Raw genomic sequence first — 48990 nt, 5'->3', positions numbered from 1 at the left:
GACTTACGCCATGATCAAAGCACTCAACAAGCTAACTGGGATAGGTATGCCCGAAACTCAGTATGTTGTTTAAAATGCGAGCTAATTAGCTAGCGTTCGCTCTTTAGCTGAATTCGGCAACAAAGCCGCGTCGTTGTACCAAACTGATAGTACAACCAGTGAGAACAGGAGTAACAAGTATGTCTATTAAAGTTGTCGGTATCGGAGTTATGACCACTTTTTATAACGATGAGTCAAATTTTCATAAATAAGTCGCAATTAAAAGGAACTGTTCTAGACTCAGTTTATGCGGATCAAAATGTTGCTAGAAAAGGTGGAAGTAAAATGCTGTAGCGTAGATAACAATCAGGTTTGGTATCGAACTAGTTTATTATTTGGAAAGTGTAAATATGTTTGAAGAAGAAGAAAAAATCACTAAATCCTTTGTGTTAGCTGCTTTTGGGTGGGCAATCTTTGGTATGCTAGTCGGGCTTTTAGCGGCTGTGCAGCTATATTTACCTCAACTAAATTTTGCTAATGAATATATTAATTTTGGAAAGATTCGACCTATTCATACCAATGCAGTTATATTTGGTATGGTGTGTAACTTCTTGATAGGTCTCTCACTCTATGTCCTTTGTAAGTCCTCTTCCGTTAACCTGACGTATTTAGGCTTGGTTAAAGTCCTATTTTGGGGTTGGCAACTAGTGTTAGTCTTGGGGGTCGTAACACTGTCGATGGGATACACGTCCACAAAGGAATACGCTGAGATGGAGTGGCCATTAGACATTGCTATAGTCGTGCTTTGGTTGATTTTTGGCTTTGTATTTTTTTCCACATTAGCCAGACGGAAAGTACAACATATATTCGTTTCCAACTGGTTTAGCGGTGCGGTTATTATTGTCATTGCACTTATATTTGTGGTAAATAATCTTGCGATGCCACTATACCCCTTTAAGTCCTATTCTATTTTTTCTGGTGTAAGTGACTCGCTTGTTCAATGGTGGTGGGGTCATAACGCAGTAGGTTTTCTCTTAACTGCAGTATTCGTCGGCACAAATTATTACTTTATTCCTAAAGTTGTGGATCGACCCATATATTCATATCGTTTATCCTTAATTACTTTTTGGGGACTGATTGGCTTTTACACATGGGCTGGCACTCACCACTTGGTGTATACATCCGTACCTTCATGGATTCAAAACATTGGCGTTGTAATGTCCTTATTGCTTTGGCTACCTTCTTGGGCTGGTGCATTTAACGCATGGATGACAGCGATATCTAACAGAGAGGCACGAAAAACGAACCCTATTGTTTGGTTTTTCATGTCATCTATCGTTTACTACGCGTTAGCCACTTTTGAAGGCCCTTTAATGGCGATTCGATGGTTTAACCAAATAGCTCATAATTCAAGTTGGGTTATTGGGCATGTTCATTCTGGCGCTTTAGGCTGGGTAGGTATGACAGTGATAGCGACACTGTATTATCTGATACCTAAGCTTTACAACAGACCACTTTATTCTTACACCCTTGTGAAAGTTCACTTTGTACTAGCTCATCTCGGTGTTCTCTTTTACATCGTTTCTCTTTGGATTGGCGGAATTGGCCAAGGCTCCATGTGGTTGTCATTGACCGACTACGGTACGCTTGCCTACTCATTTTCTCAGGTATTAGATTTTATTCATCCATACATGTTGGGCCGTGCATTAGGAGGAGGTTTTTATGTTTTAGGTATGTTCTTGATGGCCTATAACTTGTTTATGACCGTGAGGGTACGAACAAAGTTAACGGAACAGAAGGCGTAATGATATGGAAAATTCAATAGCTAAGTCTTTATTCGCGTTTATCACTATAACTACGATTGTTGTTTTGTTTTCTTTTTTTGTTTGGGTGTTCCCTGGCTTTTTCTTTACAAATGAACTTGCTAAGAAGACAACGGCGAAACCATACTCGGCTATAGAGTTAGCTGGCCGGGACGTATACATGGCTCAAGGGTGTGTCTCTTGCCATACACAAATGGTTCGAAATCTTGAAGCAGAGCGGAAGCGTTATGGTAGACCAAACGAAATGGAGGATGATGTTTATGAGTTTACATTCCTCTGGAGCTCGCAACGAACCGGACCAGATTTGACAAATGTAGGGTTGAAGTATTCAGCGGATTGGCACAAACAGCATTTGATTAACCCTCAGTCAGTCGTTCCGAACTCCATAATGCCCCAGTATCCTTGGCTCTTTGAGAAACCGCTTGATGCGGCACATGTTAATGCAGCGATGGTAGCCATGCAAAAGCTAGGTGTGCCATATACCGATGAACAGATCTCTCACGTACAAAGTGAAGTAAAAGATAAGACAGAGGGTGATGCGTTAGTGGCTTATTTAATGAGTCTTGGGGTTGATACTCACAGCGCAGCTGGAGGACTACAGTGATGGAATGGAGCAAAACATTATCTACGATTCTTTCGATTATCTTTTTTTTCATAATGATTGCGGTAATTTATTCACAGTTTCGCAAGAGAAGCAGCGCAGATAAAAACCACACTTTAGAAGAGTTCGGAGGCATCATCGAAAAGGATGCCCCTATCCCTAGAATACTCTTCATAGGCTATTTCCTCGGTTTTGCAGGTGCCATCGTGTACGTTTTACTTTTCCCGGGCTTTGCTACATGGGGGGGCTTTCTGAATTGGACTCCAAAGGAGGATGCATATGTAGGCGTCCCTGTAAATTTAGATGACAGAATAGACAATACGCTTGTTGGGAAAACTGATAAACAAGTGTTCGAAGCCCTGATATTGCAAGAAAATGTGGTCGATAGTGGTAAGGCACTATTTAGTGAAAACTGCGGGGCATGTCATGGGCAAGATGCTTCTGGGCAGCACAACTTTCCGATTCTCGTTGATGAAGATTGGCTGTACGGAGGGTCTCCAATGAACATTTATGCAACGATACATAGTGGAAGACATGGGCGTATGCCTGGATGGAGTGAAGAACTAACGGAGCAAGATATAGATGAACTTACAGAATATGTTTTTGGGCTGAGTCGGTCGAGCTTTAGCATCAACGACAGTTTCGAGTCCCATTGTAGTTCTTGCCATGGGAAGGATGCAAAAGGGAATAAAGGAGTTGGCGCTCCAAATCTGACTGATGACATATGGCTTCATGGGGAACGAAAAGAAGACATAAGAAACCATATCGTTAATGGTATAAACAATCAAATGCCAGCCTTCGGAGAAAGATTAACTCGAAACCAGATACTATCACTAATAACCTATCTATTATCCCTACAGGCAGAACCAGAGTCACTCATAGCGCTTACAGACAATTCGACTTACGTACTGTCACGGAACGAAAAACCGCTCCCCGCAACGATCGCTTCTTGTGCTGGGTGCCATGGTAAAGATGGTCAAAGTATCGTGCTCGGTGTGCCTAATCTTGTGGGTCTGAAGTTCGAATACATCTACAACCAGATGAATTTATTTGCTGATGGCATACGACAGAATGTAACGATGAAAGGGATGGTATCTCATCTAGGAATGCAAGACAGGGTAACGGCAGCTAACTATTACGCTTCCTTGGATGTAAAAGAACTTGAAAATAACACACCTGAGATACCCGACAGTGGTCTAATTGAAGACCCAACTCAAAGGCTGGTATATCAAGGTAACTGGCAAAGAGCGATCCCTGCTTGTACAACATGTCATGGAGATAAGCTCGAAGGTAGTCCTTCCTTTCCAAGGTTGGCGGGACAATCCGCAGATTACTTGTTAGAACAGTTAAATAACTGGCGTTCAGGAGTTCGTAAAGGTGACCAAGGACAAATGATGTATAACATCGCTCAAAAGCTTTCTAAGCAAGAAATTGAGTCCCTCTCTAAATACCTATCAGAGATAAAGTGAAATAAGAGGTAAGTAAACATGAATGTAAACAAATTGCGAAGAGAGGTTGTTAAAGCATGTGGTCTTATGTCATTAGGTTCTACGTCGTTTTCCTCCATGGCTAAGATTTTTGTCGAAAACGGTGTTACTTATTCTGACGGTGAGGGCGTGACTTTTTCTGATGGTCCAAAGCCAATTTTGAGCACATTTCCTCAAAAGAAAGATATGGTTATCGTTCACACTAGACCTCCACATCTAGAGACTCCGTTTGAAGTTTTTAATGAGGGTCTTCTTACACCTAACGATCGTTTTTTTGTTAGATATCATTTGGCTGACATACCGACTTTTATTGATACCGATAGTTACACTATCAAGATTACGGGTATGGTGGATAACGACGTGACTATGAGCTTAGCTGAGCTCAAGTCTATTGAAGGCCAGCAAGAAATCGTTGCGGTTCAACAATGTACTGGTAATAGCCGTGGTTACTCATCACCTAGAGTATTTGGAGCTCAATTGGGTAACGGTGCCATGGGTAATGCCAAATTTAAAGGCGTTCCATTAAAAAACGTCCTGGCGAGAGCCGGAATAAAACAGAACGCAACTAGTGTTGTCGTGGACGGCCTCGATAGACCAGTGCGACACACCACTCCAGACTTCCTCAAATCTCTGCCTTTGGAGCATGTCGATACTGGCGAACCGATGCTCGTATGGGAAATGAACGATGAACCATTACCTTTTTTAAACGGGTTCCCTGTAAAACTGATTGTACCGGGGTGGTTCGCAACGTATTGGGTTAAACATGTTTCTCATTTAAAGGTTATTGAGGGCGAATTTGATACTTTTGATTCGTTTTTCATGTCGGAGGGGTACCGCTTACCCGACAATGATTGCAAATGTGAAACTCCTGAAAATAGGGCTACAAAAACTAAGCCTGTGACAACCTTTCCAATAAGAAGCTTCATAACGAGTTTAGAGAATGGAGATACTGTCGAATCTAAGAAAGAAATTACAATCAAAGGCATTGCATTCGATAGTGGAAGTGGAATAAAGAAGGTTGAAGTTTCTTTTGATGGTGGCAAAAAATGGATTAGTACGGTTTTAAGTCAAGATTTGGGGCGCTTTTCTTATCGTGGTTGGCAGCTAAAACATACCTTCACTGAGAAAGGAAGGACACTACTCATGGTAAGAGCCACAGCTAACAGTGGGGAAGAGCAACCAACAAAAGCGACATGGAATCACGGTGGCTATAATCGAAATGTCATAGAACGAACAGACATTAAGGTGGTTTGAAGATGAAAATATTGATTAGCCTATGTCTGTTGTTGAGCTCTTTAGTGCATGCCGAGTTTATTTCTATAGTTTTGCCCTCGGATAACACTAAATTGAAAAGCTCAGATTTACCTGGTTACGAGCTTGCAAAATCGAAGTGCCATCTATGCCATGCTATGGATTATGTTTTTTATCAGCCTCCAGGAATGGATTTTGAAGAGTGGACGGCAGAGATGTATAAAATGAGAAATGCATACGGTGCTCCTATCAGCATGGAGGAAGCGAAATATATCGCTGCATATTTAGCCGTAGCTTATGGTTCAGCGACTAAAAATGATTCTGAAATTGTTGCATTAACAGAATCCTATCAATCCAAACAAGTGTACAAATATGAGAACTTAGACGCGTTAAGTTTGATGTCGTCAAATGACTGTATCGCTTGTGGCGTTAGTCAGGAAACATTGTTGAAGTTGAAGTCGCTATATGAAGGAAAACCGAATGCTGTTGATAGACTGGGCTATGCCATCAAAACTGGAAAGGTTAACGGTCACCCACCTCCCTTTAATCGAGATGAGTCAGAAGCGATAGCTATGTACATTTTAAGTTTGAAGTGAACTTTGTTTTATATGATTAGTCAGGAAAGAACTTCTTATTAGTGTTCGATTCATTTTGGGTGCTCCTACCTTTGTATTTGTATTTGACGCTCAACTTTGGGTCATGACTCCAACCTGTTGATTCTATCATCCAATCAACAGGTTGGAGTCACGACCTAAAATAACACGTTATTTACTACTGCTTACCTTCTTTTTCGTAAGCGCTCCATAAAACCCGCATTCTAATCGCCTAGCGCGAAGAGTAAGATCAAATCTCTAACCATGAGGAGATTTGAAATGGGAAAACGACACACTAATCAAGAATGGCAAACGCTCATCGAGCAGTCTGAATCGAGTTCATTGTCAACGCTTGCATTTTGTAAGCTCAATGAACTCAATCCCTCAACGTTTTATGCTAAGCGCCAGCAACTCAAAAAAGCGGATGTCTCTCAAGGCTTTGTACGAGCAGAGATCGTCGAAAAGACAACGAAATATCAAGCTCAAATAGCCACCGCTAACATGACACTTCTCATCAATGATGTGGAGTTGAGCATTCCTCAAGACATGCCCGCTGCCTACCTGGCAGAACTCATTGGAGCCTTGTCATGAAACATATGCTCAGCGCACCAGAGATTTATCTGTATCGTGAGAGTGTCGATTTTAGAAAGTCCATTAATGGCCTCGCGGCGATTATCGAAAGTGACACCGATTTACCCTTGGGAAGCGGCGCACTGTTCCTGTTCACCAATAAACAGCGCGACAAAATCAAAGTGCTGTACTGGGATAAAACTGGCTTTGCGCTTTGGTATAAACGCCTTGAAAAAGCCAAGTATAAATGGCCTACAAAAGAGCAAAATGAAGTGTTTACCCTGACTCAATTCGAGCTTGACAGACTGCTTTCAGGCTTCACGATTATCGGCCATAAACCCGTTCAAATAAACGATTTTACAATGACTTAATCGATAATAAAGCCTGATATACCAAGCGTAAATGGCATGATTTTAGTATAATAAATGCCATGAAAAAGACGCCAGATATCAACCCAGAAAGCCAAGATGTTGCCGAGCTACAAGCGATGGTGAAAGCGATGGTGAAAGCGATGGTGAAAGCGATGGTGAAAGCGATGGTGAAAGCGATGGTGAAAGCGCTGATGGCGTCAGAAAACCAATGGAAACAAGAGCGTCAATCTCTGCTTGAGCATCTCAAACTTGCTTTCGACCGCCAGTTCGCAAAACGCTCTGAGGCGTTAAAGCCTTACGATGAATCTCAAGGTGACCTCTTCAACGAAGTGGAATGTGAAGCCGCTAAGGAAGAAGAGGTTGAGGTAACGACGACCACAACGAAGAAGCGTGGTAAACGCAAGCCACTTCCAAAGACTTTGCCTCGTGAGGTTATCGAACTTGATTTAGACGACCATGAAAAACAGTGTGCATGCTGCCAACATAGTCTGCATAAAATCGGTGAAGACCGCACTGAGAAACTTGAGTTCTCACCAGCTGTGCTCAAAGTGCTGGAATATGTTCGTCCTAAGTATGCTTGTCGTCAGTGCGAGCAAACTGAAGACAAAAGCCACATCGTTCAAAAGCCAGCGCCCCAGAGCATCATCCCTAAAAGCTTCGCGACAGAAAGCTTGCTGGCCAATATCATCCTTGGTAAATATCAATACGCAATGCCACTTTACCGCCAAGAGTCGCTGTTTACTCAGTCGGGTATTGAGCTGTCGCGAACTACCATGGCAAGGTGGGTTATCCAAGTCAGTGAGAAGTTCAAACCCCTCTATGCCGCCTTAAAAGAGCATCTACTTCAACAAGTGGTGGTTCAGGCGGATGAAACGCCGCTCAATGTCCTCAAAGAAGATAAACAGTGTTATATGTGGCTCTACTGCTCGGGTGCAGACTCGCCCGACGCTGCACTGCCGAATGTAAAGAATATCGCCTTGTACGACTATCAAAACAGTCGCGCGAGGGCATGCCCTGTTGCCTTCTTGGGGGATTACAGTGGTTATCTGCAAACCGATGGCTATGGTGCCTATGATGGGCTTCACCAAGTCACTAATGTTGGTTGCTTGGCGCATGCACGGCGTAAGTTCATGGATGCTAAGAAGCTTCAAGGTAAAGGTAAGTCAAGCGCTGGCCAAAATCCAGAAGCTCTATGGAATAGAATCCCGCTTAACAGGTGAATCTGCTGAAAAAAGAAAAGTAGAACGTCAACTGCATGCTAAGCCGATACTGGATGAGTTGTACGAGTGGATGACGACTCAACAAGTGATGGAGTCTAGCCCGCTGGGTAAGGCGATAAAATACACGCTCGGCCAATGGCCGAAACTTATCCGCTATATCGATGACGGTCATTTATCGATAGATAATAATCGTGCTGAACGCGCAATAAAACCGCTGGTCATTGGCAGAAAAAATTGGCTCTTCTCAACTAACCCTAATGGGGCTGAAGCGAGCGCGATGCTTTACAGTATCGTCGAGACCGCGAAAGCCAATGGACTTATCCTCTATGACTATATGGTCAAGTGCATGAAAGAGCTGGCGAAAGCAGAGCCAGATATCGATGCACTCCTGCCTTGGAACTTCAAACATTAGAAAGATCGCCCCGTGGGTTTATGGGGCGTTTACGATACAATTGGAGCGCGGAGTCGTTGTGGATCATGCCACTATTAATCGTTGGGTTATCTAACTTACGCCAGTATTAGAGCACAGAGCGAGGCGTAGAAAGAAGCCCGTATCTGGCTTATGGTGAATGGATGAAACCTATATCAAAGCAAAGGGTAAGTGGGTCTACTACTATCGAGCGGTCGATAAATGTGGAAACATGGTCGATTATTATCTTAGCCCGAACCGTGATGAGGAAGCTGCTAAAGCCTTTCTGAATAAGGCCAACGCAAAAATAGTTTACCAAGAAAAGTCGTCCTAGATGGAAGCAAGAGTAACTACCCGCCCATTGATTCTATGAATGTTCAGCTATGGTTGACGGGTTACTTTATGCTCTCATTAGTAGAGATATTACACATTAAAAATCTGAACAATATCGTTGAGCAGAGTCACCGTTGGGTTAAGCAGAAAACCCGTCAAGCGCTGGGTTGGAAGTCAATGGAAGGGGCCTTAGCAAGTTTGCATGGACGAGAAGTGCGGACGATGTTGAAACAAGAGCAGATAGATATTGAAGGCCAGACTGCCTTTGAGCGATTCTACGCACTCGCAGTATAATTGCATCTGTAGGGTTGGTCTGTCACACCTCTAACTAGATTTGCGACAGAGCCCGCTTATGACATCTTGTCTGAAGCATTTCCAAAAGCCGATATCATCATTCCTCCCAAAGATAACGTGTATGCAAATGATGCTAGGCGCATCGATATTAAACCGCTTTAGTCAGCTTGGGATGCCCGATAGCTACCGAGTGGCTTAATGACGTCAAAAGACAGAGTGCATTGAGTATTGCAACAAAGCTGTGTAGTACAACAATGTTAGAATGGAGGTGCGCGCATTACATCAAAGCCCCAATATGTCCCAAATATTAATTACTTGAATTACTTGAATTACTTGAATTAGCCACCTAACTTTAACTAATAGATATTGGTGGTAGCTAATAAGAATGTATATGGAGAAGACATGGATTTTTTTATAAATCAACTTGAAACACAACCTTTTATAACGTTGTTTCTAACACTTGGTTTTGGTTACCTACTAGGTAAATTTAAAATCGGGAAGTTTGAGCTTGGTGGAGTAGCGGGAAGCTTGATTGCTGCGGTTGTTATTGGTCAGGTTGGTGAAATAAATATCGATGGTGCGGTTAAAAGCATCTTTTTTGCATTATTTATTTTCATGGTAGGTTACAACGGAGGTCCACAATTTTTTGCGTCATTTAATAAGGCATCTATTGGTAAATTGTTCGCTGCGTTTATGATGTGTTTTACTGGCCTAATAGTGGTCTATGTTTGTGCGAAATGGGCTGGACTTGACATGGGTTTGGCTGCAGGACTTGCAGCTGGCGGACTGACGCAATCTTCGATAATAGGGACTGCAGGGAATGCAATAGATCAACTACACCTTACTGCAGAGCAAGCTAGCCTATTAAAAACCAATGTCGCTGTTGGTTATTCTATTACTTATATTTTTGGTTCTCTTGGCCCGATTCTGATGGTATCGATAATTCCGATGGTTTGTGGTTGGGACTTGCGCCTGGAAGCATCAAAATTGGCGGCTAAATTAGGTGGGGGCTCTAAGCAGCTTAAAGAAGATGAATTTAACGCGTTTAGTAGAGTGACATCACGTGCTTATAAGGTCATCAATGGCTCACCGCTACTCGAAAAAAATGTAGCAGACCTTGAGCAGTACATACCCAAAGGGATTAAAATTGAAGGAATTTCAGCTCTTGAAAATGGTATTTCGATTGAGAAAGTACTTGATAATACAACGATAGTCAAAGAGAACGATATTGTGTTTTTTAGCGGACTAACTAGAGAGTTTGCGAAAATTCCGTCTTCTATATCAGGATGTGAAGTAGGCGATTTTACCGACGCATTAAATGTTGTTGAAGTGAAGCACACTGTTGTGTTGACGAATAAATCTTACGCAAATAAAACGATTAAAATTATCCATGAACAATTTTCTAAAAATGTGAATCCTGGAGTGTATCTTACACAAATTGTTCGGATGGGACATAAAGTCGATGTTCATGAAAATACAGAGTTACACTTAGGTGATGAGCTAACAATTGTTGGTGCAAAAGGAGATTTGCAGAAAATAGAGGATTCGATTGGGTACCGTTCTCCGTTGCCTAGTTTTACTGATTTTACAGTTTTCTCATTTGGTATGGTCTTAGGGTTTTTAATTGGTGAATTAGGCTTCACCATAGGGGGCACCCATATTGGGTTAGGGTCGGGACTTGGTTGCTTGGTATCGGGGCTCTTAGTGGGCTACTTACGCATGCGTACGCCTAAGTTTGGTTCTGTAAATTCTGGTGCTGCTAATTTTATGCAAACTTTTGGTTTGGCAGTTTTCGTGGCCATTGTTGGGCTTAACGCTGGTAAGCCTGCGTTAGAGGCAATTGAACAACACGGATCGACATTATTTTTATTAGGTATAGTGGTTACGCTTTTACCACAAGTACTTATTGTAGCTTTTAATTATTTCGTCTTGCGTATCAAAAACCCTGTAGAAGCTATGGCTGTCATGGTTGGGAGCCGAAGTGCTAACCCAGGTTTTGCCGCTTTATTGGATAAGACAGAAAATAGTACACCTGTAGCAAGCTTTACGATTTGTTACGCCGTGGCCAATATATTTCTCACACTTTGGGGACCCATAATTATCGCAATGATGAGCTAGAACTAACTTTGGCTATCAATCAACAATTGAAAAATTAAGCGATAGCTAGTTTTTTGATATTTCACTATGTATTGAAACAAAGGGGCATTCTCTAAGTTACCAGCCTCCAATCGTAAACATAAAGGATTAAATGATGAAAAGAGAACAAGAAAAAGCACTAGAAACTTTAAGTCCGTTTGAAGTGAAAAATACATTAATGGCGCTTGCAGAACGTAATCATGATCACGCTATGATTAACGCTGGGCGTGGTAACCCTAACTGGGTAGCAACGACACCTCGACATGCTTTTTTTCAGCTCGGTTTGTTTGCCCTTGAAGAATCAGAACGGAGCTTTAGTGATTACGATCAGTTTGGTGGGATCTGTTTAACCGATGGTTTATCCGAGCGTTTTGACGCTTGGTGCCAGAAAAACCAATCGACTCGTGGTGCTGAACTCCTTCGCCAATCAGTAGAGTATGCCACTCATAGTCTCAATATGAATAAGACCGCCTTCTTACAGGAATGGGTTGATGGAATGTTGGCCGACAACTATCCTGTTCCGGATCGTATGCTTAAGCATAGTGAAGCTATTGTTCATAAATATATACTTCAAGAAATGGCGGCTGGATTACCTAGTTGTACAGAAGAGTTCGATATTTTTGCTGTTGAAGGCGGCACCGCAGCAATGGTGTACATTTTTAATAGCTTGAAAAGTAATGGGTTTTTAAAGGCTGGTGACAAAATTGCGATAGGTTCACCTATTTTTACACCATATTTAGAAATGCCAGAACTCGAAGACTATCAGCTTGAGATTGTCGAAATAATGGCGAGTGAAGATGAAAACTGGCAGATACCGCAAACTGAGCTTGATAAGCTTTATGATCCAGAAATAAAAGCATTCTTCTTAGTAAACCCTAGCAACCCACCCAGTGTTAAGTTAAGCCAAGAAAGTCTAGAAAAAATCGCAGAAATTAGTAAGCAACGCCCTGATCTTATTTTATTGACTGATGATGTCTATGGCACATTTACAGATGAATTTGTCTCGCTGAGCATGTTGGCACCAAAAAGCACTATATTAGTCTATTCATTCTCCAAGTATTTTGGGGCTACGGGGTGGAGGTTAGGTGTTATTGTGTTAGGTAAAGATAATAACTTCGACCTAGCATTGCGTAATACTAGTGAAAGTGAAAAACTACGTCTTCAGGAACGTTATCATGGTATTACTTTGGATGTCCCTAATTTGAAATTTATAGACCGATTGGTTGCAGATTCACGTGCGGTGGCACTTAATCATACTGCTGGCCTCTCGACGCCACAGCAGATCCAAATGGTGTTATTCTCATTGTTTTGTCTGTTAGATACAGAAGATAATTATAAAAATACAGCAAAGTCTATAATTAAAGAACGTTATGATGCAGTATTTGAAAATACTAAACATAAGCCAATTATCAGTCCCGATAATCATAATAATGCCTTTTATTATGTAGAAATTGATATTAAAAAAGATGTTATTCAAGACTACGGAAATGAGTTTTTTGCTTGGTTGGAACAAGGTTTTGAACCTTTAGATTTCTTAGTCCGTCTTGCTGAGAATTATGGCATTGTCTCTATGGATGGTACTGGTTTTGATGCACCTGAGTGGACACTTAGATTATCGCTAGCTAACCTCAATGTGCCGGAATACCATGATATACGTATAGGTATTGACCGACAGATCAAAGAGTATTATGCAATGTATCAAGCTGCTCATAGTTAAAAAGTCGAATAACGCTGGTTCATATTGAACTATTGCAAAGATAGGACAGGTTAGCCGAAGCATTTGACCTCAGAAGATAACGAGGTCAGCTCTCTAAGGTTACCTGTTTTTGTGGTCGTTACTAATTTTTCGACAGTTAGTGATTTAAATTGGTAAAGCTTGCTTTTTGCCTAAGATATGTGTCTCGGCTCTGTCGCAATTCTAGTTAGAGGTGTGACAGACCAACCCTACAGGTACGATTATACGGGCTTGTTGCAAAAAATAGGGTCGAAGGTGAAACTATCATCATCTGATAATCGAAAGCAGTAAACTCAATGACGAATGAATTCAAGTGGAAACACTTTGCCCCTGAAATCATTCTTTGGTGCTTGCGTTGGTATGGTTCAACCCCAATGAGCTACGCCAATCTCATCGACACGCTGCAGGAACGAGGGATTTCGGTTAATCGTTCGACCATTTATCGGTGGTTCATTGAATACCTCTAATTAATCAACAATTATCATTTCTAGTAACCTCCTTGTAATTATGACTAAATCAACCGATACTAATTATTAAAATTAGTATCGGTTGAAGAGCAAAAATTATGTCAAAGAAAGCAATATTGATTGTTTTGTCAATGGTGGTGTTGATATTGTTATTTGTTTTTGGTTTCAATAGCTTTAAAACAAAAATGATTGAACAAAAAATCAGTGGACATAAAAATCCACCAGTGTCTATCACTACGATTATTGCTAACACTGACGAATGGACAACTATAATAGAAGCCGTTGGTCATGTTAGAGCAAAACATTCAACTGAAGTAACAAGTCAAATTTCCGGGCAAGTTAAAGAAATTAGCTTTAAATCGGGACAAAAAATAAATAAGGGTGACGTAATTGTTCAACTCGATGATTCATTGTTACAAGCAACACTTCGCAAACAAATTGCCAAGAAAAACTTGGCACAAATAGAATTAAAGCGCCAAATAAAACTCTATAAGACAAGCAGTACAGCTAAAAATTCTGTTGATAAAGCGCAAGCTCAATTTGACGCAGAGTCCGCCCAGCTTGCGTATATCCAATCTCAAATCAATTTTATGAGTATTAAAGCACCATTTTCAGGACAGCTAGGGCTCCGGACTATTGACCTAGGCGATTATATAACGCCCGGTATGCTAATTGTTGAATTGGAAAGTGTTAATGATAACTTTATCGATATCTCAGTATCTGAAGACTTTCAGCCATCCCTAGAGCTTGGGCAAACAGTAACATTTACCAATGATGCTTACGATGGCAAAACTTTCTCAGCGACTGTTTCTGCCATTCAACCTTCATCAGATGAACAATCTCATAATATTAGTGTACGTGCAAAAGTCGAGGGTGAAGGTAACCAACTGGTGAGTGGTATGTATATCAACGCTCAAATCATGCTGACTGGTAAAGTATCGATTATTCCTTTACCAAAAGTAGCGATCTCATATTCGCTTTACGGTGACAGTGTATTTATTGTAAAAACCGAAAATGACCGACAAGTGGTAGAGCAAAAATTGATCAAGGTCGGTCCACGTAAAGATAATTTGGTTGGCATTGTTTCAGGTCTATCACAAGGTGACATTGTGGTGACATCAAACCAGCAGCAGTTGAAGAAAGGAACAGTTATAAAAATTAACAACTCAACGCCTTTCCCTAAAACAACAGACTAATCAATAGGCAGGACTATGCATTTTACTGACATCTTTATAAAAAGACCTGTTCTTGCAACTGTATTGAGTTTGATGTTGTTAGTGTTAGGCATTAAGGCATTTACATCACTTCAGGTTCGCCAGTACCCAGAAATAGAAACAGGCGTTATCACGGTAACAACAAATTACCCAGGTGCAAGTTCGACGAGTGTTCAAGGTTATGTCACCCAGCCGCTTCAAGCTCAAATGGCTCAAGCGGAAGGTATTGACTATATGACATCGGAGAGTAAATTAGGTCAATCGTTAATCACCGTAAATTTGAAGCTCGATTATCCAACTGATAAAGCGTTAACCGAGATTTTATCACTAGTTCAGCAAGTTAAGTATCGCCTACCTCCGGGTACGCAAGACCCAAGCATCCTAAAGTCTACCTCACAATCACCCATTCTTTATGTTTCATTTTCTAGTGAGAGATTGAGCACGCAGCAGATATCTGATTATGCGAGCCGAGTGGTTAAACCAACGTTTTCAACCGTAAATGGTGTATCTAAAATTGACTTGCTTGGTCAAAGTGATTTTGCGATGCGTATTTGGCTCAATCCTACTAAAATGGCAGCGTTTGGTCTTACTGCAGCAGACGTTCAAAATGCGATTAAGAGCAGCAACTCAGTCAGTGCTGCTGGTAAACTAAAAGCTGACTACATTGAAATCGACATTAATGCGCATACGGATGCTTCATCTGTCGATGAATTCAAAAATATGGTGCTTAAGGCCGCCAATGGGCAACTAATTCATCTCAAAAACGTGGCAAGAGTAGAACTTGGTGCAAATACATATGATTCACACGTAATGCTAAACGGTACGACATCAATAACAGCAGCGATTAGCAATACATCAACCTCAAATCCATTAACCGTAGTAAAAGGGCTTTACAACGTTCTCCCTGCAATCATTGATAGCTTGCCGTTAGGCATGAAAGCCGAAGTGGTTTACGATTCAACCAAATTTATTGAAAGCTCTATTGAAGAAGTAACGAAAACATTAGTTGAAGCAGCAATCATCGTCATCATCGTTATCTTGGCATTCTTAGGTTCGATGCGCGCAATGATCATACCACTCGTTACAATCCCACTATCACTTATTGGTACGATGTTTTTAATGATGACATTGGGATTTAGTATCAACCTCTTAACTCTATTAGCGATGGTGTTGGCTATCTCCCTAGTTGTCGATGACGCCATTGTTGTTGTTGAAAATACATTCCGGCATTTAGAGGAAGGAGCATCCCCTGTAGAAGCCGCGATTAAGAGTGCACGAGAGATTACAAGCTCAATTATCGCTATGACAATTACCCTCGCAGCTGTGTACGCACCAATTGGATTTATGGGTGGGCTGACAGGTAAACTATTTACAGAATTTGCATTTACACTTGCTGGTGCGGTTCTAATCTCCGGATTTATCGCCCTGACTTTAACACCAATGATGACCTCTAAAATGCTGAACAAGCAAACCTTAGAAGGTGACATGGTTAAGAAAATCAACAAAGCTATCGAAGCGCTAACACAGCGCTATGAAAACGTTTTGTCGGTCGTACTCAAGAATCGTGTATTGGTTTGGCCCTTAGTGGCAACGTTTTTGGTATCACTTGTATTTATGTTTACTCATACGGCAAGTGAGCTGGCTCCTCAGGAAGACCAAGGTGTAATGATTATGATGGGACAAGGACCATCGCAAGCAAATACTGATTATATAGGTAACTTTACGAAAGCATTAGACACGACAGTGAGTAGCTACCCAGAAACTGAAATGTCGATGATGGTAAATGGTTACCAAAAAGATAATAAATTCTTTGGTCTAGGTGTCCTTAAAGATTGGGATTTACGTGAAGCATCAGCAAAGGACATCATGACCCGTTTCCAAAAAGATACGATTGGCTTTCCGGGACTACAGATCTTTACGATTTCACCACCAGATTTACCCGGTACATCTCAAGGTCTACCATTTCAAATGGTACTAAAAACACCAACAGGTAGCTACGAAGAGCTATATCGCTACGCAGAGAAAATGAAAGAATATGCGATAAACAGTGGTAAATTTATATATGTACAAAATGATTTAGAGTTTAATAAGCCACAACTTGAAATAACAATTGATCATGACAAAGCTGCTCTGATGAACGTTAATTCTCAAGAGATTGGAAACATATTAACTCGATACGTGAGTGAGGGGTTTATTAACTACTTCGCACTAGATGAGCGTAGCTATCAAGTTATTACTCAGGTAGAGCGCTCAGATCGAAGTTCTTGGAACGATATAGAGCAATATTATGTTCGCTCAAATAATGGCACCATGGTTCCGTTGTCTTCACTTGTTAATATCGAGCAGAGTATCCAACCTTCTGCTGTCGACCAGTTCCAACAGCTCAACAGTGCAACCATTGAAGCCAAGATGATGCCAGGAGTGAGTATCGGCGAAGCATATGAAGTGATGCAAAAAGGAGCAACACAAATCCTTCCACGTTCATATGCAACAGACGCATCAGGCCAGCTACGTCAATATGTACAAGAAGGGTCATCTCTTGTTTCAACATTTGCTTTGGCATTAATTATCATTTATTTGGTATTAGCTGCTCAGTTTGAGAGTTTTAAAGATCCTTTAGTTGTTTTGACTAGTGTTCCTTTGTCCATTTTTGGCGCGATGATCCCACTCTACCTTGGTCTTGATACATTAAATATTTATACTGAAGTAGGACTAGTGACTTTGATTGGCCTTATCAGTAAGCACGGCATTTTAATTGTAGAATTTGCTAACCAAACACAAGCCGAATTTGGTGGAGACAAGATTGCAGCGGTGAAGAAAGCAGCAGCAGAACGTCTACGACCTGTTTTGATGACGACTGCAGCTATGGTCATTGGTGTCGTCCCACTTTTAACTGCTGCCGGTGCTGGTGCCGAAAGTCGTTTCTCAATAGGCCTAGTAATCACTGTAGGAATGTCTGTCGGTACACTATTTACTTTATTTGTTGTACCAACGGTCTATACATTTCTTGCCGATGATCATAGCAATAAAGAGCAATCCGAACTTCCTCATCACTCCGTTTAAACGAACGAGGAAGGCAAACGATGGTTTTGGGCTCTGTCGCAAAGTTCTGTAGAAGTAGAACTACACTCCGCACATCCGGAGACAGCTGCCTACCGACAAAGTGAGCTCTATTCAATATCCTCGTAGGGTTCGTCTGCATAAAGGTACGGGCTCTTCTCCGCTTAGATGAGTCTATAAATTAACAGTATGATCAGTAATGCATTGATTTATAATCACTTCCCGTCTTATGTCTTAATGTTGTAGTTTGTCGTTATTATCTTCCGCTCTATTTAACTTTAAAGGTCAATCTGTACAGTCTGTAACGCTCGAAGCGAGCTCTCATTCAGTACTCGTCAAATGTAAGCGAGACAGACGCTGTAAAGTCGTTGACCCTGAGACCGGAAAACCGCGTACCGTCGATCACTATGTTCAACGTCGCCTTTCAGATTTACCCGTAAGTGGTCGCCCTTGCGTAATAGAAATTGAACTGGCTCAGACGAGAGATAATCTTGGCCGTAGGTTGATTGAAGCCACAGATTTTGTTGATAAAGGTGGTCGTTATACCAAGAGATTCTGTCACTTTATTAGTGGACTCTGGGTTGATCATGGACGGACTTCAAACGTACTCATCAACTTTTTTGAACAATTATCACCACAAACAAGAGACGGCATCCAAGTGGTATCAATGGATATGGGCCAATCTTATCAATCAGCAGTGAGAAAGGTTCTTCCGAATGCAGACATCGTTTTTGACCGGTTTCACATTATGCAGAACTACTCTCTTCTGATAAGGAAAGAGCGTAACAAGCGTTTAGGAAAGGAACGTATGACGAGAAAAAAAGTAAGCGCGCCATAAACCCCGTATTCTAATCGCCAAGCACGAATAATAAGATCAAGTCTCCAACCAAAAGGAGATTTTATAATGGCAAAACGACGTTCTAACCAAGAATGGCAAGCTCTCTTTGAACAATATGAAAGCAGCAATATTACTCAACGCGTTTTTTGCGAACAGCACGGACTGAGTTTATCGACATTCTTCGCCAAACGGCGCCAACTCCAAACCGCAGTACAACCAACGCCAGTTGGATTTGTCAGAGCGGAAGTCGTCGAAAAGACAACAAAGTATCAAGCCCAGAGTGCAACAGCTAACATGACTCTGCTCGTTAACGATGTTGAGTTGAGCATTCCGCAAGGCACGTCCGCAGCCTACCTGGCAGAACTTATCGGGGCGCTATCATGAAACGCATGCTCAGCGCACCAGAGATTTACTTGTATCGTGAAAGCGTCGATTTTAGAAAGTCCATCAACGGTCTTGCTGCGATTATCGAAAATGACACCGACTTACCTTTAGGAAGTGGCGCACTGTTCCTTTTCACTAACAAACAGCGCGACAAAATCAAGGTGTTGTACTGGGATAAAACAGGCTTTGCTCTTTGGTATAAACGCCTCGAAAAAGCCAAGTACAAGTGGCCTGCAAAAGAGAAAAATGAGGTGTTTACCCTGACTCAATTCGAGCTTGATAGACTGCTTTCTGGCTTCACGATTATCGGCCATAAACCCATTAAAATAAACAATTTTACAATGACTTAAACGACAATAAAGCCTTATTCACCAAGCAGTGATGGCATGATTTTAGTATAATAAATGCCATGAAAAAGACGCCAAATATCAACCCAGAAAGCCAAGATATTGCCGAGCTACAAGCGATGGTGAAAGCGCTGATGCTCTCGCAAGAGCAGAAGGAATCTCAATGGCAACAAGAGCGCCAATCGCTACTTGAACAACTCAAGCTTGCCTTCGACCGCCAGTTCGCTAAACGCTCGGAGGCGTTAAAACCTTACGATGAGTCTCAAGGTGACCTCTTTAACGAAGTGGAATGTGAAGCCACTAAGGAAGAAGAGGTTGAGGTCACGACGACGACCACAACGAAGAAACGCAGTAAACGCAAGCCACTTCCAAAGACCTTACCTCGTGAGATTATCGAACTTGATTTAGACGACCATGAAAAGCAGTGTTCATGCTGTAATCATGAACTTCATAAAATCGGTGAAGACCGCAGTGAGAAACTTGAGTTCTCACCAGCCGTGCTCAAAGTGCTGGAATATGTTCGTCCTAAATATGCTTGTCGTCAGTGCGAGCAAACTGAAAACAACAATCGCATCGTTCAAAAGCCAGCACCACAAAGCATTATCCCTAAGAGCTTCGCGACAGAAAGCTTGCTGGCCAATATCATCCTTGGCAAATACCAATACGCAATGCCACTGTATCGACAAGAGTCGTTGTTTACCCAGTCAGGTATCGAGCTGTCGCGAACCACCATGGCAAGATGGGTTATCCAAGTTAGTGAGAAGTTCGCTCCACTTTACGCGGCCTTGAAAGCGCATCTGCTAGAGCAAGTGGTGGTTCAGGCGGATGAAACGCCGCTCAATGTCCTCAAGGAAGATAAGCAATGCTATATGTGGCTTTACTGCTCAGGCGCAGACTCGCCAGGCGCCGCACTCCCCAATGTGAAAAATATCGCCTTGTACGATTATCAAAACAGTCGCGCGAGGGCATGCCCTGTTGCCTTCTTGGGGGATTACAGTGGTTATCTGCAAACCGATGGCTATGGTGCCTATGACGGTCTTCACCACGTGACCAATGTTGGCTGCTTGGCGCATGCACGGCGTAAGTTCATGGATGCTAAGAAGCTTCAAGGAAAAGGCAAGTCAGGCAAAGCGGATAAAGCACTGGCTAAAATCCAAAAGCTCTATGGAATAGAATCACGCTTGAAAGGCATCTCTGCCGAAAAACGAAAAGCAGAGCGGCAGATACACGCCAAACCAATACTGGATGAGTTTTACGAATGGATGACAACTCAGAAAGTGATAGGCTCTAGCGTACTGGGTAAAGCGATAAAGTACACGCTTGGGCAATGGCCGAAGCTCATTCGCTATATCGACGATGGCCACTTATCTATCGACAATAATTGCGCTGAACGTGCAATTAAGCCACTGGTCATTGGCAGGAAAAATTGGTTATTCTCGGCTACTCAAAATGGTGCTGACGCGAGCGCGATGCTTTACAGCATCGTCGAGACAGCGAAAGCCAACAGTCTTATCCTCTACGACTACATGGTCAAGTGCATGAAAGAGCTAGCGAAAGCTGAGCCTGATATCGATGCGCTCCTACCTTGGAACTTCAAACATTAACAACATCGCCCCGTGGGTTCATGGGGCGTTTACTATGAGAAAAACTTGGTCAAATTCTAGATTGGTGAAGTGAGATGTTAATCTGTCTAAACAAAGAATGGGGCAAAAGCTTGCTACAACAAAAGACAGACTAGACAAAAAGCATCGAAAAGTTTCGAACTTTATTGTTACTTTTTGCTTTGAGATGGCCTATTGAGTGAAATTGAGTTTTGATCTTTATTGTCAATTCTTTGCTATAGTGTCACGTAGCAATCAGCCCCGCGTAACAGAAAAGTTTCAATCTTAATGTTCACCGACACTTACTATTACGTTCTCAAGTACGTTTTTTACTTCACCGGCATAAGACTGTCTCTTTGAGCTTTCACGTATAATTGCATTGAAGGCATCGAGTTCAGACTGAACAGCGTCCACTTTGATATACGTGATGCCATCATCTTTCACTCCATAATCTCGATAATGATGGTTTCTGTTCTTTAGGTTGCGAGCATTGATTATAGCTTCTTCACGAGACTTGCTATTATATACCTTTCCTGTAGCGCGGTCCCAAGCGCCATCCAAGCAATAAACCGTCCAGTTACTTCTAACGCCGTCATAGTCCTCTAGGACGAAGGGTACATTCCACCATTTTTCGAGTTCTTCGTCTGATCTTAGTTCATTTGATATATCGTTATCTAAAGGCGAAAATTGAACAACTGGTGTACCGTTAATTACTTCAAATTCGGTTTGCTTCGGCACCGGTTTGTTTATCGCGTCGAAAACTTGAGCAGCAGATAACGTCAAGTGTTCAGCGAACCGTTCGGCAATAGTTTGCTCATTCCATTGCTTGCGCCAAACAAGTATCGGGTACTTGTCCATATCTTCAGGTTCTGTGAATGAATGACTGCAAACAGTGAGATCCGAATGTCCCTTGTAACCAAAGGCTTTAGCTAAAGCGTCATTTCGTTTAAATGTAGAAAGTAAGGGTTGTTCTCGATGAACATAGACGATACGTGAAGCAATGTGTTTTGCTTCGCGCTTGAAGTTTTCAAGCTGTGATGGGTAAACGGGGATTTTTTTGGACATACATTCACCTTGTTACCGGTGTTATCTGCTTACCTCAAAAAACACCATAAAAGTAAATGATGAAAGAATCGTGGATGTTTGGACAGCTATTGAGCATGGTAAGGCTCTCGGCGCAACCCGATACCAACACGTTAAATCTTGAGGTAACAATTGTCAAATTTTGGAACCAAATATAATAGTTTAATATTCTATTATATTTCTTGTTAAGAGTGACCATAATGAACTACCAACTGAAAGAGAAACTAAATGCGAAGCAGATTTGTGAAAGACGTAACCAGATAGAGGCACTTCTTACTCAGGCAATTTCCTTGCTCGGTGAAGCGGATAGTTTGATGAAAACGATATCCAACAATGGCCTAAGCTTTGACCGTAACACTTTCTATAGCCCTAGTGAGGCTAACCAGCGTCACCGCAGCTTGTCGAGTCTCACCAAACAAGTAGATCAAAAACTTTGGCAACACATAATAGAACTAGGGCAGTTTCGAGACTTGATGAGCGCAGATAAGAGAGCCGAGATTGATAAAGATATGGAGAATCCACCATCGCTCACATACGCGACTCTGACAGCGACATTCAATGACCTACTCAACAATCGCGTGAATATGCTTCAAGACCTTACCGAGTCAGTGTTTAAAAATCGTAATAGTGAATTCAAGTCCAATCGCGGCCATAAACTCAACAAACGATTAGTGTTCCATAATGTGTTTTGTAAATATGGCTGGAGGTATCAGTCAGATTTGCTAGAGGATGCTTGCAAAATCTTTGCTGTACTGACTGGTTGCAGTTCCCCTGAAATTGTCAGCATATTATCTGAAGCACACGAGCCATTAATAGCGTTTGACGGAAATGTTAAATTCGTCGCGTATCAGAATGGTAACGTACATGTATGGATTTTGGACAATGAAATAGAAAATAAGGTTAACGACATACTGAATGGTTGTTTTGATGGGCAACTTCCTAACATTGCTGCTTAGTTCAACTTTGGAATAACTGAAGATATTTAAATGAGTGACAGTGCACATCATAATATTTAAGAAATATGCTCAGAATGCTTACTTCGACAAATGCTGTTGGTTCAAACATCTGAGCACCTCCAAACCTTCTGTATCTTTTCAATCTGGTCTTCGAAGTTGCATACGGTCTTGACTTAAAGCCGTAGACTAGAGCTATTTATCTCTGTGAAAAGTTGGCGGTTATCACAGCTACCCGGTCACTGCCCCATCTATGACGACTTTTCTTGGTAAACCATTTTGTGCGACAGCCTTATTCAGAAAGGCTTTAGCCGCTGCCTCATCACGGTTCGGGCTAAGATAATAATCGATTACCTTTCCAAACTTATCGACCGCTCGATAGTAGTAGACCCACTTACCTTTTACTTTGATATAGGTTTCATCCATTCGCCACGAGTCAGATACGGGCTTCTTTTTATGCCTCGCTCTGTGCTCTAATATCGGCGTAAATTTGATAACCCAACGATTAATAGTGGCATGATCCACAACGACTCCGCGCTCCAGTTGTATCTCTTCAATTTCACGATAACTGAGTTTATAGGCGAGATAATAACGTACGGTTTCGAGAATGACTTCGGATGGAAAGTGGCAGCCTTTAAACATTACAATTCAGAGTGTTGAATGGACATTGAGCGAATCTTAACCTAAAGCTTCAAAGTTTGCGACAGAACCGTAATGTGTGTTTGCACGGTTTTCAACTAGAAAATTAGATCCATACACTTGTTTTTCAGTTGGTTAGCTAGAATGATTAAGATATGCTGAATGTATGAAATAGTGCTGCCACGATATTAAAATGTTGTGTGAATATTAAATTGTAAGGAGAGAATCAATGTTAAATGTAAAACTTGATGAGTCAGAAGGTATTGCTATTCTTCAGCCTGATGGAGAGCTATCAGAAAAGGATTTCTCTTCAGTTGCTCAGATAATTGACCCGTATATTGAAAATAACGGAGAGCTTAAAGGCCTCATCATTCATGTCAAAATATTTCCGGGTTGGGACTCATTCAGCTCTTTGTTAGGGCATATTAAATTTGTCAAAGAACACCATAAGCATATATCCAAGCTCGCTTTATCAACCGACTCATCAATGGCTGTTATAGCTGATCATGTGACCAATCACTTTGTAAGTGCTGAAGTAAAAAGTTTTCCATTCGATGGTATTGAGGCCGCAAAGGAATGGATTCTTGGTCGTTAATTCACACAACAAGTTGCGAAAGCGGGGTAAATTTCTGCCCAGAGATGAGTTGTGTCTGATACACGTACGAATATTTAAGCGCTGACTTTGGAATACTTAAGCGGCTCTTCTCCGTTTAGATGAGCTTGATTTCTGGATAAAAGGTAGAGTGAGCTTCTAGGATTGAGGTTTGTCTAATCTTCAATTTAAAGTAATCAGTATCCCTTACTCCTCGAGCTCTCCGCCTAAGAAGGCCTATCGATACATTCCCAGCTTCAACTCGGGCATTCGTCAGCCTATATTTTGCATAATTGCAGATGCTCTTTGGGAGAGAAGAGCATCTGCAAAGTTGATGAGAGATAAGATGCTTGTCTTTTTAGCAAGCTGGCATCAAGCGCTGCGATCATCAAGTCAAAATCACGTTCACCCCATAAGGCTTGCAGCTGCTCTTTGAGCATATAAATAGTACAAAGTGTCTTATTGCTTTCAAGTAAATCATCCAGTCTATCGTAAACGCCCCATGAACCCACGGGGCGATGTTGTTAATGTTTGAAGTTCCAAGGTAGGAGCGCATCGATATCAGGCTCAGCTTTCGCTAGCTCTTTCATGCACTTGACCATGTAGTCGTAGAGGATAAGACTGTTGGCTTTCGCTGTCTCGACGATGCTGTAAAGCATCGCGCTCGCGTCAGCACCATTTTGAGTAGCCGAGAATAACCAATTTTTCCTGCCAATGACCAGTGGCTTAATTGCACGTTCAGCGCAATTATTGTCGATAGATAAGTGGCCATCGTCGATATAGCGAATGAGCTTCGGCCATTGCCCAAGCGTGTACTTTATCGCTTTACCCAGTACGCTAGAGCCTATCACTTTCTGAGTTGTCATCCATTCGTAAAACTCATCCAGTATTGGTTTGGCGTGTATCTGCCGCTCTGCTTTTCGTTTTTCGGCAGAGATGCCTTTCAAGCGTGATTCTATTCCATAGAGCTTTTGGATTTTAGCCAGTGCTTTATCCGCTTTGCCTGACTTGCCTTTTCCTTGAAGCTTCTTAGCATCCATGAACTTACGCCGTGCATGCGCCAAGCAGCCAACATTGGTCACGTGGTGAAGACCGTCATAGGCACCATAGCCATCGGTTTGCAGATAACCACTGTAATCCCCCAAGAAGGCAACAGGGCATGCCCTCGCGCGACTGTTTTGATAGTCGTACAAGGCGATGTTTTTCACATTGGGGAGTGCGGCGTCTGGCGAGTCTGCGCCCGAGCAGTAGAGCCACATGTAACACTGTTTATCTTCCTTAAGTACATTGAGCGGCGTTTCATCCGCCTGAACCACCACTTGTTCTAGTAGGTGCCTTTTCAAGGCCGCATACAGCGGTACGAACTTCTCACTGACTTGGATAATCCACCTTGCCATGGTGGTTCGTGATAGTTCGATACCCGATTGGGTAAACAGCGACTCTTGCCGATACAGCGGCATTGCGTATTGGTATTTGCCAAGGATGATATTGGCCAGCAAGCTTTCTGTCGCGAAGCTCTTAGGAATAATACTTTGCGGCGCTGGCTTTTGAACTATGCGGTTATTGTCCTCTGTTTGCTCGCACTGGCGGCAAGCATACTTAGGACGAACATATTCCAGCACTTTGAGTACCGCTGGTGAGAACTCCAGCTTTTCACTGCGGTCTTCACCGATTTTGTGCAAGTTCTGCTTGCAGCAAGCGCATTGCTTTTCATGGTCGTCTAAATCAAGTTCGATAATCTCACGAGGTAAGGTCTTTGGAAGTGGCTTGCGTTTACCGCGTTTCTTTGTTGTGGCGGTCGTTACCTCAACCTCTTCTTCCTTAACAGCTTCACATTCCACTTCGTTGAAGAGGTCACCTTGAGATTCATCGTAAGGCTTTAACGCCTCTGAACGTTTCGCGAACTGGCGGTCGAAGGCAAGTTTGAGCTGCTCAAGTAGCGACTGGCGCTCTTGTTTCCACTCGCTTTTCTCCGACATCAGTGCTTTCACCATCGCTTGTAGCTCGGCAACACTTTGACTTTCTGGGTTAATATCTGGTGTCTTTTTCATGACATTTATTATACTAAAACCATGCCATCACTGCTTGGTGGATAAAGCTTTCTTATCGCTTAAGTCATTGTAAAATCGTTTATTCGAACGGGTTTATGGCCGATAATTGTGAAGCCAGAAAGCAGTCTATCAAGCTCGAATTGAGTCAGGGTAAACACTTCATTTTTCTCTTTTGTAGGCCACTTGTACTTGGCTTTTTCGAGTCGCTTATACCAAAGGGCGAAGCCGGTTTTATCCCAATACAGTACTTTCATTTTGTCGCGCTGTTTGTTGGTAAACAAGAACAGTGCGCCACTTCCCAAAGGCAAATCGGTGTCACTTTCAATAATCGCAGCGAGACCGTTGATGGATTTTCTAAAATCGACGCTTTCACGATAAAGGTAAATCTCAGGAGCACTCAACATACGTTTCATGATAGCGCACCGATAAGCTCTGCCAGATAGGACGCAGGCGTGCCTTGAGGAATACTCAGCTCAACATCATTGACGAGAAGTGTCATGTTGGCCGTTGCGATTTGAGCCTGATACTTCGTTGTCTTTTCGACGACTTCAGCTCTGACAAATCCAACTGGCGTTGGTAGAGCTGCAGTTTGAAGTTGACGCCGTTTTGCGAAGAACGTCGATAAACTCAGTCCGTGCTGTTCGCAAAAAACGCGTTGAGTAATATTGCTACTTTCATATTGCTCAAAGAGAGCTTGCCATTCCTGGTTAGAACGTCGTTTTGCCATTTTAAAATCTCCTCTTGGTTGGAGATTTGATCTTATTATCCGTGCTTGACGATTAGAATGCGGGGTTTATGACGCGCTTACTTCTCATATCTGTACCGCGTCTACTGAATCGAGGGAAGAGCAGTCATATTTCTTTGTTAATATCCGTCCAAGTCTGTATTCATCCTCTCTACTCGACAGACGTGCCTCGCTTTAACCATCCATGCACTTTATAGGCTGCATAGAAATAAGGTGTCATAGTACTAAGTAAAATAAAGTGCTCGACCCACCCCCAAGCAAAGCTATGCCAGTTGAAGTACTCTGCACCGTTCAACCACTCAAGCAACACCAACGGCAAGCAAACACCACATAAAAGAATGAAAGTAGTAAACTTAATGAACACAAGACCACGTTCCTCTATACGGAAACGTTCTTTGTGCACTTTATACTCATTAAGTACTTCCGTTAGCACTGGAACTACACTCATTTGATACTCGTGAACTCTCTCAAAGAAGTGAGTCGCTATATTCACATAGTTTGTATGTGTAAGTGGAAAGTCATAGTGACGTTGAGTCATTTCAGCTACTACATCATCAGGCATGTCATCAGGCATAGTACGAAGCATTTCTTTGAGGCTTTTATCTCTTTCCTCAATTTCTTTTGCTTGCTTAATAGCCGTGTAGCGTTTGAATAACTCAAGTATAGATAGATGGTTAGTTTGCCAGCACCAACAAACAAAAGACACTCTACTACTCATTTGCTGTAGTTGCTCTATGGTAAAAGGACGTTTCTTTTGCTCCTCAACCTTATTGGTTACTCCTTCAATGTGTACCATTGATCTACCTGTGAACGGGTAGGTATTGAAAAAGTGATGAAATAAGTTCAGTAGCTCATCACCTGCTTGAAGTATTTCTTGCTCTGTTGGTTCACGATTATGTCGATCATTTAAGCCGTATTTAGCTTTGTTATCTAAATGAGAAAATAGAGACTTATTTCGCCACAATAAGTGTTTACCGACACCTTCCCAGTCCAGTAAGCCATCTTCTGTTAGTAAGTTATTTTTGTTCCCTCCAATAACTACTGTTGATGACAGCGTACTTCGCTCCTTAGCTTCAGTTAGAGCTTTCTTTAGCTTATCTTCTGCCTCAAATAGTTTTTGAAACGCCCAAACAGCAAATGCTGAAACTATAGCAGCAAAGATACCCACAACTGTTACGTGAATAGCAGGTAATGATTCTAGAATAGGTGAACTCATGTATACTCCTCATAGGCAACAAGGTTATTATATGAGCATCATCATCCTAAGTCGCTAAAAACTATTACTTGTGTTAACCAATAGAGGTTGCCATACCTCTACTAATTTGTACTTTGCCCGTAAAATTCGAGCTTATTTAGTCACAAACTGCCGAATACCTTTTGGGTCATTTAATTTCTACATCCAAACCAAGTGATATTAAGGTACCTACCAGTGTTGTGAGCACCACCGATATCAATGAACCAATCAGCACATACTCAGTCATGCTTCGGTCGTCTGATTTATTCAACTCACCAAACCTAAATATTGACTTAGCCGCTAATACAAAACCCACCGCTGCATAGCTCCCCACAAGCGTAAAGGTCAGTATTAACACTCGCTCTAAGTAACCGATTAACTCACCACCTGCGATAAGACCACTAATACTAATAGTATCTTTATCTGATATTGGAAACTTACTTAAGACGCTGCCAATAACAATTGAAGTCGGCTTGAGAATTAGTAAGTAAGCAAAGACCACCACAACACCATCTGAGAACTTCTCATCTTGTAGTACGGCATCGATCGTTACACCATCTGCCATGTGAAAGGCAATGGCTACTAGCACCGATACATGCAAAGTCTGGTCAATGATAAAATAGGAAAACTTACCACCATTTCGTGCTCTTACTTTCCACAAATCGATAATAAAATGACTTACCGCTACGATAACTACCAAGCAAGTTGTTGAGCGCCAATCAATACCTAACGCTATAGCAGGAACTAACAACGTGACGCCGTGTAATAGTGAGTGAAAGTACAGTTCAGTTGAACGGTAAGTGTATTTTTTCTTTGCTTCTACCCATTGGTTCGGCTGGAGGTAAAAATCACAGATGATGTGAATCATCAAGAACGGTATTAGAACATCAAAAAAATTAAACATACTTGAGTCCCGCCACTTGGTTTATGAATCGCCAATTTAGCTCACTGATTAGCGACCAACCTGAAGCTTTAAGAGACTTACTGGCAGTGGCAGTAGCAATATCAAGCTTTTCTGCTAAATCACTAATAGACAAGCCTTCATTGGTTCGAAGCATCGGAAGCATAACTTCACATTGCCGCGAGGTTAATTCCGTTAGTTGTCTATCGAGGTACTTAAAGAGTAAGTCAAAGTGCTCAGTGAGTTCGAAACGGTCAGAGTTAAATAACAACCTGTCGCTTTTTAAGGCTTTTAGTCCACGCCCAGAAAGAACAAATGCTTCACCCATCGATTCAGAGACCAACTCACGCAAATCGGCATTAGAGGCAATAGCAAGGCTAATGCGACTATCAAACTCTTTGCCAAGCGCTTTAATGCCAATACGATAAATGATGGTATATCTCAGAGCGTTTTCAATATCATGTACCACTGTCTGAAATTCATCACCGCGCTCAATGCTGTGCGCATTTGATGAATTTGCTTCGGTGACCTGTCTCTGAATGTCCTTGATTCGTTTAAGAAGTTGTTCAAACTGTTCAGATGTTAGCTTGGTTGAGTTGACAATATCGCCGCTGATCACTGCGATAGGTTTAGAGATAGGTTCCACATTAAAACTCCTTCTTTCATGTAGACACCAATTTAGCCGCTTATGGCTAATAATGCAAATTTAGCCATTTGTGGCTAATAAATAAAAATTAGCCGTTAAGAGCTAAACGATTCATGAAGCTTGTCATTACATCAGTTTTACTGTCATCACTTTTACGAGTGAAGTTCGACTACTGTGGCAGTGACCCAATATGATCTGCACCATCAATAATGGATACTGAGCTAAGCGACTTTTCCATACTTGAAGTAATTCATCAAAGACTAATTTAGTAAAGTCACTGACTCACTTTTGTCCGTGCGACGTGAAGTCGCATGAAGCGCTGTTCACCGCGATAAGAGTGAACCGTTTGTATCACCAGACGACCCTAAGGCTCTGAATAAAGCAGCGAGCCTGACAATGTAACGAAGTTTGGCACTATGCCAAACGGGAGCAGAACCGTGAGGGGATGTTCCTCCTGATAACCACGAATTGGGTGAGTGCTAGGGAATCAGTATGATGAACGAAAGTGAATCCATGTCAGGTGCGTTATGTTTGAAGCAGCGGAAGTGGTTAATACGCTGTAGCCAAACGGCGAAGGGAGTAGGAAAGAGGTTGGACAATACTCTTTCGTGATCGACAGGCTCCCCGCACTATAGTGGGCATCTACCCTGATATTGCGCGACATGCGGAACACGGTAAGCCAGTATCGTTCCTTCGGGAAAGCTGTCTGTGAAGAGAGCCGATAGCGGTGCTGGTAAAGGAGGTTGGAAAAAGCGAATGCTGCATTGTAATGATGCAGATACAGACGGATGTCTGACACGAAAGTGTGCCCACTTCCAACTGGTCTCCCATTGCAAGATGATTTGGAAAACTCTATTTAAGAAGGAACGCAGATGATCTCTTCTCATGAAGTGAGTGCCCCTTCTGGCAGCGCCCAATGGCAATCCATCGACTGGAAAGCGGTTGAGCGCCATGTGTTAAGGCTCCAGATGCGCATTGCAAAAGCAATCCGAAAAGGTAAACACGGTAAGGCAAAAGCACTACAGTGGATACTGACTCACTCGAAAGCAGCAAAGCTTCTCGCTGTTCGTCGAGTATCACAAAACAAAGGCAGTAAAACGCCAGGAATTGACGGCGACATCTGGAACACCGATGCACGTCGAATGGCGGCAGTCAGCTTACTGAGCAGAAAAGGCTATCGAGCCAAACCGCTCAGAAGAATCTATATCCCGAAGAAAAACGGCAAACTTAGACCATTAGGTATCCCGTGCATGATAGACCGAGCGCAACAAGCGTTACATCTTCTAGCACTAGAACCTATATCGGAAACAATTGCCGACCCTAACAGCTATGGCTTTAGACCTAACCGAAGCGCAGCCGATGCAATACAGCAGTGCTTCAAATGCCTGTGCAAAAAGGGAGCAGCACAATGGGTTCTTGAGGGGGATATCAAAGCTTGTTTCGACAAGATAGGTCACCAGTGGCTACTTGATAATGTCCCGACAGACAAAAGGATGCTCAAGCAATGGCTGGAATGTGGCTATATAGACAAAGGGCTATTCTACAAAACGGCAGAGGGAACACCACAAGGAGGGATAATTTCACCCACCCTGATGTTGCTCACTCTTGTCGGACTAGAAAAGTTAACTAAGTCTATCGCTCGCAAGACAGGCAGCAGAGTAAACTTTATAGGTTATGCTGACGACTTTGTTATCACGGGGTCTTCAAAGGAAGTCCTAGTGAATGACATTAAGCCGCAACTGATGGCTTTCTTACAAGAAAGAGGTTTAGCGCTTTCTGAAGAGAAAACGCATGTGACTCATATTAATGATGGCTTCGACTTTCTTGGCTTTAACGCCAGAAAGTACAAAGGAAAACTGCTCATTAAACCGAGTAAGTCCAACGTATTATCATTCTTACGAAACATGCGTGACCTCATCAGAAAACACGCAACAATCCCAGTAGCCGATCTCATCAAGATGATGAATCCAAAACTACGAGGATGGGCGAATTACTATCGCCATTGTGTTGCTAAACAAACCTTCGGCTATGTTGGACATCAGATGTTTCTAGCGTTATGGCGATGGTCAGTCAGGCGTCACCCAAACAAGGGACGTAAATGGATCGCACACAAGTACTTTCTAAACTACCAAGGGCAATGGATTTTCCATGGCTGGTTCAAAAAGGATGGACTGTATGGAGTGATCCGACTGTTTCAAATCGCTCAAGTGCCAATTAAGCGACATGTTAAAATCATGAGTCAGGCGAACCCGTTCGATCCTTTTTGGGAAGGTTTTCTCAATGAACGTAAGGTGAAAAACACAGGTCGCAACTCATGGTTTGATCCTGTCGCCACTGCTTTGTGAGTTGCTGGGTAACAATAACGCCTTAGTGGAGGCTTGAGCCGTATGCAGTGAAAGTTGCACGTACGGTTCTTAGAGGGACGGCACTTGGTAACAAGTGTCGTCTACTCGACAAAAATGAGCTATTGAGTCCGCAAGACCGGTGTGATCACCAAGCGATTCTGTCGGGCCTTAATTACCAAAAGACTTTGTTTGGACCTTCTACCTAAATCCCCACTCTAGATCCTCGCCTCTTACGTGCTGACTCAACATGTGACCATGTTAGCCCGGCCTCACATACCCAAAAGCTATTAAGCGAGTCAAAAATAATTCACAACACAGTCAATGTTATTGAACTTCTACCATACACACATACGATAGCCCACTTCAGGGCTGAGCTTTTTGCCTACTAAGGCATTAATGGAGGAATCTATCCAGCACATATTGGTGCCAGCATTCTTCGTCTAATTTCATTGTAGAAATTAGACGAAGAGAAAATAAATCTAGCTCGTTTAGGGAGGCGGGAGGTGCGGAACATTCGACACAGAAGTTAAAGGAAGTTCGAGCGTCATTAGGTGATCGATAACTGTGGCAGGCAGCAGATGCTAGGCGCTACCACTAATCACGCAAATTCGATGCATGACGTAAATTTGCACAACACAATACATAACATAGCAAACTGATGGTGGAAGCAACGCCTAAAGCCGCTGTCGACGGCGCCATCGGGATTAGTCTAGTAGAGACTGTACCATTTGATGAGGATGCAATAAGCCCTCGACCTCGCGATGAGGGAGCATCAAAGGTTGACCGACGTATATCATTTATCGCTACAGCCGACTGGCTGCGCAATCAGCTATGTCATACACAGGAGAATATCAACGGGATACAGGAGAAAAATACAAATGAACAGGAAATACTCAGGGCATACTCTGAACCGAGTACGAGATTTTACAAAACCCAACTTTTCGTTGGGATCTCGAGACATGGAGAAAGCACTGATCAATGCTTCACTAGAACAGCAAGGAGGAGTTAAGAATAATACCCACAGGTCCAGGTTGGCGGCAATTCGTGATTTTTCAGTTTTTTTGAAGGTTAATACAAGAATTAAGAGGTTGAATCACATAGATAAAACAACCGTGCTTCAATATGGAGAACAGCTTCAGGAACGTTATGAAGTTGGTACTCTTAGCCCTGTGACGGCAAGAGACTATCTTAGTCATATAAATAGAACCCTAGCGCAGGCGAGAGGTGATGAAACTTGCGTTGTTAGAGCTACTGCAGATTTAGGATTCGTGCCCAAATCAGGGGTTGCGCAAACAGATGGCTCCATAGCTGAACGTGTGCATCAGCGCGTACTCCATGGTGTTAGTGAAGAATTAGGTTTAATTATTCAGTTGCAACGAAAATTCGGCATGCGATTTCGAGAGGCTTGCCTGCACGATGCCCAGCAATCGTTACGAGCGTTAGCAAAGAACGAAATACCCACTATTTCTAGGGGCACGAAAGGAGGTCAGTCTAGGTCGATGCCTGTTGAAAACACTGAGCAATACAACCTGCTTGTCCGAGTGGCAGCTTACCAAAAAGAGCATAAGACACACACTCTGATCCCTGACGGCCGCAGTTTTAAAAGCTTCCAAAGTTATGCGTGGCGTGAAACAAAAGCAATAGATGCTCTGTACCTTACTCATGGGGAAAGAAAATTCTTCGCCACTGAATTTTACGTAAGAAAAATCGGTGTTCGATGTCCAGTGCAATCAGGGATATCACATGGTAAAGACCACTTTGCCTTCATAGCCAAAGAACTTGGTCTTCCAATCGAGCATGCGCAGAGCTTAGACCGTATAGTTCGGTTAGAGTTGTCAGAACTCCTTGGACATCATCGCGTTGAGATTACAAACGCCTACCTAGGATAATGCCGTGAACAAAAACACTTTTTCACAAGTAATGACGATCATGGCTCCGTATCGTAAAAAAGGCATTCCTTTCCGCCAGAAACAAATCCGACGATTAATTTCGATACTGGAGGATATTTTTCAGCACGAGAAGTACTTAGGCGAGCAACTCCACAAAGTTGGGAGGCGTCAAATAATTGGGTACTGGGAGAGGACTAAACATGAATCAAACCAAACCCGAAAAGAAAAATATGCAATTCTAAAGCTGTTCTTTGAGCAAGCGCACCTAAAGGGTAGAGTGCCATTTCCTAAGCTGGATTTGTAAGTTAAGCAGAAAAAAAACTCAACACCCTGACGCAATTCGATAGTTGACCATACGACATGTATAACTAAAACGTGGAGGTAAAGTTATGTATGAAAGTATAGGCTCAGAAAATAGCCGCTACTCATTGATCATTGAGCAAATGGAAGAAGCATATGGCTTTTTCAATTGGGTAGTCACTGATGGTCTTGATGCAGACTACCGAGCCAGAGAAGCGATTGAGCGGATAGCGACAAAGTTCTGGGTTATCGGAAAAGATGCTCATGGCGCTCAGTTTGATTTAAGACTACTAACGCCAGAACAGGCTGAGGAAATCGTCAACGCGATCGTTTTTAGTGCGTGCGGCGAAACTAAACTTGCTCTAAATGATCTAGTTCTTTTTTCTTTGGTTTTGAGTGTGTTCCATACAACCATTATGCTAAAAGAGCATGAAGTTGAAGATTCTCTAGACTCTGATGGTCACAGAGGTTTAGTGCTGAAAGAAGAACACCTTCGAGAGCTTTGGCCGTGGGATCGGCTCTTTATTCAAGGTTGAAGCTAGTGAATGCTAGAAAGACTGTTGAAATGGTCTTCCCCTCACTTGAGTCATCAACATGTTGAGGCAAAATTGACATGTGCATTATTTTGAAGAATTAGTGAGGGATTCATAATGAGATGCAGTAAAACGACCTATTGTCGACAAGGGTAGATCGATAACTTATTTGGATGATGTTCTATTTACAGCTGGTATCAAAAAACACTCAAATTTTGATACCAGCTCTTTTTCTGTCACATTGGTATCATAAATATAGGGTTCTGGTTTTTGATGCTAAATCTATCTTGATACCACATTAGATGATACGTAATAGGAGGGAATATCTTACGTATATTTGCATATTGCCGTGTTTCAACTGTCGATCAATCAGGAGAACCAGATTATCGCAATTCGACAAAAAGGGTATAAGGTAAATGAAGGACGTGTGATTAGTGAAACTGTCTCAGGTTCGGTTGAAGCAATGAAGAGAGAAAGAGCCAATACCGCGTTTATTGGTCCCGTAAACAGATCCTCTATCATAATTGTTTATATGCAACTAATGATTTATCGTGAGGAGGAAATGAGTTATATATTATCATGTTAGGTTGGTATGTGGCTTAGAAACAAATTCTTGAACTATGGGGCTAAAGGTTTGGTGACCATGCCCCGTAGTTGAAGCAACACAATGATCTGTTCAATATAGGAAATCAAAGCCTAACGAAGTATTTGCTACTTCTGGTATCGATGATAAACAAGAAATACATCGATAGGGTTCTAGTCAGCAAAAAGGATTTGAGATGACGCAAGATTTTTTTTCACAGTTTACACGTGAGCAGAATGCACACTCACCATTACATCAAAAAGGTTTAAGCCTATTAAGGCAAATGACCAATTCCCAGAATGCAGTGTTTCATGATGACCAGTGGGAAGCGATAAGTGAGTTGGTAGAGAAGCAAAACCAGCTGCTTGTTGTACAGTGCACAGGCTGGGGTAAAAGTGCCGTATATTTTATCGCAACAAAGCTACGCCGTTCACAGGGGCATGGCCCTACGATCATTATTTCGCCTTTGCTATCACTTATTCGAAACCAAATAGAGAGTGCGGCAAAGCTTGGTTTGAGCGTCGTTTCTTATAACTCTTCGATGGACAAGGAAGAAAGGGCAGACGCAGCAAGGCGCATCCTAGCGGGACAGGTAGATGCTATTATCATATCGCCCGAGCAATTGGGCTCGATTGCTTTCGGGGAGGAAATCTTACCTCAGATAAGCAATAACATCGGTCTATTTGTAGTCGATGAAGCGCACTGTATTTCTGATTGGGGCCATGACTTTAGACCAGATTACAGTCGAATTGTTCGCGTCCTTAAATTTATGCCAAGTAACATGCCAGTGTTGGCGACCACAGCAACGGCAAATGACCGGGTTGTTAATGATATAGAAAACCAACTTGGTGATAGGTTAATAACACTTCGAGGCCCGCTTACCCGTAAAAGTCTTAGTCTGCATACCCTTTCGATAAGTAATCGCTCAGAGCGACTGGCTTGGCTTGCAAAAAATCTCCCAAATATCCCGGGAACAGGTATCGTCTATGTGAAAACTACCAAAGATGCAGAGATTGTTTCTGGCTTTTTGAGAAAGAACGGAATAGCGGCTATGGCTTATCACAGCCAAATCAGTGAACAATTGGACAAATTGCGCCTCGAGCAAGCGCTTATCTCCAATGAAGTTAAGTGTTTGGTAGCAACGTCGGCTCTTGGTATGGGCTTTGATAAGCCGGATCTTAGTTTTGTTATACACTATCAAGCCCCTGGTAACGTTGTCGAATATTATCAGCAAGTTGGTCGTGCCGGACGCGGCATTGATAATGCAGTGGGTATTATGATGTTGGGCGAGGAAGATGCTCGAATACAACAGTACTTCATCGACAATGCTTTCCCAAAAGAACATCAAATCAACCAGCTTCTAAGTGCGTTAGAGCAGAATGATGATGGCTGTCGTTTATCTGACTTTGAACCAAAGGTTAATTTTTCAAAGGGTACGATAGAAAAAATTATTAAGTTTCTGGCGACTGAACACCCATCGCCTATTTTGAAAAACAACAGTTTCTACCAGAGAACTCAGTTTGACTACGAGTTGCCTCAAGAAAAAATAGAGCGATTAAATACAATTAAACGTCATGAATGGGCAAGGTTAGTTGACTACCATCAGTCATCAGAGTGCCTGATGAGATTTTTGTCGGAAGAGCTAGACGATGCTAATCCACAGCCTTGCGGTAAGTGTGCTAATTGTGCGCCTGAAAGTCAGCTAACCAATGAAATTGATTACGAACTGACCCTCCAGGCAAATGATTTTCTTCGCAGTCGTTATATTCCTATTAAGCCTAAGGCAACATTTGCAGCATCGGGTGCTAATGCTAAATTGGCGTTCCCAACTTATGCCTTTCCTTATAGCGCCAAAAAATCCAATCTGTATCTTGAGCAAGGTGCAGCTCTTTCATCATGGCGAGACGGAGGCTGGGGGGATATCGTAGCCAACGGGAAAAAACAAAACCATTTTAGTGATGAACTTGTAGAACCGATGGTCAAAATGATCGATAGCTTACCATATGAAGAGCGACCGACTTGGGTAGCTTACGTTCCTTCACCAAGGCACCCAACATTGGTTCCTGACTTTGCAAGAAGAGTGGCAAATAGATTAGGCGTACCATGTATGGATGCGTTGTATGTTGCCGAAGTACGGCCTCCACAGAAGACAATGGAGAACCGATTTCATCAGGCTAAGAACTTAGATGGTGCGTTTGGTGTGAATACTGGTAATATATACAGTGATCCGGTGTGGTTAATTGACGATGCAGTAGACTCCGGTTGGACATTTACTATCGCAGGTGCGTTACTTAAGAAGTTTGGTGTATCCAAAGTCATTCCTATTGCACTCACCAGTACTAAGAAAAATCAATAGAATTAGAGACTATGACAAACGAATTATCAGAGAATACCAAAGCTATATTGATGCTAACGCAACACTTCAATCGTGCTGATAGAAGAGCTTGTAAGCCGTTATCAGATAATGGATATGGTTATTTGGCTCATTGGTTGAACGAAAATGGATTTGAACCAAAGGATTTACTAGATAGCAGTCGATTAACTGAAGTCTTTGATATGTTTTCGGATGATGTTACCCATTTTCAGTCTAGAACCGAGCTATCTCCGATAATGGCACGTTTAGATAAAACGGTTGCTGACATCACATTAGAGCGTTTAACTGCTTTATTAACTAGAGGAATGGCACTTTCTCAAGCTTTAGAAAAATGGCAAAGCGCTGGGATCTGGATCTTGAGTCGCTCTGATGAAGGTTACCCCAAAATTATTAGAAAGGAGCTAGGGCATAAAGCTCCTGCGATATTGTTTGGTGTTGGTAACGTAGACTTGTTGAGACGAAAAGGTATTGGTTTTGTAGGTTCTAGAAACTGCGGCATTGATGATGAAAATGCAACGATTGGCTATGTAGATAATGTGACGAACCATGGGTACCAGGTTGTATCTGGTGCTGCTGATGGTGTAGACAGTATCGCAATGGAGCGGGCGTTAAATAGTGGCTCAACCGCGCTAGGGGTTCTTGGTGATAGCTTATTCGCTGCATGTGGAAAAGCACAATGGCGGCAGCATTTGAAGAACGAATCGTTAGTATTAGTGTCACCATTTGATCCTGAGGCTACATTTGGTCGGGGGCAGAATGCTATGCAGCGCAATAAGTATATCTACTTGTTATCTGAAGCTGTTGTCGCTGTGTGTGCTAATGTTAAGGGCGGTACCTTTGAGGGGGTTAAAGAGAACCTGAAAGCTAATTGGAGACCGCAATACATTTCGCTGCACAAATCGTCAAACTTAGAAGGTAACCACGAAATTTTGGCAGGTTTTGTAAACACAAAACCAAAAGTTAAAGCCGCCGCACAAGCGATAGCCGTTAAACCTGAACAGTCTATCATTTCATTGTTAAACGGCGCCTCTAATACAGAGCAGGTCATAGAGGATACTATTTCTAGATCAGGCCCTGGTGTTGATGGCGCTGATGCTGGTTCAGTCGCCGAGTCATTTGATAAAGAGACAGGGGAGATCTTAGCAGCCCCCAGTGTTGACTCTAGTATCGACCAAGAAGAAGCAAGGTTGGCTCCAAGTGGCGAGGTGGACTTGTTAAATCAGCCAGCTTTTAAAGGACTTGAGACTTTAGCTGCTTTTTATTTTGATGTATCGGACGCCTTTACACAGAGTCAGAGAGAGGAACTGACGGAAGTGGAAATTACGAACTACTTTAATCCGTTAGTGTTAGTCATCGGAAAAGAGGCACTTGATAAGATGGTGTCACACTTGGTTGAACATGGCTTACTCATCAAAACTAGTGACGTGAATACGTATCGTTTTGATGATAGATATGTTAAGTGATAGTTCTTATGCTGCTTGCTTTTAGACGTTGTACTGTGTTGCCAGTTTTCGACTTTTCAAAGTACAGCACACTGATGTTGAATGTTATTTGGGTTTTCAGATGATGTTAAGTGATGAACAGATCGTTGAAAAAGCTGTAAAAGAAGCCAAAAGATTAAAAAAGAAAATAGCTAGAGCGTTGGTTGACCATTTACCTCAAGAAGAGTCTGCGGTGTCGGTTTTTATGGCTGGTTCTCCAGGAGCGGGTAAGACAGAAACTGCGCGAAACATGATCAAAACTTTCATGAGTGAATCTGGCGTAGAGCTTGTCCATATAGAAAATGATGAGTTACGCAAGGAGTTTGAGGATTACAATGGGATAAACTCTCCGTTGTTTCAAAGACCTGCTACGCTTTTAGTAGAAGCGATTCATGATAGAGCTTTGAAGAAAGATGTGAGTTTTATTTTGGACTCTACTCTATCAAGCTTGGACAAAGCCAAAGATAATATCCAGCGCTCATTAAAGCGTGGTCGTTATGTACTTATCATCTTTGTTTATCAAGAGCCAGAGCAGGCATGGTGCTTAGTAAAAGCGCGAGAGATAGTAGAAGGTAGAAGGGTACCCGAAGAGGTATTTGTGAACCAGTTTATGGAGTCACAAAGAGTGGTCAGTGAGTTGAAAAAACTGTTCAAGGATCAAATTGATATCATTTTTATCGAGAAAAATATTGACGGTAAGAACGAAAGGCCTCATTTTAATGTGAGTGATATTGACGCACTTCTGCGTAAAAAGTACAATCGCGAGTCTTTAGAAGCCATCGTTGGCTTAAACAAATAATGGAGGATAGGATGTTCACTACAAAGCGTGAAAAGGTAAAATCAACCCCTTTCTCTGAGTTTGTGCGTAACGCTTCTTCAGGTGAAAAACGTAAGTTCTTTGATAAGGTAGTTAAAGAGACTATTGAAGAGCAGAAAACGATGATAGCAAAAGCAAAGCAGAGCGATGAGTGCCACTGTTAATTGAAAGTTATGTTGTAAACAAAGCCGCGAAAATCTGCGGCTTTGTTTTGCCTAAAAAACACTATTGTTGCGAATACGAGTCGTTTGAATGTCTAGGCTTGAAGCTGAGGTGTCCTCTGTCAGGCGTTGTGAAAATTCGCCACGCTGGTAAAGAACAATAATAGTATTGTCGTCCTCAACACCAAGGAGGTCGCTGATTTCTTCCATATCGTCAGAGTCTAGCGAGCGTTTGAATGCATCCATTTGACCAGATAGGTTGTAAGTACTAAATATACTGGCCATTACTTTCTTATCTTCTGTCTTTTCCCCGCCGCCAGGGTTAACGATTTGGTTAAATGCTATCTCTTCGTTGGCGTTTAAGCGAGACGTAAAATCTAGAGTTTTAGCTTTCGCACAACTTTGAGTACCATCGTCATATGTTGCACCGTTTACCCATTGGGCTTTGATCCAGTTTTGATGCTCACCACGTAGGGCCCGGTTCTTTTTCCGATATGGACCATCATCACTCAGAAGCTCTTGGCGAATGAGAGCTATGGCGCTAAGTAGTTCATCGTCATTGGTAAACGAAGAAAAATCAAAGTCAAGATCATTAAGCTTGCCAGGAACAACTACGTAACCTTTGGTTAAGTAAACTTTGTTGTCATCAAGCTTTCTAGTCACTTTAATTTCGGTGTTAGGCGCAATTGTGGTACCTCGGTCAAAGCCTTTGACATCATAGCGAGAGCAAATTTGTTCGAACACTTGATGAAGCCCTTCGAATTCATGGCTTTTATCGTTTGCTTCTAGATGATCCAGAAGCTCTCCGTAAGCTCGGACAGCATCGAGGTTTGTGTAGTGTTTTGCAGTGAGATTGTTGTGATAGCCACAGGCTCTACCTATGTTAGCTTGAACAACCGCTGCTATGTTGGCAATAGTACTGTCCCAAGAGTTTATTAATGTTTCTTTCATCTCTTGACCAAAGTTGACTCCGGCTCTAAATCCAGCAACGGTGATTGCAATGAGCTTGTCATCGAACAATGTTGCGGTTTCATACTCTCGTTTAAAATCATCAATAGAGGACAGTTCATGATCTTCAACGCCAACGAGTTTTTGGCCAATAATGTGAATTTGGTGGGGTTCAATCCCACTTGATAGCAAAACGTCTCTTGCAGTGCTGGCTTGGCTGCTTGGTACCCGAATAAGTGACCATCCAGAACCTTCATGTTCTTTGATTTGGCGGATAAAGCGGTTTCGCAATAGTGAACTTTCACAAAAATCCCTATGCTCTTCATCAAGTTTGATTATTTGGTTGTTCCTATGCATCTGACGAATGCCATGGTATTCACCACTGGTTTTGTGGAAGACCAGCGAGGTGTTGAAATTGTGACGCAGAATAGAATCAGCACCTGCAGCATACAATGCACTAAAAGGAGTCGCGGAAATAAAGGCTACTTTGCAATCAGGATTCTCGTTCTCTAAGTAGTTAAATACCTTGTCGTAACGAACGCTATCAACGCTAGAACCATAATGACACTCATCAATGATAATGAGTTTTGGGGCTTGATATCTAAAGTCCCCCTTAAGTGCGATCTCAAAGTTAGTAAAGTTACTAACAACAACATTTTTACTTTCTGAAAGGTCGCCCTTAGCTTGATCTTGCAGGGCTATGTCAGCCATGGTGACTAAATACAAAGTGTCTTTTAAGTATTTTCTTTCACTTATATTGTCATCAGGAATAGTTAGTCTTTGTAGCCCAGAGAGCGCAAGCGCAATCCCTGACTTACCCGATTGCATTTCTGCAGCAATTACTACAGCCCTAGAACCTGCTTGAAACTGTACAAACGCTTGGTTCGCGGCATTGCGCTGGTGCTCAAAGGTGTTTTGTAAAATCACATTTTCAACAAGTTGGCGATGTTTATCTGCGGTATTCATAGTGTGACTCAGAATAGGGGCTTTCACCCCTATGAATTTGGATTAAAAGTTGGAATTAGCTTTGTCCGAAAAATGTGATTCATCACTTAAGTCGCCGGACTTTTCGGGAAGCTCATTGTGCTGTTTTTTAGCGATAGAGCGATCTATGTCATACTCTCCACGCTTATACAAGACCAACATGGTGTCATCACGATCGATACCAAAATGGTCACACATGTGATGAACGTCTTCGATTGTCATGATTTTCTTTGCGACTTGACGTCTTGATATATTATAGACACTGAAGATTGCTGCTGTGACTAACTTGTTCTCAGAAAGCTCCCCCGAACCTGGAGCTACGACACGGTTAAACTCTAGATACTCATCATTGTCCAACATTTGGGTATAGAGTTTTGTTTTGTCTTTTTGAGTACCATCTGCACGAGCTTTTTCGGGGTTATCGTAACTGTCACCGTTGATCCAGTGTGCTTTGATCCAATTTTTAGTTTTACCACGCATAGCGCGGTTGCCTTTTACGCTCGGTGCCCCTTTAGTTGTGAACTCGTTACGAACAATGTCTATAGCTTGTAGAAGGATTCTGTCGCTGGTGTAGCAACTATAGTCGACGTTGTCTTCTAATAATTTGGCAGGGACGGCTAGGTAACTATGAGTTTGGTAAGTCTCGACGTCGCCGATTGGACGACGGCGTTTATATTTAATAGTCAAACCAACATCTAAGCCATTGACTTGGTATTCTTGGCAAACGTCTTCAAAGAATTCTTTTAATCCATCAAAGTCAGAAGCTGCATATTCTGAACACGTTTTTTCTAGGTGGTCTAGAATGGCTGCATAAGCTTCAGCTGCATTGAGGTTGGTATAGTGCATCGAAGCGTTATTACCGTGATATCCACAAGCTCTGCCAATATTGGCTTGAACAACAGCAGCAACGCTAGCAACGGTGCTATCCCATGTCGAAATAAGATTGTTTTTCATCATTGCGCCAAAGTTAATACCAGCTCTGGCACCGGCAACCGTAATGGCAATGAGTTTATCGTCAAAAATCTGTGCGTCATCGAACTCACGCTTAAATCGGTCTATGCTGCAATGTTCATCCTCAGGGACTCCTGTCAGTGAGTTACCCAGTATATAGACAGCATTTTCATCTATTCCTTGACCAATTAGGAACTCTTTTGCGTCCATCGCAAAGCCAGCAGGTACCCGAACCAATGACCAACCCATGCCTTCATGAGACTTAAACTGTTTAATGAATTCTTCTCTCTGCGGCGACTCAACGAGAAAGTTTTTGTTGTCTTGCTCAAGTCCTTTAACTTTCCCACTATTGAGCATTTCACGAACGCCATAGTATTCATCACTGGTTTTGTGGAAAACTAGGCGCGTGTTGAAGTCGCGTCGAAGGATGGAGTCCTTTAAGGCATTTTCAGCAACTTCTTGGGCTTCTTTAAAGAGTGCTGAGTCGTTTTCATCTTCAGCTTCTTGTTGAAGGTCTAGTGCTTCTTGATATTCAGTTTCTGCACCGTACAGGGCACCAAACGGTGTCGCAGAAATGAACACAACTTTACAACTGTCATTTTCTTGTTCTAGGTAATCAAAGATCTTGCTATATCTAACAGCAGTGACGTTTGAACCATAGTGGCACTCATCGATAATAATCAGCTTAGGTGGGTTACCTTTGAACTCATTTTCAAGAGCTTTTTCAAAATTAACAAAGTTGCTTACCACAACGTTTTTAGCAAGTCTTAGATCATCTTCAGCTTGCTCCTTCAGTGCGGTGTCCGGCATGGTAACGAGGTATAGGGTATCTTTTAGTTGCTTACGATCGCATATATCGTTATCACTTAAACTCAAACGTTGCTTACAGCAAAGAGCAAGTGCGATTCCTGACTTTCCTGCCTGCATTTCTGCTGCAGTGACTACTGCTCTAACGTCACTTGTGAGCGCATTGAAGGTTTTCGTTGCAGCATCAACCTGGTGAGAGTGAAGGCCGTCACTATCAAGAACCGAATGTACCATTTGGCGAAGTTTTTGTGCTTTGTCTGTCAATTTTGTCCCTGCCGAGTATTAGAGAAATCCTAATTGCATATTGTAACGGGTATCGCGGAAATGGGCTTTGAAAAGTTTGATAAAATGAAGCCTACATCATGTTGAGTGGTGGTTGTTTGAGCATTCTTTATAAATATTAATAGAGCCATCAATAGATGCTTGACCTGTCAAAGGGTTACTCATAGCCTAAAGGTTAAAGCCAAGCTAGCACTTAGCTGGCAAAGCATTTTTTGTGCTCTACACCGTTACCAAATAGTCGGTCATCGAATGAGTACATTAGCGCACGGAGACGTATTGATGAGCAAGCTGACTCAGTTTCATTTGGGAATGATACCAGATAGTCAAGGTAGGCTAATTCACGAAATATGGGCTTTGGACGATTTTTGGCTAGAGTATGATCACAAATATATTCAGTGGCTGTTTCCAATTGATACACAGACAAAGTTTAACCGACATGCCCCAATATTAACGCTAGAAGATAGAACAACATTTGCTCAAAGCGATAAGCTCAAAGCTGCACAACTGGAGTCGCTAGAGCTGATGTTAGGCTTTTTTGGGATGAAAATGGTAGATGGGCGCATAGTCGCAGCAGAAGGGTTGAATATCAAAGATCACATCTGGCTTAAACATGGCGGCCATAATCACCTAAGGATATCTCGCATTATCCGTAGTTTGGCGCTTTGTGGGCAAGTTTCGTTAAGTCAAACATTTCAATTAGCAATGATAGAAACCGCGGAAAAGTTTGGTGAGGTTGGTGAAGACACTTTAAGGTACTGGCTTGAAGCCAATATTCTTGAGTAACTTGCTGATGTAATGTGATGCCATCTAGGTTAGCTTTCATCTTGTAATTAGAACGTAAATAAGAAGTATTAGGTAGTATTGATGGACAAAGCAGAGCTTCTAAATGCCATAAATCATGGTGAGGAAAAAAAAGTACTGAAGTTGCTTTTAGAGCATCCGAAACAAATCAATGAGTTAGTGGATGAGAAGCATACGGCCTTCGAGCTTGCATTAGATGGTGGTTTTTCGCATTTAGCTGAGCAGTTGATGGCATTCGATGGGTTTGATGTAAACCACAATGGACACAATCCATTAAGAATGGCGATAGATTTAGGCTATTTGGAAATAGCAAGTAAGCTGCTAGAGCTTGGAGCTAACCCAAACTACCGACCAGAAAGAATGAGCAGTGCACTGTTGCTATGTCTGGAAAATGAATACTTTGAATTAGCTGAGTTGATGGTGGAGATGGGAGCAGCTGTAGACATTAGAAATGAAAATGGTTGGACTCCTTTGATTTGGGCGGCTATTAAAGGACGCAAGAAGGCGGTTGAATTTTTACTCACTCATGGGGCAAATATCAACATATGTAATAATGATGGCTGGAATGCCATCACTGGCGCTTATTTTAAAAAGCGAATAGATATTGTTGAGATCTTAAAGGTAAAGGGTGCTGTATTTAGTTCAAAGTATTCTGAAGCAGCACTTTTATCAGCCTACCAAAATGGTTACATAGATATCGTAGATACCCTACTTGATGATGGCACTGGCCCGAACGTTTATGATGATGAAGGGAATTCACTGTTGATACTGGCATTAGAAAAAGGTGATATGCATTATGTAAACAAACTGATCCGTAGTGGTGCGGAAGTTAATGTGAAAGGCAAGGACGGAAAAACGGCGTTATGCATTTTGGCTAAAAACGGACAAGCTGATTTAATTGAATTGTTTTCTGAGACGGGAGTGGATGTCAACTTAAGAAATAACGATGGTAGCTCAGCATTGTATACAGCGGCCGCTTTCAATCAGAAGTCGTATCTCTCTTAATAAAACTAGGCGCTGGTATTAATGTTCAAACAGATACAGGGTTTAGTCCATTAATGATAGCGTCTAGAGAAGGCTATATCGATATAGTCAAACTGTTGGTAGAGTTCGGTGCTAACAAGGAGTTAGAGACCAAGAAAGGAAACTCTGCACGTAACATAGCTTTCAGCCGAGCACCAAAAAACAAATATGGAAGAGTGGATAGCAGAGTATATCAGGAAATTATCGCGTTACTGGCGCCCACGGAAAAATCAATAAATGCAACCTGAATTAGTTTTCGATGCAGTGCGCCGTGGTTATAACAACCTTGAACACAGCTCAAATAACGAGATTGTGGCTTACTTTGAGCAAGTAAATCCCGACGCTATGGTTGGTCATATCAGCAATGTTAAAGGTATCGTTTTTGAACAGGAGGTCGCTGCAGCGCTCAATGATCAGGGTCTTGATACTGAACTGTTCGAAGCGACAAATCATGCAGTAACAGATATAGCGATTATGAATGAAGGTGATATCGCTGCTGAGGTGCAACTTAAAGCGACGGACAGCGTTAGTTATATCAATGAAACGTTAGCAGAACATCCTGATGTACCAATCATTGTGACTAGTGAGGTCGCCAATAGTATTGACAGTGTAATGGTGATCGATTCCGGTATCGGCAATGACACTCTTACACAAGCGGTTACCGAGACCCTTGCCAGGCAACAGGTGCCAGGTATTGCCTCTGATACTGCAACTGAGCTTGGCAGTGATGCTGTATCAGAGGGGCTGGCTGAAATCGTTGCAGATGTCGCTATTCCGGTCTCGCCAATAGGCTTTGGTATTGGGTTATTATTTGGCTTACCATTTTAGTTACTCTCTTAAGTAGGTTAGCTCTCCCTTCTCTGAACCTCTGCCGCTAATAGGGTCAAGTCATTATAATTAATGTTTGGGATCTTAAAAACGTGTGTTTCATAAAACGGCTTAAGACGGATAGTTCCTGATTGTCGGAATTGTTGCTCAAATGCTCGTTTCGCAATCTCCTGCTCAAGTGAAGAGATGTTAAATTGATGTTTAACATCGGCCAGTGCTAATATATTTTGCTTCACTAGGCTCGCTGCAATTGCAATTGAAGAACTATGCTTAGTGTTATTTTTATTTGCAATTTCTTGGGTAGTTAAACCTTCACTTATCATCTGGTAGAAATATTTGGCTTCATTTGGTGAGAGATCAAAAGAAAGCTCACTGGAAGATACAATTCGATACTCTCCTAGCGTAGTAACTTTCACTGGCTGACCGTTTTTCGCATGAGCTTTAGCTGATAAGTTGGCTTTGGTGAAGTTGTCATAGATTTCAAAAATGACAGAGTTTTCTTTACTTCCTGATGCGGTGCGCAACTCGATTTGAGCTGTAGGTGACGTTGCCAGTTTTTTAGGCTCTGAAACAATTGAAGTTACATTATTTGGTTGGTCAACTAACTTGTCGTTTCTACTTGCGGAGATTTTTTGGTCTAGTATCGAGAGAGCTTGCTTTTTACTGTGTCGTATTTCATTTTGTTGTTCGAGTTGACGAGGAGCCTGCGTTATTGGTGCTGTATCAATTTGGTTTTTCGCTCTTGCTACGCTCAATGCAAGCTGGTTCGCTTTGGAATTTAAGAATGAATCATCTATTTTTTCTGCTATATCTTTAAGTTCACGGTACAACTTTTCGGATTGCTTCAAAGGTTTTTTAGCCATTTCTTGCAGCTCATTGAAATGGTTGGTGGTCGTTTCTTCAATAAAGTCTCCGTGCTCCCTAAAGCAATACTGAATTGCATTAAAGTATGACAGGTGTTGAGTATGCTTGTATGCTTCCACTTGCTTTGAAATACAAATACCTTCTAAAAGGCTGTTTACAGGATCTTCAAACATAGGTTTGAGTGCCTCATTAGACGCTATTGATTTTTGTTTGATTTTGATAATGTGTTCAACCATCTCCCTAGTCGCTGTTTGTTTAAAAACATCGTGGCTAAAAAATTGGACGATGGTTTCGAGCATCTTTAATTGAACAGACCAGACAGCAACAAGATCGCCGAAGATCTTCCTTGAATTCGGTAGTTTGGTCGGAACGAGGCTGTGAACCTTTAGTAGGGTTGAATATGATTTTTCTAGTGCATCTGTATTCTTTGTAAGACTTGATAATTCAATGGTCAGTTTGTCAGAATGTACATTACTAACGACTTTTGGATGATCCTCAATCTGCGCTCTTACGCTGGTTTGTTTCCTAGGCTTATCTTGGCTAGCAACTTTTAAATCTGTGTTAGAGGAGGAAGCTGGTTTTGTGAAAGGTGACTTAATTTTACGAGCCAACCAATCTCCACCTGCAAGCTCGAGAAATGTGAGGATAGCGAAAGGCCCCCAAGCAAAAGCCCAACCAATTGAAACGAGAATGTAGATTGAATAAGCGTGGCTTTTTCGATTTTCAGGAGTCGCTAGACCAACGATAAAGCCCACTGCTAAGAATAGTAAAATAAAAAAAGCCATAAACTCGAGTCTGATAGTTGTGCTTGCCGCGTCTGATAGCTGGAGTATCAAACGGTCATTAAATTCTGTTACATAATGCAACTGCCAATATTAAACTAATATGTGCTGGGCTCAAAACACCGTTTGATGAATGTGCAGATAAGTTTTGCCAGAGAGGGTTATACATCTTGTTGCCCTTGAGCGGCTCTGACTCTGTACGATGCTGATGTGTAGGTGAAAATGTTAGAGCTACATAGTGTAACTCTTGAGGATGTGTTTGTTTCAATAATAGATTTAGATATGCTGTCTGCGCTGATGTAAAAATGACCTACTAACGCCGACTTAAAATTGCCCCACGTGAGCTGCATTGTCTTAGAGATTGATAAGGGGGATTTAGGACAAATTGCGATGAAAATCACGTAATGAAAACAAAGATAAAAAGTATGTGTAAAAGTATAGGAAATTTTAAACTCCATGAATTTCTTTTTAAAAACATATGGTTATATTTATATGGCAATCTCTCACTCACCGCCACACAATCGAAGCTAGAAGTGTAAAGGGCATCCTCTAGCGGCTTTGTTGCCGAAATCGAATGAACTAAATCACAATCTTACGATCAGATCAGAGACATTCATTTACTGACTTTGATTTCATGCCGAAGCCTCGCTATAAAACCACCAACTGGCGCAAGTACAACA

The 48990-nt window shown here is 42.1% G+C and carries 39 protein-coding genes and 6 pseudogenes; 33 read left to right on the top strand and 12 right to left on the bottom strand.

The annotated features are described in order from the left end of the window. Window positions 1–389: 389 nt before the first annotated feature. The 18 genes and pseudogenes from VME0621_RS25175 to tnpC (VME0621_RS25095) all read left to right on the top strand — a co-directional run bounded on the left by VME0621_RS25175 (window position 390) and on the right by tnpC (VME0621_RS25095) (window position 20716). Window positions 390–1784 (top strand): cbb3-type cytochrome c oxidase subunit I, encoded by a 1395-nt coding sequence (locus tag VME0621_RS25175; RefSeq protein WP_062463771.1) that lies wholly within the window; start codon window positions 390–392, stop codon window positions 1782–1784. 4 nt (window positions 1785–1788) lie between these two features. After that, window positions 1789–2406, top strand: coding sequence for a cbb3-type cytochrome c oxidase subunit II (locus tag VME0621_RS25170; protein ID WP_062463769.1), 618 nt, complete (start codon window positions 1789–1791; stop codon window positions 2404–2406). Window positions 2407–2609: 203 nt separating this feature from the next. Beyond that, window positions 2610–3872 carry a c-type cytochrome gene (locus VME0621_RS25165; RefSeq protein WP_231893007.1) on the top strand — a complete coding sequence of 421 codons (1263 nt, stop codon included), beginning with the start codon at window positions 2610–2612 and terminating at the stop codon, window positions 3870–3872. 18 nt (window positions 3873–3890) lie between these two features. Further along, complete coding sequence (locus tag VME0621_RS25160) at window positions 3891–5144, top strand: molybdopterin-dependent oxidoreductase (protein WP_062463765.1); 1254 nt, start codon at window positions 3891–3893, stop codon at window positions 5142–5144. Between the two features lie 2 nt (window positions 5145–5146). Beyond that, complete coding sequence (locus tag VME0621_RS25155; protein WP_062463763.1) at window positions 5147–5737, top strand: c-type cytochrome; 591 nt, start codon at window positions 5147–5149, stop codon at window positions 5735–5737. A 276-nt stretch (window positions 5738–6013) separates the two neighbouring features. Continuing rightward, complete coding sequence (gene tnpA / locus VME0621_RS25150; RefSeq protein ID WP_062463761.1) at window positions 6014–6325, top strand: IS66 family insertion sequence element accessory protein TnpA; 312 nt, start codon at window positions 6014–6016, stop codon at window positions 6323–6325. Then, entirely contained in the window at window positions 6322–6675 is a 354-nt protein-coding gene (tnpB, locus tag VME0621_RS25145; RefSeq protein ID WP_012127827.1) for an IS66 family insertion sequence element accessory protein TnpB, read from the top strand. Before tnpA (VME0621_RS25150) ends, tnpB (VME0621_RS25145) begins: the two co-directional genes overlap by 4 nt. Before the next feature lie 59 nt (window positions 6676–6734). Continuing rightward, a pseudogene (gene tnpC / locus VME0621_RS25140) lies at window positions 6735–8307 on the top strand (IS66 family transposase). Window positions 8308–8341: 34 nt separating this feature from the next. Next, window positions 8342–8931 (top strand): annotated as a pseudogene (locus VME0621_RS27115) (IS6 family transposase); the annotation flags it as partial. A 402-nt stretch (window positions 8932–9333) separates the two neighbouring features. Next, window positions 9334–11049, top strand: coding sequence for an aspartate-alanine antiporter (gene aspT / locus VME0621_RS25130; protein ID WP_062463757.1), 1716 nt, complete (start codon window positions 9334–9336; stop codon window positions 11047–11049). A 133-nt stretch (window positions 11050–11182) separates the two neighbouring features. Further along, window positions 11183–12784, top strand: a complete 1602-nt coding sequence (locus VME0621_RS25125; RefSeq protein WP_062463755.1) for a bifunctional aspartate transaminase/aspartate 4-decarboxylase — start codon at window positions 11183–11185, stop codon at window positions 12782–12784. Between the two features lie 314 nt (window positions 12785–13098). Then, window positions 13099–13263 (top strand): annotated as a pseudogene (locus VME0621_RS26475) (IS6 family transposase); the annotation flags it as partial. A gap of 104 nt (window positions 13264–13367) precedes the next feature. Then, on the top strand, window positions 13368–14465 hold the full coding sequence (locus tag VME0621_RS25120; RefSeq protein WP_062463753.1) for an efflux RND transporter periplasmic adaptor subunit: 1098 nt from the start codon (window positions 13368–13370) through the stop codon (window positions 14463–14465). Between the two features lie 15 nt (window positions 14466–14480). Then, on the top strand, window positions 14481–17546 hold the full coding sequence (locus VME0621_RS25115; protein WP_062463752.1) for an efflux RND transporter permease subunit: 3066 nt from the start codon (window positions 14481–14483) through the stop codon (window positions 17544–17546). Window positions 17547–17790: 244 nt separating this feature from the next. Then, window positions 17791–18365, top strand: a pseudogene (locus VME0621_RS26470) (transposase); the annotation flags it as partial. Window positions 18366–18447: 82 nt separating this feature from the next. Further along, on the top strand, window positions 18448–18765 hold the full coding sequence (gene tnpA / locus VME0621_RS25105) for an IS66 family insertion sequence element accessory protein TnpA (protein ID WP_062463750.1): 318 nt from the start codon (window positions 18448–18450) through the stop codon (window positions 18763–18765). Continuing rightward, a complete protein-coding gene (gene tnpB / locus VME0621_RS25100; RefSeq protein ID WP_062463748.1) occupies window positions 18762–19115 on the top strand; it encodes an IS66 family insertion sequence element accessory protein TnpB in 354 nt (117 codons plus the stop codon). Before tnpA (VME0621_RS25105) ends, tnpB (VME0621_RS25100) begins: the two co-directional genes overlap by 4 nt. A gap of 59 nt (window positions 19116–19174) precedes the next feature. Further along, a complete protein-coding gene (tnpC, locus tag VME0621_RS25095; protein ID WP_065311751.1) occupies window positions 19175–20716 on the top strand; it encodes an IS66 family transposase in 1542 nt (513 codons plus the stop codon). Window positions 20717–20998: 282 nt separating this feature from the next. Here tnpC (VME0621_RS25095) and VME0621_RS25090 read toward each other — a convergent pair whose 3' ends face one another. Beyond that, window positions 20999–21778: a hypothetical protein gene (locus tag VME0621_RS25090; protein WP_062463920.1), complete on the bottom strand. Its 780-nt coding sequence runs from the start codon at window positions 21776–21778 to the stop codon at window positions 20999–21001. Between the two features lie 218 nt (window positions 21779–21996). On the opposite strand from VME0621_RS25090, the gene VME0621_RS25085 reads away from it, so the two are divergent. Then, complete coding sequence (locus VME0621_RS25085; protein ID WP_062463918.1) at window positions 21997–22752, top strand: DUF4942 domain-containing protein; 756 nt, start codon at window positions 21997–21999, stop codon at window positions 22750–22752. Between the two features lie 246 nt (window positions 22753–22998). On the opposite strand, the pseudogene VME0621_RS25080 reads toward VME0621_RS25085, so the two are convergent. Further along, window positions 22999–23391, bottom strand: a pseudogene (locus VME0621_RS25080) (IS6 family transposase); the annotation flags it as partial. Between the two features lie 226 nt (window positions 23392–23617). Here VME0621_RS25080 and VME0621_RS25075 point away from each other — a divergent pair. Then, window positions 23618–23983, top strand: a complete 366-nt coding sequence (locus VME0621_RS25075) for a SpoIIAA family protein (protein WP_062463916.1) — start codon at window positions 23618–23620, stop codon at window positions 23981–23983. A 115-nt stretch (window positions 23984–24098) separates the two neighbouring features. On the opposite strand, the pseudogene VME0621_RS25070 reads toward VME0621_RS25075, so the two are convergent. The 7 genes and pseudogenes from VME0621_RS25070 to VME0621_RS25040 form a co-directional block, all read right to left on the bottom strand. Next, window positions 24099–24471, bottom strand: a pseudogene (locus tag VME0621_RS25070) (transposase); the annotation flags it as partial. Window positions 24472–24504: 33 nt separating this feature from the next. Next, entirely contained in the window at window positions 24505–26031 is a 1527-nt protein-coding gene (gene tnpC, locus VME0621_RS25065) for an IS66 family transposase (RefSeq protein WP_065311750.1), read from the bottom strand. A 59-nt stretch (window positions 26032–26090) separates the two neighbouring features. Then, a complete protein-coding gene (tnpB, locus tag VME0621_RS25060; RefSeq protein WP_062463703.1) occupies window positions 26091–26444 on the bottom strand; it encodes an IS66 family insertion sequence element accessory protein TnpB in 354 nt (117 codons plus the stop codon). Continuing rightward, a complete protein-coding gene (gene tnpA / locus VME0621_RS25055) occupies window positions 26441–26758 on the bottom strand; it encodes an IS66 family insertion sequence element accessory protein TnpA (RefSeq protein WP_062463704.1) in 318 nt (105 codons plus the stop codon). The genes tnpB (VME0621_RS25060) and tnpA (VME0621_RS25055) overlap by 4 nt, the downstream gene beginning before the upstream one ends. 169 nt (window positions 26759–26927) lie before the next feature. Then, window positions 26928–27992, bottom strand: a complete 1065-nt coding sequence (locus VME0621_RS25050; RefSeq protein ID WP_062463706.1) for a hypothetical protein — start codon at window positions 27990–27992, stop codon at window positions 26928–26930. Between the two features lie 166 nt (window positions 27993–28158). Next, the gene (locus VME0621_RS25045) at window positions 28159–28914 is read right to left on the bottom strand and encodes a DUF3307 domain-containing protein (RefSeq protein WP_062463708.1); all 756 of its coding nucleotides are present in this window, start codon (window positions 28912–28914) and stop codon (window positions 28159–28161) included. Further along, on the bottom strand, window positions 28907–29557 hold the full coding sequence (locus tag VME0621_RS25040) for a hypothetical protein (RefSeq protein WP_062463710.1): 651 nt from the start codon (window positions 29555–29557) through the stop codon (window positions 28907–28909). The genes VME0621_RS25045 and VME0621_RS25040 overlap by 8 nt, the downstream gene beginning before the upstream one ends. Window positions 29558–30429: 872 nt before the next feature. Here VME0621_RS25040 and ltrA point away from each other — a divergent pair. From ltrA to VME0621_RS26860, 9 genes are all read left to right on the top strand, one after another. Further along, entirely contained in the window at window positions 30430–31902 is a 1473-nt protein-coding gene (gene ltrA / locus VME0621_RS25035) for a group II intron reverse transcriptase/maturase (protein WP_062463712.1), read from the top strand. A 47-nt stretch (window positions 31903–31949) separates the two neighbouring features. After that, entirely contained in the window at window positions 31950–32108 is a 159-nt protein-coding gene (locus VME0621_RS26865) for a hypothetical protein (RefSeq protein WP_157769589.1), read from the top strand. 753 nt (window positions 32109–32861) lie between these two features. Further along, window positions 32862–33791 carry an integrase domain-containing protein gene (locus tag VME0621_RS25030; protein ID WP_231893006.1) on the top strand — a complete coding sequence of 310 codons (930 nt, stop codon included), beginning with the start codon at window positions 32862–32864 and terminating at the stop codon, window positions 33789–33791. Between the two features lie 4 nt (window positions 33792–33795). Continuing rightward, window positions 33796–34095: a hypothetical protein gene (locus VME0621_RS25025; protein ID WP_062463717.1), complete on the top strand. Its 300-nt coding sequence runs from the start codon at window positions 33796–33798 to the stop codon at window positions 34093–34095. 85 nt (window positions 34096–34180) lie between these two features. Further along, window positions 34181–34627 (top strand): hypothetical protein, encoded by a 447-nt coding sequence (locus VME0621_RS25020; RefSeq protein ID WP_062463719.1) that lies wholly within the window; start codon window positions 34181–34183, stop codon window positions 34625–34627. Window positions 34628–35403: 776 nt separating this feature from the next. Further along, the gene (locus VME0621_RS25010) at window positions 35404–37563 is read left to right on the top strand and encodes a RecQ family ATP-dependent DNA helicase (protein WP_099046342.1); all 2160 of its coding nucleotides are present in this window, start codon (window positions 35404–35406) and stop codon (window positions 37561–37563) included. Between the two features lie 11 nt (window positions 37564–37574). Continuing rightward, window positions 37575–39044 (top strand): DNA-processing protein DprA, encoded by a 1470-nt coding sequence (locus VME0621_RS25005; RefSeq protein ID WP_062463722.1) that lies wholly within the window; start codon window positions 37575–37577, stop codon window positions 39042–39044. A gap of 100 nt (window positions 39045–39144) precedes the next feature. Then, entirely contained in the window at window positions 39145–39861 is a 717-nt protein-coding gene (locus VME0621_RS25000; protein WP_062463724.1) for a zeta toxin family protein, read from the top strand. Window positions 39862–39872: 11 nt separating this feature from the next. Beyond that, window positions 39873–40043: a hypothetical protein gene (locus VME0621_RS26860; RefSeq protein WP_167542849.1), complete on the top strand. Its 171-nt coding sequence runs from the start codon at window positions 39873–39875 to the stop codon at window positions 40041–40043. A gap of 51 nt (window positions 40044–40094) precedes the next feature. Here the strand turns inward: VME0621_RS26860 and VME0621_RS24995 are convergent, their stop codons facing one another. Then, a complete protein-coding gene (locus VME0621_RS24995) occupies window positions 40095–41954 on the bottom strand; it encodes a DEAD/DEAH box helicase (RefSeq protein WP_062463725.1) in 1860 nt (619 codons plus the stop codon). 42 nt (window positions 41955–41996) lie between these two features. Further along, window positions 41997–43994 (bottom strand): DEAD/DEAH box helicase family protein, encoded by a 1998-nt coding sequence (locus VME0621_RS24990; RefSeq protein ID WP_062463727.1) that lies wholly within the window; start codon window positions 43992–43994, stop codon window positions 41997–41999. A 267-nt stretch (window positions 43995–44261) separates the two neighbouring features. On the opposite strand from VME0621_RS24990, the gene VME0621_RS24985 reads away from it, so the two are divergent. The 4 genes from VME0621_RS24985 (at window position 44262) to VME0621_RS24975 (ending at window position 46664) form a co-directional block, all read left to right on the top strand. Continuing rightward, window positions 44262–44795, top strand: a complete 534-nt coding sequence (locus VME0621_RS24985) for an opioid growth factor receptor-related protein (protein WP_231893005.1) — start codon at window positions 44262–44264, stop codon at window positions 44793–44795. Between the two features lie 81 nt (window positions 44796–44876). Next, window positions 44877–45818: an ankyrin repeat domain-containing protein gene (locus VME0621_RS24980; RefSeq protein ID WP_231893004.1), complete on the top strand. Its 942-nt coding sequence runs from the start codon at window positions 44877–44879 to the stop codon at window positions 45816–45818. Continuing rightward, window positions 45773–46084, top strand: a complete 312-nt coding sequence (locus tag VME0621_RS26955; RefSeq protein WP_306345523.1) for an ankyrin repeat domain-containing protein — start codon at window positions 45773–45775, stop codon at window positions 46082–46084. Before VME0621_RS24980 ends, VME0621_RS26955 begins: the two co-directional genes overlap by 46 nt. Next, entirely contained in the window at window positions 46074–46664 is a 591-nt protein-coding gene (locus VME0621_RS24975; protein WP_062463731.1) for a hypothetical protein, read from the top strand. Before VME0621_RS26955 ends, VME0621_RS24975 begins: the two co-directional genes overlap by 11 nt. 17 nt (window positions 46665–46681) lie before the next feature. Here the strand turns inward: VME0621_RS24975 and VME0621_RS24970 are convergent, their stop codons facing one another. Next, complete coding sequence (locus VME0621_RS24970; protein WP_062463733.1) at window positions 46682–48313, bottom strand: hypothetical protein; 1632 nt, start codon at window positions 48311–48313, stop codon at window positions 46682–46684. Window positions 48314–48990: the final 677 nt, after the last annotated feature.

It is taken from the genome of Vibrio mediterranei (assembly GCF_900088415.1).
GTDB classification, from domain to species: Bacteria; Pseudomonadota; Gammaproteobacteria; order Enterobacterales; family Vibrionaceae; genus Vibrio; species Vibrio mediterranei.
Note: the sequence above shows the minus strand (reverse complement) of the source record. Positions and strands in the feature narration are given on the sequence as shown.

Excerpts from the sequence above, each read along its gene's own strand:
- VME0621_RS25175 (WP_062463771.1), top strand. The coding sequence starts at position 390 with ATGTTTGAAGAAGAAGAAAAAATCACTAAATCCTTTGTGTTAGCTGCT.
- VME0621_RS25170 (WP_062463769.1), top strand. The coding sequence starts at position 1,789 with ATGGAAAATTCAATAGCTAAGTCTTTATTCGCGTTTATCACTATAACT.
- VME0621_RS25160 (WP_062463765.1), top strand. The coding sequence starts at position 3,891 with ATGAATGTAAACAAATTGCGAAGAGAGGTTGTTAAAGCATGTGGTCTT.
- VME0621_RS25155 (WP_062463763.1), top strand. The coding sequence starts at position 5,147 with ATGAAAATATTGATTAGCCTATGTCTGTTGTTGAGCTCTTTAGTGCAT.
- tnpA (WP_062463761.1), top strand. The coding sequence starts at position 6,014 with ATGGGAAAACGACACACTAATCAAGAATGGCAAACGCTCATCGAGCAG.
- tnpB (WP_012127827.1), top strand. The coding sequence starts at position 6,322 with ATGAAACATATGCTCAGCGCACCAGAGATTTATCTGTATCGTGAGAGT.
- aspT (WP_062463757.1), top strand. The coding sequence starts at position 9,334 with ATGGATTTTTTTATAAATCAACTTGAAACACAACCTTTTATAACGTTG.
- VME0621_RS25125 (WP_062463755.1), top strand. The coding sequence starts at position 11,183 with ATGAAAAGAGAACAAGAAAAAGCACTAGAAACTTTAAGTCCGTTTGAA.
- VME0621_RS25120 (WP_062463753.1), top strand. The coding sequence starts at position 13,368 with ATGTCAAAGAAAGCAATATTGATTGTTTTGTCAATGGTGGTGTTGATA.
- VME0621_RS25115 (WP_062463752.1), top strand. The coding sequence starts at position 14,481 with ATGCATTTTACTGACATCTTTATAAAAAGACCTGTTCTTGCAACTGTA.
- tnpA (WP_062463750.1), top strand. The coding sequence starts at position 18,448 with ATGGCAAAACGACGTTCTAACCAAGAATGGCAAGCTCTCTTTGAACAA.
- tnpB (WP_062463748.1), top strand. The coding sequence starts at position 18,762 with ATGAAACGCATGCTCAGCGCACCAGAGATTTACTTGTATCGTGAAAGC.
- tnpC (WP_065311751.1), top strand. The coding sequence starts at position 19,175 with ATGAAAAAGACGCCAAATATCAACCCAGAAAGCCAAGATATTGCCGAG.
- VME0621_RS25090 (WP_062463920.1), bottom strand. The coding sequence starts at position 21,778 with ATGTCCAAAAAAATCCCCGTTTACCCATCACAGCTTGAAAACTTCAAG.
- VME0621_RS25085 (WP_062463918.1), top strand. The coding sequence starts at position 21,997 with ATGAACTACCAACTGAAAGAGAAACTAAATGCGAAGCAGATTTGTGAA.
- VME0621_RS25075 (WP_062463916.1), top strand. The coding sequence starts at position 23,618 with ATGTTAAATGTAAAACTTGATGAGTCAGAAGGTATTGCTATTCTTCAG.
- tnpC (WP_065311750.1), bottom strand. The coding sequence starts at position 26,031 with ATGAAAAAGACACCAGATATTAACCCAGAAAGTCAAAGTGTTGCCGAG.
- tnpB (WP_062463703.1), bottom strand. The coding sequence starts at position 26,444 with ATGAAACGTATGTTGAGTGCTCCTGAGATTTACCTTTATCGTGAAAGC.
- tnpA (WP_062463704.1), bottom strand. The coding sequence starts at position 26,758 with ATGGCAAAACGACGTTCTAACCAGGAATGGCAAGCTCTCTTTGAGCAA.
- VME0621_RS25050 (WP_062463706.1), bottom strand. The coding sequence starts at position 27,992 with ATGAGTTCACCTATTCTAGAATCATTACCTGCTATTCACGTAACAGTT.
- VME0621_RS25045 (WP_062463708.1), bottom strand. The coding sequence starts at position 28,914 with ATGTTTAATTTTTTTGATGTTCTAATACCGTTCTTGATGATTCACATC.
- ltrA (WP_062463712.1), top strand. The coding sequence starts at position 30,430 with ATGATCTCTTCTCATGAAGTGAGTGCCCCTTCTGGCAGCGCCCAATGG.
- VME0621_RS25030 (WP_231893006.1), top strand. The coding sequence starts at position 32,862 with ATGGAGAAAGCACTGATCAATGCTTCACTAGAACAGCAAGGAGGAGTT.
- VME0621_RS25020 (WP_062463719.1), top strand. The coding sequence starts at position 34,181 with ATGTATGAAAGTATAGGCTCAGAAAATAGCCGCTACTCATTGATCATT.
- VME0621_RS25010 (WP_099046342.1), top strand. The coding sequence starts at position 35,404 with ATGACGCAAGATTTTTTTTCACAGTTTACACGTGAGCAGAATGCACAC.
- VME0621_RS25005 (WP_062463722.1), top strand. The coding sequence starts at position 37,575 with ATGACAAACGAATTATCAGAGAATACCAAAGCTATATTGATGCTAACG.
- VME0621_RS25000 (WP_062463724.1), top strand. The coding sequence starts at position 39,145 with ATGATGTTAAGTGATGAACAGATCGTTGAAAAAGCTGTAAAAGAAGCC.
- VME0621_RS26860 (WP_167542849.1), top strand. The coding sequence starts at position 39,873 with ATGTTCACTACAAAGCGTGAAAAGGTAAAATCAACCCCTTTCTCTGAG.
- VME0621_RS24995 (WP_062463725.1), bottom strand. The coding sequence starts at position 41,954 with ATGAATACCGCAGATAAACATCGCCAACTTGTTGAAAATGTGATTTTA.
- VME0621_RS24985 (WP_231893005.1), top strand. The coding sequence starts at position 44,262 with ATGAGTACATTAGCGCACGGAGACGTATTGATGAGCAAGCTGACTCAG.
- VME0621_RS24980 (WP_231893004.1), top strand. The coding sequence starts at position 44,877 with ATGGACAAAGCAGAGCTTCTAAATGCCATAAATCATGGTGAGGAAAAA.
- VME0621_RS24975 (WP_062463731.1), top strand. The coding sequence starts at position 46,074 with ATGCAACCTGAATTAGTTTTCGATGCAGTGCGCCGTGGTTATAACAAC.
- VME0621_RS24970 (WP_062463733.1), bottom strand. The coding sequence starts at position 48,313 with ATGGCTTTTTTTATTTTACTATTCTTAGCAGTGGGCTTTATCGTTGGT.